A 54864-nucleotide genomic window follows, 5' to 3' on the forward strand; every position below is an offset into this window, starting at 1 on the left:
CAATGGATATGTACACAATCCAACTGTGTTGACTGCCAAGCCGCCTTCGCGAGCAAGCCCGCTCCCACAGTTGGATTGTGGGGTGTCAGGCAGATAGGCGTCGGCTGTAAGGCCGTCATCGCAGGCAAGCCAGCTCCCACATTTGGAACGTGAGGTGTCAGGCAGATAGGCGTCGGCTGTCAGGCCGCTATCGCAGGCAAGCCAGCTCCCACATTTGGAACGTGGGGTGTCAGGCAGATAGGCGTCGGCTGTCAGGCCGCTATCGCAGGCAAGCCAGCTCCCACATTTGGAACGTGGGGTGTCAGGCCGATAGGCGTCGGCTGTCAGGCCGTCATCGCAGGCAAGCCAGCCCCCACAGTTTGATCTCGCCGCCTCAGCGAGATAAGTGCTGCTGTTTGCAGCTTATGGCTTGAGCGCTTTCTTGGGATAAATGTCATAGCGGCTGGACTTGCCATCCAGCGCATGGCTCGGCTTCGGCCCCTCAATGCAGGGTGCCTTGCGCGGCCGCTTGACCACCACACGATGGCTGGCCAGCGCCAGAGCCGCCGCGAGCAGCGCCGGGGCATCCGGGTCGTCGCCCACTAACGGGCGGAACAGGCGCATTTCCTTCTTCACCAGGGCAGTTTTCTCACGGTGCGGAAACATCGGGTCCAGGTAGATCACCTGAGGCGGCTCACCCTGCCAATTGAGCATCACGTCGATGGAGTTGCCCTTGAGCAGCTTCATGCGCGCCACAATCGGCGCCACGTCAAAATCCTCGGCAGCGCGGGCCAGGCCATCTTCGAGCAAGGCGCCGATCAACGGCTGGCGCTCGATCAGGCTCATCTCACACCCGAGGCTGGCCAGCACGAACGCGTCCTTGCCCAAGCCCGCTGTGGCGTCCAGCACCCGCGGGCGCACGCCCTGGGCGATGCCTACCGCCTTGGCGATCATCTGCCCGCTGCCGCCGCCATACAACCGCCGATGCGCCGCGCCGCCTTCGACAAAGTCGACCCGCACCGGCCCTGGCGCATCAGGCCCAAGCTGTTGCAATTGCAAGCCGTGCTCCCCCACTTGCAGGGAAAAATCCGCATCGGCCACCTGCAGAGGCAACCCCAACAGCGAAGCCCATTGTTCAGCGCGGGCCTGGAAGCTGTCAGCCAAGGCTTGGACCTGGATGCGGCTGGCCGCTGGTTGTTCGTTCATCAATCGGCACGCTCAAAAATATTAAGGATCGGCAAACAACGGCCGATAAAAATCACAGTCAGGTATTTTGCCAGAGCTGAGCGTCGACCGAGAAAAATGTCAGACATTCTCCCCCTTTCCACCGGTGTACTGCCGACCCACAACCATTACGGCCTGCGCAATACCCAAGCGTTGGCCGGGGTGAGTCATGTGTGGCAGGACTTCTTCGCCCGTGCGTTGGCCGAGCAGCTCGGTGAAACGCCGGACGCGCTCGCCGCCAAGGCACCTGCCCCGGCAGATCCGGCGGTTGAACCCCGCGAAGGCGCCGACCTGCTGGCGCAGATCCTCACCCAGCGTGAGTGCGATGTGAAAGACACCGAGATCGTGCCACCTGCGCCGCTGTTCCTGCCAATTGCCGAGTTCGAAACCGAGCTGCTGCCACCGGCCGCGACGCCGTTCCCGGAAGAAGAAGTCATCGCCCAGCAACGCCAACAAGTATTTGAGAGCGAGTGGGTGCGCCCCATTGTGCTGAACGCCGGCCAACCGCTACCCGCGCCGGGCCCGGCGCCACAACCACGCCCGCTGTACCTGCCGATTGCCGAATTCGAGCTGGACCTGCTGCCACCGGCCGCCACGCCGTACCCCGAAGAAGAATTGCTGGCGCAACAAAAGGCCCTGGATTTCGATTACTACTGGGCGCGCCCGCTGGTGACCCACAACCTGCGCCTGGCCGCCTGAACCCTAGCGACACACCCACCAACGCCCCATGTCCAGATGGAAATGGTTGCGATGAGCAGCGTTGTAGTCCGGGCTCAACACCACGTTGAAATCATCACAGGCGCCATCGCGTACCAAGCGCAGGAAACGCGCACTGTCGCCCTGCCCCGGCCAATCCTTGAGCACGCTGATGCTGCGCCCATCCGCCAGGCGAAAACCGGCGATATCCAGGGCATTGGCCGAGGCGTGCTGGCTGAGTCGACCGTCGGCGCGATTGTAGATATTACGGCAGGCAAAACTGCCCAAATGCTCGACCCGACTCACCGCCTGGCCGAACACGGCCTGGGCCGCCGGCTGCAGGCTGTGGCGCTCGAACAACGCGAACGCCACCGCCAGCGGGCAACTGGCGAGAAAGCTGCTGCTCAAGGCCACGTCAGCGCCCTGCACACGCAGGACATTGCGCAAGGGGCACGCCGCATCAGCCGATGTATCGGCCTGGCGGCTCACGCGCAGACCGGAGGTGTTTAATACCTGGTCACACAGCGCTGGATCATCCTGCAAACGACTGAGCTTGTAGCGCGTCAACAGGTTGGGGCTCGCTCGCACATCCAAGGGCGCCCAGGGATTCCATTCAGGCGGCATCGGCACCCAACCCCGCCAGACAGCCAGCGCAAAGGCACCCACCAGCACAAGCAACACACTCAATGTCTTGACCACACCCACGGCTCAACCCTCAAAGTAGCCCGAGCTGCTCCGCCACGGGTTCTCGATGCAAGGCAGGCAGCGGCGGTAGCCCTGGCAGACGCACCATCAGCTTGGCGTGGAAACGTAGCGCCAGCTGTGCCGCGAGACGGTTGTCCGACGTGTGCAGGAACATATAGGGCGTGCGGCCTTCTTCGATCCAACTGGCGATCTTTTCCACCCAGGGAATCAGGAACGGGTCATTGGCCTCAAGGTCCGGATGCCCGATAAAGCGCACCTGGGGAAACTGCGTCAGTGCCGCTGGGCGCGGTGGCACCCGGGGCTTTTTGGACTGGGCATGCAGCACCGCTTCCGATGTGGAAGTACAACTGAACAGGGCACGTGGATCGAGGCAGATGCGCTCGACACCGCGATCGCGCAACAGGCGGTTGAGCCTGCGCTCAGCGTCACCCTTGGCGAAGAACTGTTCATGACGCACCTCCACAGCCAGCGGCCGATCAATGCCATCGAGAAATCCAGCCAGCTCCGCCAGGCGTGGCGGCGTAAAGCCCTTCGAGAGCTGCAGCCACAGCGGTGAAACGCGCTCACCCAAAGGGCTCATCAAGCCGACAAAACTTTCTGCCGCCGGCAACTGTTCACGCAAATCGCCAGCATGGCTGATATCGCCGGGGAATTTGGCGGTGAAGCGAAAATCATCAGGCATGATTTCGGCCCAGCGCTGCACAGTGGCGGCCGAGGGGCGAGCGTAAAAAGTGGTATTGCCCTCAACGGCGTTGAAGACCTGTGAATAGAGCCCGAGGTAGTCGCTGGAACGCGCCTCAACGGGATACAGATACTCGCGCCAGGCGTTTTCACTCCAGGACGGGCAGCCGATGTAATAAGGCAAACGCATCAGATATGGATATCGAGACCCAGCACTTCCATATCCCATTCGACAAAGCCGGCAGTGGTCAGGTAGCTGGCCAAGGCGGTGGCAACGCTTTTGCTCATGGAACGGGGAAAGACCATGTCTTGCTGACGGGCAGGAACGCCGCTGATGCGTGCGCTCGAGGCGCCTTGAGCTTTGGAAGGCGCATCCGTGTGTACTTCGATGAAGTCCGGTGAATCCTCGACGGACTCGTCTACCGTCACGCTCGCCTTGCGCGGCTTACGCTTGAGGGGGTAGGACTGTGAGGAAAAACCGTCTATACGCATACATGCAGACTCGGTATCAATGATGGCAATTTAGCGGCACTTTCCATGGCGCGCAAATGCTCTGGTGATAACTAGAACACATAATTTGTAAAAGGTTTAAAAACCCAGGCAAATTCTGACGATTGGCGAAGTTTGCCGCCGAACGCCCACATTTTTGGCGTCAAATAATCCCGCGTTCGGCCTTGGTCTGCGCGACTTTATCGCGCAGGTACACCGGTGCTGCCTGGTCCGCCGCAATCGCCTCGCCGCGCTCAAATGCGAAACGCGCCAACGCCAGCAGGTCTTCGGCGTGGGGCAACATCGCCGCGTCCTGCTCGGCACAGGTCACCTTGATACGTTCGCCATAACCCCAGCCCGTGCCGGCACCGAACCAATCGCCGTTGGCGTCACCGGGCAACTGCGCCGCTTCGGGGGCCAGCACCGCTTCCGCACCGACCAGGCGCATTTCGCCTGCGGTCTCACGGTAGCAACCCCAGTAAACCTCATCCATGCGCGCATCAATTGCCGCGGCCACTTGCGACGCCCCGTGCTCACGCAACGCGCGCTGGGCCAGTACCGCCAGGTTGGACACCGGCAACACCGGGCGCTCCAGGGCAAAGGCCAGGCCCTGCACTACGCCAATGGCAATGCGCACGCCAGTGAATGCACCGGGCCCACGGCCGAACGCGATGGCATCCACCGACGCCAGGGTGGTGCCGGCGTCCTCAAGCAATTGCTTGATCATCGGCAACAATTTCTGCGCGTGCAGGCGCGGGATCACCTCGTAGTGGCTCGTAACCTTGCCATCGTGCAGCAAGGCAACGGAGCAAGCTTCAGTCGCGGTGTCCAGGGCCAGCAGGGTGCTCATCGGTGTGGGTGTCCAAGTCGGAAAAAAGTGCGCCAGTATAAACAACAACGACCCGCAAGCGGGCCGTTGTCTGTGCCGCCGATCAAAGGATCAGCTCAGTGCTTGCAGCACCTTGGCGGTGATGGCCTCTACCGAGCCCACACCTGGGATGTGGCTGTATTTCGGCTTGCCCTGGGCTGCGGACAACTTCTGGTAGAAGTCCACCAGAGGCTTGGTCTGGGAATGGTAGACCGACAGGCGATGACGCACGGTTTCTTCGGTGTCGTCTTTACGCTGCACCAGGTCTTCGCCGGTGACATCGTCCTTGCCTTCCACTTTCGGCGGATTGTAGACGACGTGGTACACCCGGCCCGAGCCTTCGTGAACACGACGGCCAGCGATACGCTGGACGATCTCTTCGTCTTCAACCGCGATTTCGACCACGGCGTCCAACTCAACGCCCGCCTTCACCAAGGCTTCAGCCTGGGGAATGGTGCGTGGGAAGCCATCGAACAGGAAACCGTTCTTGCAGTCTTCCTGGCTGATGCGTTCCTTGACCAGGTTGATGATCAGGTCATCGGAGACCAGGCCGCCGCTGTCCATCACGCTCTTGGCGATCAGGCCCAGCTCGGTGCCAGCCTTGACGGCCGCACGCAGCATGTCGCCGGTGGAGATTTGTGGAATGCCGAATTTTTCAGTGATGAACTTTGCCTGAGTACCTTTACCGGCCCCGGGAGCTCCCAGCAGAATGACGCGCATCGATGTGCTCCTCAATTTTTTATAGAGATGACGCTCGGATTCGCCGCGTGGGGCCAATCTCGTAAAAATGTGGTTCTAGGCCGATCAAACGGCCAAAGGCTGATCAAGATACACAGCGGGCCCTCACCATACAAGCCGCCAAAAGTAGGAGAAACCCGCGCCGTACATGCGTCAGCGCCAGGGTGAGCCTGAGCGCAACCCGCCTCCTCAAACAACGACTGCCCTTTTCAGGGCGGTCGTCGTGGTTGTTCCGCAAGCCGTTGAGAACACGCAAGAAACCTCAACCGGTGTTGCGCAAACCGGCGGCAATACCGGCCACGGACACCAGCAGCGCCTGTTCCAGAGGGCTGTCTTGCGCCGCCTCTTGTCGACGAGACCGCGCCAGCAACTCGGCCTGCAACAGGTGCAACGGGTCGAGGTAGGTGTTGCGCAGGCGGATGAACTCCAGGGTGTCGGGGCTATGAGCCAGCAGCTGCGACTGGCCGGTCAGGCCAAGCACCACGTCACACGCCTGCGACAATAGGTCGCGTAAGTGCGCACCCAATGCCAGCAGGTCAGGCTGCACCAGGCGCTCATCATAAAGACGGGCGATATCGGCATCGGCCTTGGCCAGGACCATTTCCAGCATGTCGATGCGCGTGCGAAAGAACGGCCACTGCTCGCGCATCTGCCCCAGCAATTGACCTTCACCACGTTCCAGCGCCTTGCTCAGTGCAGCTTCCCAGCCCAGCCAGGCGGGCAGCATCAGGCGCGTCTGGGTCCAGCCAAAGATCCATGGGATGGCGCGCAAGCTCTCAATCCCGCCCGCACGACGCTTGGCCGGGCGACTGCCCAGGGGCAAACGGCCCAGCTCTTGCTCCGGCGTGGACTGGCGGAAGTACTCGACGAACTGCGGATTTTCCCGCACCACGGCACGGTAAGCGCTGACACCATCTGCCGCCAATTCGTCCATTAGATGACGCCAGGCAGGCTCGGGAGGCGGCGGCGGTAACAGGGTCGCTTCCAGTACAGCGGCCAGGTAGAGATTGAGGTTCTGCTCAGCGATATCCGGCAGACCGAACTTGAAGCGAATCATCTCGCCCTGCTCAGTGGTGCGGAAACGCCCCGCCACCGAGCCCGGCGGCTGCGACAGGATGGCCGCGTGTGCCGGACCACCGCCACGGCCAACGGTGCCGCCGCGACCGTGGAACAACAACAGCTCCACCTGTTGCTCGCGGCAGATATCCACCAGGCGTTCCTGGGCGCGGTACTGTGCCCAGGCGGCGGCCGTGGTGCCCGCGTCCTTGGCCGAGTCCGAGTAGCCAATCATCACTTCCTGCGGGCCCTGCAAGCGCGCGCGGTAACCCGGCAGTTGCAGCAGGCGCTCCATCACCGGCCCGGCGTTGTCCAGGTCGGCCAGGGTCTCGAACAACGGCACTACGCGCATCGGCCGTTGTACGCCCGACTCTTTGAGCAGCAGTTGCACCGCCAGCACATCCGACGCGGCGCCCGCCATGGAGATGACATACGACCCTAATGACGCCGCCGGTGCGGCGGCGATTTCCTTGCAGGTATTCAATACCTCGGCAGTGTCCGCCGAGGGTCTGAAGTAACCCGGCAGCAATGGCCGCCTATTGGTCAGTTCCTGGGTCAGGAAGCTGATACGCGCATCCTCATCCCAGTCCTCATAACGCCCCAGGCCCAGGTAATCGGTGATTTCGGTCATGGCCGCCGAGTGACGGCTGGAGTCCTGACGCACATCCAGGCGCACGAGGAACAGGCCGAACGTCACGGCACGGCGCAGGCAGTCGAGCAGCGGGCCATCAGCGATCACGCCCATGCCGCATTCATGCAGCGACTGGTAGCACAGCTGCAGCGGGTCGAGCAGGTCGCGGTTGTCCTGTAACACCTCGGCCGGCGCAGGGGTGGTGCTGGTCAACGAGGTGTGGGCCCACTGGCGCGTGGCGCGCAGGCGTTCACGCAGTTGCTTGAGCAAGGCACGATAAGGTTCGACGCTGTCGCCGACTTTGGCTTGCAACGCCGGGCTGGCCTGTTGCATCGACAGCTCGGAAGCCAGCTGATCAATGTCGCGCAGATACAAATCCGCCGCCATCCAACGCGCCAGCAACAGCACTTCGCGGGTGACCGGCGCGGTGACATTCGGGTTGCCATCACGGTCGCCGCCCATCCACGAAGCAAAGCGAATCGGCGCAGCCTCCAGGGGCAGGTGCAGGCCGGTGGCGGCGTGCAGGGCCTGGTCGGCCTTGCGCAGGTAATTGGGAATGGCGTGCCACAGCGAATGCTCGATCACCGCAAAGCCCCATTTGGCTTCATCCACCGGCGTGGGGCGCACGCGCCGGATTTCTTCGGTGTGCCAGGCTTCGGCGATCAAGCGTTGCAAGCGCTCGCGAATCTGCTCGCGCTCGGCGGTGGTGAGGTCACGGTGATCCTGCAAGGCCAGTTGCGCGGCAATGGCATCGTATTTCTGGATCAGCGTGCGGCGGGCCACTTCGGTGGGGTGGGCGGTGAGCACCAGCTCGATGTCCAGCCGCGCCAACTGCCGGGCCAGGGATTCATTGCTGTGCCCTTCGCTTTGCAGGCGGGCCAGCAATTGCGGCAAGACCCGGGATTCGAACGGCGCAGGTTGCGATTCATCGCGCCGATGAATCAACTGATATTGCTCGGCTATGTTGGCCAGGTTGAGGAACTGGTTGAAGGCCCGCGCCACGGGCAGCAACTCCTCCTCCTGCAACTGATTGAGGCTGGCGCTCAGTTCATCACCAGCGGCATTCTGCGAAATGGCTCCACGGCGGTCGGCCTTGGCGCCTTTGCGGATCTGCTCGATCTTATCGAGGAAAGCCTCGCCGTACTGCTCTCGAATGGTGTTGCCCAACAGCTCACCCAGCAGGTGAACATCCTCACGCAAGCGTGCATCGATATCACTCATCAGCCAATCTCCAGCCAGAAATCCGGGACGCGCAGGTGCTTCAGAGTGCCGTCGACGTCGGTTTCTGACAAGGCCGAACGCAAACGACTTTAAACCTTGGCGCTTACAGCTAGTCTCAACGGGGAGTCGCCGCGTTATTCACGCAGGCGGCTGGTCACTCATCACCGCCTGCCATCGCAGGTTTTATTGAGGTAGCCATGAAAATTCGAGAACTGGCCCAGCATTGGGAAGAAACCGCCAAGGGTCGTTTAACCAAGACTGAATACGCAATCCATCTGGATGTAGAAGCCGCCGCCCGGCTGGCGGCCATTGCCGAGATGTACCCCAAGCGCCATGTCGAAGAATTGCTTGGCGAACTGATCGGTGCCGCCCTGGAAGAGCTGGAAGCCAGCTTTCCCTACATCCAGGGCCAGCAGGTAATCGCCACCGACGAAGAGGGTGACCCGCTGTATGAAGACGTCGGCCCCACGCCACGTTTTCTCACGTTATCCCGTCGCCACTTGCACGATTTGTCGGCCGTCGCTGACGAACAAAAGCACTGACAAACATTTATTGACGTCAATTAAACCCCCGTATTCCGGGCCTTTTACAGGCCCGGAGGTACCGCCGCATGCCGCGAAAGTTCCATTTTTCAAACACTGACCAGTCAGTCAGATATTTTTTTAGGCAAATCGCCATATCCGCTGAACTTTTGAAAAAAGCCTCCGGTCACAGCCAGTAGCCATCACTTGTGGAACGGTCGTTTGAACGGACGCCATGTGCTTTACCGACGGGCCCGAAATCGATACGCCCCGATGGATTTTGATGTTTTTCAGGAGTTATCCAATGGAGTTGAAGACGATGAACACCAGCACTGCCAAATCCTCGTTTAACCACCTGCGCGGGCTCAAATTGGCCGCGCTGGCAATCGGCACCAGCTTCGTTCTGGCGGGCTGCGCCGGCAACCCTCCAACCGAGCAGTACGCCGTGACCCAATCGGCCGTCAACAGCGCAGTCAGCGCCGGCGGCACTGAGTACGCAGCGGTGGAAATGAAGTCGGCCCAGGACAAGCTCAAAGAAGCTGAGATTGCCATGCACGACAAGAACTACGACAAGGCTCGCCAATTGGCTGAACAAGCCGAGTGGGATGCCCGCGTCGCTGAGCGTAAAGCCCAGGCTGCCAAGGCTCAACAGGCTGTGAAGGATTCCCAGAAGGCTGTTGACGAACTGCGTAAAGAAGGCATGCGCCCAGCTGCAATCATGCAGAAGTAAGCCGCTGCCACTTGACTGCATCGCACCTGATATCGAATTGAAAGGACGACACGACTATGCGTAAACAATTGATGATCCCTGCCCTGCTGGCGATGAGCGTTGCCTTGGCGGCCTGCTCCACCCCGCCGAACGCGAACCTGGAAAATGCGCGGACCAATTTCTCGTCCCTGCAAACCAACCCGCAAGCCACCAAGCTGGCTGCGCTGGAAACCAAAGACGCCAGCGACTGGCTGGACAAGGCTGACAAGGCCTACCGCGACAAGGAAGACGAGAAGAAAGTCGACCAGTTGGCCTACCTGACCAACCAGCGCGTTGAAGTGGCCAAGGACACCATCGTCCTGCGCGAGTCCGAAGCCAAGCTGAAAAACGCCGGTGACGAACGCGCTCGCGCCCTGCTGGACGCGCGTGATGCGCAGATCAAGCAACTGCAAAACAGCTTGAACGCCAAGCAAACCGATCGTGGCACCCTGGTGACTTTCGGTGACGTGCTGTTCGCCACCAACAAGTCCGACCTGAAATCCAGCGGTCTGGTGAACATCACCAAGCTGGCTCAGTTCCTGCGCGATAACCCAGACCGTAAAGTGATCGTCGAAGGCTACACCGACAGCACCGGTTCTGACTCGTACAACCAGAGCCTGTCGGAGCGCCGTGCCGCTTCCGTTCAACGTGCACTGGCTCAACAAGGCGTGGATATCTCGCGCATCGTGACCCAGGGTTATGGCAAGGAATATCCGGTTGCCGATAACGGCAGCGTTTCCGGCCGCGCCATGAACCGCCGCGTTGAAGTGACAATCTCTAACGACAACCAGCCGGTCAAGCCACGGTCTTCCGTCGCTAACTGATCATTGGTCTGGTAAAAAGCCCCGCCTTCAGGCGGGGCTTTTTCGTTGCCGTTCATGAAAGCGTATTCAAGCTTTAGTCATTGAGGTATCCGAAGGTGCTGCGATTGCCACAAAAAAACCACCAGAAACGGTGGTTTTTTTGACTAGGGAAACTTGATCATGCGATCAGTATCTTCATCCGGCGGCGTTATCTTTTTGTTATGACGGGAGGTATCAGATGAGCAACCTGCCAACTGATTACGCGCCTGCTCTTGCGCATCCGCCCGCTCCAACGCCTGATGCGCCCTGGCCATGGCCAGCATATTGCGTATCGCATCAACTCTTATCACTGCCTTCCCGCCCCCACTTCGCGTAATTACATTGCCTTTTGTGGCACCTGACGCAATTGGGTTCCAAATAATTGGGTACAAGATCCCGCGATGATGGCTGTAAGGCCGCTGATATGAAAAACCCGCCGCAAAAAGGCGGGTTCTTCTAGGGTTGCCGATCAGTAGTTGATCGAGCCTTGACTCTCACCGCCGCCCATCTGGATTTGGCCTTGGCCCGATGCGCCACTTTCACCGCCTTGTGCCCCTTGGGCCGCATTTTTTTCTGCCATCAGTTTCTCCAGTTTTTTGAGCAACTCTTCAAGACTCTCATCCCCACCAGCGCCTTGGGAACCCTGAGCGCCTCCAGCCCCTTGAGAGCCACCGGAACCACCGGAACCGGAACCGGAACCGGAATCTTGGGAACCTTCGCCGCGTTTAGCTTGAATTTGCTCCTGGAGCTGCTGAATTTGCTGATCAAGACCTTGCGAAGGTCCCTGGGCGCCTCCCGAATTGCCCGCGCCAACTGAAGGTGCTGCGCCAATACCATCCATAAACTCGTACTCCAGAGTGATAAATAAAGTGGGCTGATCAGCCAAACCAATCAGTCCATCATCTGTGGCACGCGGTTGAAGATGGTTCCAGCCTATAGAGGTTCGGGGTGGCCCTGAGCGACTAACCGGTACACCCAACGGTTCTTTTCATACCACGCAAAGAGCCGGGCTCACTGTTGCAGCTGCGGGGTTTCCTGGCCCATGCAACGTACGGCCTGCTTCTTACTGTTCACCAGCACGCCGCTCAAGCCTTTCTGCTCGGTATCGAACATCACCAGTACGCCGTCGACGCACTGCGCCACTTGCGCAGCCGGGGTCAGGGAGATCTTGTAATCCTCGCCCGGCACTGTCTTGAGCATGGTGAAGTCGCTGAGTAGCAACGCATCTTCGGGCTTGGCGAAGTGCAGGTAGCCGTAGTACCACAGGCAGCCTACGGTGCCGATGATGGTGCCGATGCCGGTGAGGATCAGCGGGATCATGTTGCGTTCTTCGCTCATTGCGGGCTCTCTGATGAATCAACTTTAGGAACAGGGTAATTCGGGATTTCGCCCAGGCGGCGCAACCCGTTGAAGTGCTGCGGGTCGTCCAGGTAACGCAGCATGACGGTTTGCCAGGTTTTGTCGGCAAAGGTCTGCACATGGCCGCCACGGGTCAGTTGCAACACCCTGGGCGGGGGCGCGGCCTGATACAGGCGGATGCCACTGGCCACCGGCACGATAGGGTCATCCAGGCTGTGGAACAGCAGCTTGGGCACGCCGGTCAGCGAAGGCATGACATTGATCGCACTATCGCCGTCAGGCACCAGCCATGACAGCGGCACCTGCAACGGCCAGGTTAACCAGGAAGTGCTCAAGGCGAATTGTCCTACGTCACGATAACTGGCGGGTACGCCGTCCAATACCAGCGCCTTGAGTTGGGATTGACGCTCCGGGTGGGCTGCCAGGTAATGCACCGCCAGTGCACCACCCAGGCTTTGGCCGAGGATAATCAGCGGCTGACCCTGAGTTTCAGGCGCCTTGTCGATCCAGCTGAAAGCGGCGTCGATATCCTGGTAGATCGCCGGCAACGATGGCTTGCCTTCCGACAGGCCATAGCCACGATAGTCCAACAGCAGCACTTGATAGCCCTGTTCCGGCAACCACCAACTGCCCCCCAGGTGCCAGGCGAGGTTACCGCCATTACCGTGCAAATGCAGGACGGTGCCCTTGAGCGGTACACCGGGTTTGGCCGGCAGCCACCAGGCGTGCAGTTTCACACCATCTGCGGTGCTGAGCGTGACGTCGCGGTATTGCAGGTGGGCTTTTTCCGGAGTGAAGGGCAGGCCGGGCTCGGGGTAGAACAGTAAGGAGCTGCAGCCGTTCAATGTGAGTAGCAGGCATAAAATGCCGAGGATTCTCATCCGTTGAAGCCTCGCGAAAGTTCTGAAGACCCGTGCAGATCAAATGTGGGAGCTGGCTTGCCTGCTCCCACATTTTTTGATTCGGTTTCGTCGGTTACAGAATATTGGAATAATCCGCCTCGATCCGGTCCAGGCTTAAGTGGTTGAGGAAGTTGGAGAAGCACATCCAGGCCGCCAGCGCGTTCATGTCGCGAAACTGCTCCGGCAGGTACTTGGGCGGCACCACCAGGCCTTCGTCGACCAATTGGCGCAGGGTGCGCATGTCTTCAAGGGTGGTCTTGCCGCAAAACAGCAGCGGCACCTGTTCCAGCTTGCCTTTGCGTACGGCGAGCTGAATGTAGTTGTAGACCATGATAAAGCCCTTGAGATAGGACAAATCCTTGGTAAATGGCAGGCCGGTCGGTACCGAACCACGGAATACCCGACTGGCATTGCCATAGCTTTCGGCCATTTCAAAGCCTTGCTCGCGGAAGAATTCAAACACCTGCAGGAAGTCGGCGCCCTCTTCCACCATATGGATGGCGCGGGTCCGGTTGGTGAGTTTGCGCAGGCGGCTGGGGTAGGAGGCAAACGTGATGATCTCCATCAGGATCGCCAGGCCTTCCTGGGTAACGGTGGACGACGGCGGGCCCTTGGACAGGAACGTGCAGATCGGCTGGTTCTGGCCGTTGAGGGTGGTGCCCACATGCACCAGGCCCTCATGCACTTCCAAAGCGCGCACGTCGCGGTCGTTGAACATCGCGTCGGCGCGGATCTTGATGTAGTCAGCGCCCGCCGCTGCGTCGGCGACGATGCCATCGGACTCGAACACCCGGATGGTCTCCTCCGCTTCGCCAAACACTTTGTTCAGACGGGTTTGCAGCAGGCTGACCGCATCTTTGGCGGTGAGGGTCTTGGCTTCGTCCTTGAGGTCACCGCGGCCATCAATGTTGTTCAGGTAATCGGAGAGCATCAGACCAAGGTCGGCCAGGGTCGGGTCGCCAGCGTGGAACGCATCGGAGGCGGCGCCGTAAAGCTCTTGGGAAATCAGACCGAAGTCCTCGGTGCCGCGCGCTTCAAGCATGCGCACCACCATGCGGTATTCGCGGCACATACGCCGCATGATCTGCCCCACCGGGCTGAATTGCCCAAGGCGACGGGTGATGTCGCGCTCGATGTTCTGGAATTCCAGCTTCACCGCGCTGGAATCGAACGATAGCGGACGGTTCAGGTAGTAATCACGGTCTACGGCAGGCATCGCCTTGCCCTTGGCCTTGAGAAATCCCTGGCGAATGTTCTCGTCCCATTTCACCGCATCAAGGACGCGGATCGGTGTTTGCGCCAGCACAATGCGATCGGACAAGGTGCGTATCGTCTGCTGGTAATCGTCCACCCGGTGCTTCCTCTTTAAACGTTATTGGCCCACGCGCAGGTAGCGCACGGCTTCACATCTGAGCAGCAGGCCCATCAGTGGTCGGAGCTGGCTTTCCTGCTCCCACCCAAAGCAGATTGCGCACAGGGCTAGACCGAGGCCAATACCAGGTGCATGTAACGCTTGAGGATTTCAAGCATCTCGTCACCGGTCAGAGGCTCTGCACCGCCCAACAGGCCCTGATATTCCATCCGACTGATGATAGCCGTCAACACCTTGGCATCCTGCTGCGGCTCACGGGAGCCCAATACCTGGAAAAACTGCCCGGTGCCCTGTAACAGGATCTGTTGATGGGAGCGTACCAGTTCGGCCAGGCGCGGGTTGAGCAGGGCTTCCTGGCGAAAAGCCTGCTCAGCCATCAGGTATTCGCGGCGGTTGGTCAGTTGGCGCAGCACATAGTCAGCGGTCAGGCGCGCGATATCATCGGCCAGTTGCGAGCGCGACTCCGGGCTGCCATCGCCATAGGCGACCATCTCGCGCAACAGGCCTTCGTTGCGCACCCACAGCTTGCCCATGAAAGCAGCGCTGCGCTCCACGTATTGGGCGAAGGTGTCGGTGAGCAGGTCGTCGATGTCTTTGAAGTAATAGGTGGTGGCCGACAGCGGCACCCCCGCCTCCGCCGCCACTGCCCGGTGACGTACGGCCCGCACGCCATCGCGCACGACGATACGCATGGCCGCATCGAGAATGTCTTGCCGGCGTTGCTCGCTGCCCCGTCGGCTGGCCTTGCGGCCCTGGTACTGAACGCTTTCAGCCACGGCAGCAGCAATGCCGGCGGCACCTTCTTGAGCTATTACGCGGTTCACCACACTTCTTCCTTTAGAGGTGACGCGGAGCGTCACAGGGTGCATTCCCACGCGGAGCGTGGGAACGATCACTGACGAGCACCACTTGAACAGGCCACATAAAAAAGCCGCCTTATAAAAGGCGGCTTCGGATTTCGCTACGGTTACGCTTGCGGCCGCATGTGCGGGAACAGGATCACGTCGCGGATCGACGGCGAGTTGGTCAACAACATCACCAGACGGTCGATGCCGATGCCTTCACCGGCAGTCGGCGGCATGCCGTACTCCAGGGCCCGAACGAAGTCGGCATCGTAGTGCATGGCTTCGTCATCACCGGCGTCCTTGTCGGCCACCTGGGCCATGAAACGCTCGGCCTGGTCTTCCGCGTCGTTAAGCTCCGAATAGGCGTTGGCGATTTCGCGGCCACCGATGAACAGCTCGAAACGGTCGGTGACGTTCGGGTTGTCGTCGTTGCGACGGGCCAGCGGCGACACTTCGAACGGGTACTGAGTAATGAAGTGCGGCTGTTCCAGCTTGTGCTCCACCAGTTCTTCGAAAATCATCACCTGCAGCTTGCCCAGGCCTTCGAAGCCCAGCACCTTGGCGCCGGCTTTCTTGGCGATGGCGCGGGCCTTGTCGATGTCATTCAGGTCGTCAGCGGTCAGCTCGGGGTTGTACTTGAGGATCGAGTCGAACACCGACAGGCGCACGAATGGCTCGCCGAAGTGGAACACCTTGTCGCCGTACGGCACGTCAGTGCTGCCCAGCACCAGCTGTGCCAGCTCGCGGAACAGTTCTTCGGTCAGGTCCATGTTGTCTTCGTAGTCGGCGTAGGCCTGGTAGAACTCCAACATGGTGAATTCAGGGTTGTGACGGGTAGAGACGCCTTCGTTACGGAAGTTGCGGTTGATCTCGAACACCTTTTCAAAGCCGCCCACGACCAAGCGCTTGAGGTACAGCTCCGGCGCGATACGCAGGAACATTTCCATGTCCAGCGCGTTGTGGTGGGTTTCGAACGGTTTGGCTGCGGCACCACCCGGGATGGTCTGCAGCATCGGGGTTTCCACTTCCAGGAAGTCACGCTGCATCAGGAAGCTGCGGATGTGAGCAATGACTTGCGAGCGTACGCGGAAGGTCTGGCGCACGTCTTCGTTGACGATCAGGTCAACGTAGCGCTGGCGATAGCGCTGCTCGGTGTCGGTCAGGCCGTGGTGCTTGTCTGGCAGCGGGCGCAGGGACTTGGTCAGCAGGCGCACATTGGTCATCTCGACGTACAGGTCGCCCTTGCCGGAACGGGCCAGGGTGCCTTCAGCGGCGATGATGTCGCCCATGTCCCAGGTTTTCACCGAGGCCAGGGTTTCTTCGGATAGGGTCTTGCGGTTGACGTAGACCTGAATGCGACCGGTCATGTCCTGGATCACCATGAACGAGCCACGGTTGAGCATGATGCGACCTGCCACCTTGACCGGGATCGCAGCCTCTGCCAGTTCTTCCTTGGTCTTGTCCGCGTATTGCTTCTGCAAGGCATCGCAGTAGTTGTCGCGGCGGAAGTCGTTGGGGAAGGCGTTACCCTTGGCGCGCTCGGCAGCAAGCTTTTCCTTGCGCAGGGCGATCAGGGAGTTTTCTTCCTGTTGCAGGGCTTGCGGGTCGAGTTGTTGGTCGCTCATGTCTTTAAATATTCCATCAGGTTCGTTGCCCCCAGCCTTCGGCGGGGGATCGCGGGCAAGCCCGCTCCCACAGAGGGTGTTAGAGGCCGGATTTCAGGCTGGCTTCCAGGTATTCGTCGATATCGCCGTCGAGTACCTTGTCGCAGTCGCTGCGTTCGATGTTAGTGCGCAGATCCTTGATCCGCGAGGCATCGAGCACGTACGAACGGATCTGGTGGCCCCAGCCGATATCCGACTTGGTGTCTTCCAGCGCCTGGGAAGCGGCGTTGCGCTTCTGCATTTCCTGCTCGTACAACTTGGCCCGCAGCATTTTCATGGCGGTGTCCTTGTTGGCGTGCTGGGAACGTTCGTTCTGGCAGCTGACCACAGTGTTGGTCGGTACGTGGGTAATACGTACGGCCGAGTCGGTGGTGTTTACGTGCTGGCCACCGGCACCGGAGGAACGGTAGGTGTCGATCCGCAGGTCGGCCGGGTTGATCTCGATTTCCACCTTGTCATCAATCTCTGGCGAGACGAACACCGCAGAGAACGACGTGTGGCGACGGTTGCCGGAGTCGAACGGGCTCTTGCGCACCAGGCGGTGCACGCCGATCTCGGTGCGCAGCCAGCCAAAGGCATATTCGCCCTTGATGTGTACGGTCGCGCCCTTGATACCGGCCACTTCACCGGCGGACAGTTCCATGATGGTCGCGTCGAAACCGCGTTTGTCAGCCCAGCGCAGGTACATGCGCAGCAGGATGTTGGCCCAGTCCTGGGCCTCGGTGCCGCCGGAACCGGCCTGGATATCCAGGTAGGCGTTGTTCGGGTCCATTTCATGGCTGAACATGCGGCGGAATTCAAGCTTGGCGAGGTTTTCCTCGAGACGGGCCAGCTCGGCGACGACATCGCCCACTGCGCCTTCGTCGTTTTCTTCGACGGCCATGTCCAGCAGGTCGCGGCAATCACCCAGGCCGGTGTTCAGTTCGTCGAGGGTATCGACGATCTGTGCCAGCGCAGCGCGCTCGCGCCCCAGTTCCTGGGCGTATTCAGGTTTGTTCCAGACACTCGGATCTTCAAGCTCGCGATTGACCTCAGTCAGACGCTCATGCTTTTGATCGTAGTCAAAGATACCCCCGAATAGTTTCGGAGCGCTCGGACAGGTCCTTGATGGTGTTAAGGATCGGGTTGATTTCCATGGCGGGCAGCACTCGTTGGCGAACTTTTGAAAGCCGGCGAGTATAACGGCAAACGGCTGCGAACGGCAGTCCGCTTGGCCGAAAAGGCGGGGGTTTGTACAGGATCCATAGCCAGATAGCGATCAAATGTGGGAGCTGGCTTGCCTGCGATATCAGTGTATCAGTCGGTACTTCTGTGACAGATGCGCCGCTATCGCAGGCAAGCCAGTCCCACATGAGGTGCGCGACGCTTGGGATTACTCGATGCCCACCTGATTACGCCCATTATGCTTGGCCGTGTACAAGCCCTTGTCCGCCGCCATGATCAACTGTCGGCAATCGGTACCCTGGACCGGTGTCAACGTCGACAGCCCAATACTGATGGTCAGGCTGGCACCTTCAGCCGGGGCGATGTGCGGGATTTTCAACGCCGCCACCGCCATGCGCAGTTTTTCTGCCACCAGGCGTGCGCCGCCCGGCGAGGTGTTGGGCAGGACCAGTGCGAACTCTTCGCCACCGTAGCGCGCCGGCAAATCCGAAGGGCGGCTGCTGGCTTCACGGATGGTGTTGGCGACTTTGCGCAGGGCTTCGTCGCCCTCGACGTGGCCGAAGCTGTCGTTGAAGGTCTTGAAGAAGTCCACATCGATCATCAGCAACGACAGTTGGGTCTGGTCGCGCATGGCGCGGCGCCATTCCAACTCCAGGTATTCGTCGAAGTGGCGGCGGTTGGACAGCCCGGTCAGGCCATCGGAGTTCATCAGGCGTTGCAGCACCAGGTTGGTGTCCAGCAACTGTTGCTGGCTGACCCGCAACGCGCGGTAGGCCGCGTCGCGCTGCAACAGGGTCATGTAAGAGCGCGAGTGGTAGCGGATGCGCGCCACCAACTCGATGTTGTCCGGCAGCTTGACCAGGTAATCGTTGGCCCCGGCCGCAAAGGCCGCGCTCTTGATCAGCGGGTCTTCCTTGGTGGACAGCACGATGATCGGGATATTCGCGGTGGCCGGGTGATTGCGGTATTCGCGCACCAGGGTCAGGCCGTCCAGGCCCGGCATCACCAGGTCTTGCAGGATCACCGTGGGCTTGATGCGGATCGCCTGGGCAATTGCCTGGTGCGGGTCGGCGCAAAAGTGGAAGTCGATGTTTTCTTCATGGGCCAGGCCACGCCGCACGGCTTCACCGATCATGGCCTGGTCATCGACCAGCAACACCATGGCGGCGTTTTCGTCGGTCTTGAAGTCGTCGAGCTGTAAATCATTCATGTGCAGTCACCTGAATTACTACCTGCAAGCCAGCACGGCGGGAGATTTTTGTTCATTTTGCAAAGACCTCCAGCAATCGGGGCGCAATTCTATCCAGTGGGCGAATTTCAACAGCAGCATCAATCGCCGCCGCCGCTTTGGGCATGCCATACACCGCCGAACTCTGTTGGTCCTGGGCGATGGTCAAATATCCTTGTTCCCGCATCAGCTTGAGGCCCTGGGCGCCGTCGCGACCCATGCCGGTGAGCAAGACGCCGACGGCGTCACCGTTCCAGTGGCTGGCGACGCTTTCGAAAAACACGTCGATCGACGGCCGGTAAATCTCGTTCACCGGCTCTGCGGTATAGGCTAGCGTGCCATTTTTCAACAAGCGAATATGGTGGTTGGTGCCGGCCAGCAATACCACGCCGGGTTGAGGCGGCTCGCCTTCACAGGCCAGGCGCACCGGCAGGCCGGAAGCGCTGCTCAACCACTCGGCCATGCCGGCGGCAAACACCTGGTCCACATGCTGTACCAGCACGATGGCGGCCGGAAAATCCCGGGGCAAACCCTTGAGCAGAACTTCCAGGGCCGCCGGCCCACCGGCGGAAGAACCAATCGCCACCAGCCGTTGACGCTTGCCGGTGACCCGCTGCGGCGGGGTTTCGGCACGCACCCGCGTGCCGCGCTGGCCGATCAGCCAGCCAATATTGAGGATCTTGCGCAACAGGGGCGCCGCCGCATCCTTGGGGTTGCCCACGCCCAGTGCCGGGGTGTCCACCACATCCAGGGCGCCGTGGCCCATGGCTTCGAATACACGGCTGACGTTAGCCTGGCGGTCGACGGTGACGATCACGATCGGGCATGGCGTGTCGGCCATGATCTGCCGGGTAGCCTCCACACCGTCCATCACCGGCATGATCAAGTCCATCAGGATCAGGTCCGGGGTCAGCTCGGCGCAACGCTGCACCGCTTCCAGGCCATTGCTGGCCACCCACACCACCTCGTGGGCGGGCTCGTAACTCAAGGCTCGGCGCAAGGCTTCCACCGCCAGAGGCATGTCATTGACGATCGCAATCCTCATGCCCGGGCGCCTCCAATCAGTTCAACCACGGCGTCGAGCAAGGCGTCGTCATGGAAACTGGCTTTGGCTAGATAATAGTCGGCCCCGGCGTCGAGGCCACGGCGGCGGTCTTCTTCACGATCCTTGTAGGAAACCACCATCACCGGCAATGATTGCAGGCGACTGTCACGGCGCAAAAGTGTGACCAATTCAATACCGTCCATGCGAGGCATATCAATATCCGTGATAAGCAGGTCGAAGTCCTCGGAGCGCAATGCGTTCCAGCCATCCATGCCATCGACCGCCACGGCGACTTCATAACCACGGTTGAGTAACAATTTGCGTTGCAGCTCGCGCACCGTCAGTGAGTCGTCCACCACCAGCACGCGCTTGCGCGGCGCTTCGGTGGCCTGCTGGCTGCGCCGGGCGATGCGCTCCAGGCGGCCGGTGTTGAGCAATTTATCCACCGAACGCAGCATGTCTTCGACATCGACGATCAACACCACCGAACCGTCATCGAGCAAGGCCCCGGCAGAAATGTCCTGGACCTTGCCCAGGCGATCATCCAACGGCAACACCACCAGCGTGCGCTCGCCGATAAAGCGCTCCACGGCAATCCCGTACACCGCATCGCGCTCGCGGATCACCACCACTTTCAAGGTATCTGACGGGGTCTGCCCCGGCGGGCGCTGCAGCAACTGGCTGGCGGCAACCAGGCCGACATGTCGGCCCTCATGCCAGAAGTGCTGGCGACCTTCCAATTGCACGATGTCGTCGGGCGCCAGGTCGCACATGCGTTCGATATGCGCCAGGGGAAAGGCATAGGCTTCTTCGCCGACTTCCACCACCAGGCTGCGCACCACCGACAGGGTCAACGGCACCTCAAGATGGAAGCGACTGCCCTGCCCCGCCGTCTGTTCCAGCACCACCGCGCCGCGCAGCTGGCGAACCATATGCTGCACCGCGTCCAGGCCCACACCACGCCCGGACACTTCGGTGACTTTGTCACGCAGGCTGAACCCCGGCAGGAACAGGAAGGTCAGTAGCTCCTCTTCGCTCAGGCGCAGAGCCGTTTCCACGGGCGACAAATTCCGGTCGACAATAGTGCCACGCAGGCGCTCCAGGTCGACACCGTTGCCGTCATCGCTCAACTCCAGCACCAGCAACCCGGCTTGATGGGACGCACGCAGGCGAATCAAGCCCTCCGCCGGTTTGCCCGCCAGCACGCGTTGCTCAGGGGTTTCGATGCCGTGGTCGACGGCATTGCGCAATAAATGGGTGAGCGGCGCTTCGAGTTTTTCCAGCACGTCACGGTCGACCTGGGTCTTTTCGCCCTCAATCTCCAGGCGCACTTGCTTGCCCAGGCTGCGACCAAGGTCACGCACCATGCGCACCTGCCCGGCCAGTACATCGGCAAACGGCCGCATGCGGCAGGCCAATGCGGTGTCATAGAGCACCTGGGCGCGCTGGCCGGCCTGCCAGCCGAACTCATCCAACTCGGCGTTTTTTTCCGCCAGCAGGGCCTGCGCTTCACTCAGCAGGCGACGGGTATCGGCCAGGGCTTCCTGGGCTTCCAGGTTCAGATCCAGCGATTTGAGCTGGCCATCCAGGGCATCCAGCGCGCGCAAGCTGTTGCTCTGAATGCGCTTGAGGCGCTGCAGACTGGCCAGGTACGGCTTGAGCCGCTGGGTTTCCACCAGGGACTTGCTGGACAAGTCCAACAGGCTGTTCAAGCGCTCGGCCGTCACCCGCAGCACACGCTCGCCGCCTTCAGTCATGCGTTTGTTCTGGCGCGGCGCTTCACTGCTGAGCGGTGGCGCGGGCTCCAGCTCGGGCTCCAGCAGCAATGCGTCAACCCGCGGCGCGGGGATGGGCTTGGTTTTTGGCACGGGCGTGGCAATCGGCTGGGAGGGATCGAGCAAGCGCTCCATCAGCGCAACATAGGCCTCGATATCCGCCGGCCCCACATCATTGCCCGGGGTGGCGATACGCATCAGCAGGTCAGTACCTTGCAGCAACGCGTCGATATGTTCAGGTTGCAGGTACAGGCGGCCTTCCTGGGCGCTAACCAGGCAATCTTCCATGACATGGGCCACGCTGACCCCGGCATCCACGCCGACAATCCGCGCCGCCCCTTTAAGTGAATGCGCGGCGCGCATGCAGGCTTCGAGCTGATCGGCCTGGGTCGGGTTGCGCTCCAGCGCCAGCAGGCCCGCGCTCAACACCTGGGTCTGCGCATCGGCTTCCAGGCTGAACAGTTCCAACAGCGAGGCATCGCGCATCTGGTCGGGGGTCATGCGAGGCTCCGGGTCACGGCGGACAACAATTGCGCTTCGTCCAGCCAGCGCAGGCTGCGGCCTTTCCACTGCAACACGCCTTGGGTGTAGCGTGCGCTAGCCTGGGTGCCGGACACCGATGCGGCCTTCAAGGTGCGCTCATCGATGGCGTGGATGCCGTCTACTTCATCTACCGGTACGACGACCGGGCCGTCCTGGGCAGCGATGATCAGCATGCGCGGCATGATCCGCCCGCCGCTGGCGCCGGTACTGGTGCTGTCCAGGCCCAACAGTTCCACCAGTGACAGGCACGCCACCAGCGCCCCGCGTACGTTGGCCACGCCCAGCAGCGCCCGGGAGCGCTGGTGCGGCAGCGAGTGGATCGGCTGCAACGGCGCCACTTCCACCAGGCAGCGGGTGGCGATACCAAGCCATTCTTCGCCGAGGCGGAACATCAACAGCGAACGGGTAACCACCTCGTTATCCGCTTCGGCAGTTGCCTGCGCGTGATGGTCGTCCTGTTGCAGGGCGTAGCGGTCAAGCAGGCGCGTGGCGGCGGCGGAATACACCGAGCAATTGCGGCAGTGGATATGCTCGGCCAATAACGGGCAGGACTTGTCGCCATGAATACCGATGCGGTTCCAACAGTCGTCAATGGCTTGGGTATCGGTCAGCGTCAGGTCCAGGCCTGCGGTGTCGAGCGCGTCAGGGCTACTCATCGTTTGGACTCACTGTCAGCTCGCTCGCTACGGGCGGCGCGTGCCTGAAGACGACGCGCGCCGGCACTGTCACCCTGGGACTCGAGCAACGCGGCCAGGTGCATCAGGGCCTGGGGATGCTGCGGTTCCAAATACAGGGCTTTTCGGTAATACCCCTGGGCCTCCAGGGCACTGCCAGCCACATCGCTGAGCAGCCCCAACCAGTAAAACACCTGGGCGGCCGGCGGGTGACTGCTCAAATACCGCTCGCAGGCCGCTCGGGCCTCGGCACTTTTGCCCTCGTTGGCCAGGGTTGCGATCTGGCTAAGCAAATCCCCGGCATCGGTATGCGTAGCCTTGACCGGTGGTACGTGGGGGCTGACCGTGCTGAACGGTCGCGGCTTGAGCGGTATCGGCGCCGCCCTGCGCTGCAGTATGGGTGCGGGCGCCGGCGTGATAACCGGTGCTACTGGCGGGGTCGGCTCTACATGCCGACTGAAGGCGAAGGACTGCGGCACACCAATTGAGCGCATGCCGTGACGCCCCAGCAGGCTGCCCTCGGCCGGGCCGATAAACAGCACGCCGTCCACGTGAGTCAATGCCTTGAGCACATCAAAGACTTGTTTCTGGGTCGGCTGGTCGAAGTAGATCAGCAAGTTGCGGCAGAACACAAAATCGTAGGTTGGCTCGTTCGCCAACAGTGCCGGGTCCAGCAAGTTGCCGACTTGCAGGCGCACTTGTTCGCGCACCCGGTCGGCGATGCGGTAGCCGCCTGCGTCTTCAGTGAAGTGGCGGTCACGAAACTCAAGGTCGGCGCCGCGAAACGAGTTCTTGCCGTACACACCCCGCCGCGCGCGCTCCACCGACAGCGGGCTGACGTCCATGCCTTGCACTTTGAACTGGTGGGGCGCCAACCCCGCGTCGAGCAAGGCCATGGCAATCGAATAGGGCTCTTCACCGGTCGAACACGGCAGGCTGAGAATACGCAAGGCGCGCATCTGGTTGATCTCGGCCAAGCGTGCCTGGGCCAGGCGGGCCAGGGTTGCAAAGGATTCGGGATAGCGGAAAAACCAGGTCTCGGGGACGATCACCGCTTCGATCAGCGCCTGCTGCTCGTCATGGGAGGTTTGCAGGTGTTGCCAGTAAGCCTCCGCCGACGGCGACTGGGACGACTGGCAGCGCTGGCGCACCGCGCGTTCGATGATCGCCTCGCCCACCGAAGCGACGTCCAGGCCGATGCGTTCTTTCAAGAACGCGAAAAACCGGGGGTCATTGCTCATAGGCTCAACTCGGCGCAAAACAGCAAGGCGCGCACTGGCGCGGTCAACAGATCCGCAACGCCAATCCATTGCATCAAGCCCTGGGCATCCTCGCGCACCGGCCCCAGGTATGGCGCCTGTTGGTTGTCCAGGCCATAGGGCTGGAACTCGGCGGGGTCGCAACGCAGGGTGTCGGTGGCCTGCTCCAGGATCAGCCCCAGCCAACGCGCCTCACTCCAAGGCTGCGGCTGATAATTGACCAACACCAGGCGCGTACTGGTACGCGCCTGGGCCGAAGTGCCGAACGTCAGGGCGCTCAAGTCGATGACCGGCACCAGCACCCCACGATGGGAGAAGATACCCGCCACCCATAAGGGCGCTTGGGCGATAGGTTTAAGCGCCAGGCGCGGCAGCACCTCGGCCACTTCCGTGGCCTTGAGGGCAAAGCGTTCGTTGCCGATGCGAAACACCAGGAACAACGCCTTTTTCGCTGCCGGGACGGCACCGCGTTTAGCCGCAAGCTCGCTCATCAGACTTTGAAACGCGAGACGCCGCTGCGCAGACCGACCGCAACCTGGCTCAGTTCATCAATGGCAAAGCTGGCCTGGCGCAGGGATTCGACGGTCTGGCTGCTGGCATCGCCCAATTGCACCAGCGCATGGTTGATCTGCTCGGCGCCGGTGGCCTGGGCCTGCATGCCTTCGTTGACCATCAACACCCGCGGCGCCAGGGCCTGTACCTGATGGATGATCTGCGACAGTTGCTCGCCCACTTGCTGCACCTCCGACATGCCGCGGCGCACCTCCTCGGAGAACTTGTCCATGCCCATCACCCCCGCCGACACCGCCGACTGGATCTCACGCACCATCTGTTCAATGTCGTAGGTCGCCACGGCGGTCTGGTCGGCCAGGCGGCGCACTTCGGTGGCAACCACGGCAAAGCCGCGCCCGTATTCACCGGCTTTCTCAGCCTCGATGGCCGCATTGAGCGACAACAGGTTGGTCTGGTCGGCCACCTTGACGATGGTCACTACCACCTGGTTGATGTTGCCGGCCTTCTCATTAAGGATCGCCAGCTTGGCGTTGACCAGGTCGGCGGCGCCCATCACCGAGTGCATGGTTTCTTCCATGCGGGCCAGGCCCTGCTGGCCGGAACCTGCAGCCACCGAGGCTTGGTCGGCGGCGGTGGAGACTTCGGTCATGGTGCGGACCAAGTCCTTGGACGTGGCGGCAATTTCGCGGGAAGTGGCGCCGATTTCGGTGGTCGTGGCCGCGGTTTCTGTCGCGGTCGCCTGTTGCTGCTTGGAGGTCGCGGCAATCTCGGTGACCGAGGTAGTGACCTGCACCGATGAACGCTGCGCCTGGGACACCAGGGCAGTCAGCTCGGTCATCATGTCGTTGAAGCCGGTTTCAACCGCGTTGAATTCGTCCTTGCGCTCCAGATTCAGGCGCTTGCTCAGGTCGCCGGTGCGCATGACTTCGAGGATTTGAACGATACGCTGCATCGGCGCCATGATCGCGCGCATCAGCAACAGGCCACACAGCGCGGCGGCCAGAATTGCCAGCAACAGCGAAACGCCCATGCTGATCTTCGCGGCCGCTACCGCATCATCAATGGCGGCGGTGGCGTTGTCGGCGACCTGCTTGTTCTCATTGATAATGTCATTGAGCTTCATGCGGCCTGCTGTCCAGGCGGGAGTCAGTTGCTCGTTGAACAACCTCAACGCTTCGGCGGCGTTATTGCTCTGATGGGCCGCCAAGACCTGGGCGAGAATCTGGTTGTAGTTCTGGTGCAGTTTTTCGAAGGCATCGAATTCGGTGCGATCCTGGGTGATATTGATCGTCCCGGCGTAGCTGGCCATATGTTGCTCAAGCCGAGCCTCAAAAGACTTGTAGTCCTGTTTGTCGGCTTCGGAAATGCCCTGGTTCTCGTGGATCCCAACCAACTCCTGGGTTTGCAGGTAGCTGTCGACCCAGGCGCTGCGAATCATCGAGCTGAAAAACACCCCGGGCACTGCATCGTCTCGGACCGAGTTTTCGCTGATTTCGATTTTCAACAGGCGCGAATACGAGACCACGACCATCAGCAGCATGATCGCGATAATTACCGCAAAGCTCGCCAAAATCCTTTGGCGCAGGGTCCAGTTCTTCACAGTAATTCCTCGTAGGGCCATTCAAATGGAGGGGAGTATAGCTGAGCGGCTGCGCGCTTTTATCAAGGCTTTTGATGTGCAGTGCACAGAATGCGGATGTGCTCGCGTTGGCCATAGCTATCTACACAATTTTGGTACGGCGCTGGACCTGTGGCGAGGGAGCTTGCTCCCGTGGCGGCCTGACAGCCGACACCTACCCACCTGCCCCCCACGATCTATTGTGGGAGCTGGCTTGCCTGCGAAGGCGGCAACGCTTATCTACCAGACACCCCGCGATCCAACTGTGGGAGCGGGCTTGCTCGCGAAGGCGGCCTGGCAGTCAACACCGTTGGATTGTGTGTATATCCATTCCTGCGGTAACGGCCGCTTAGGGTTCCGCCCTGACGGCGGGTCACTTTGGAAAAGCCCCAAAGTAACCAAAGGGCTCTTGCCCCACCACTCGGCACCTCGCTTTGGCTCGGTGTGCCCGTAATCCGCCAGTGATTTGGGGGGCCGCCGCCACGCGCCATCCATGGCGCGGGGCGGCTAAACCGGCATCCCTGCCGGTTTACCCCCCAAATCCCTGTCGAATTCCGGCCAGCGTGGTTTGACGGGGCGCCTAAGATCAAGAGCAGATCAAGAGCCAGATCAAGAGCGGCTCGCTTCGCATCGTGGTTACGGTGTTGATACCTATGCCGCGATGGCGTGAGTCAGTCAGTCAGTCAGTCAGAAATAGAGTGACTGGTCTACCGCATTCGCGAGCAAGCCCGCTCCCACATTTTTGATTGGCGTGTGGCCTTGTTTATGCGTTAAGCCGTACTTGTTTTTCCAACTCAAGCTTCAAGCCGGGCTCAAGTTTCAGTTGGCGGGCCAGTTCGTCCAGGTAGGCTTTTTCCATGAAGTTTTCCTCATCCACCAGCATCACGCTGGCGATGTACATTTCGGCGGCCATTTCCGGGGTGCTGGCGGCGCGGGCGACGTCGGTGGGGTCCAGGGGCTTGTTGAGTTCGGCGTGCAGCCAGTGTTGCAGCTCCTGGTCGTTGTCCAGCTTGGTAAATTCCCCTTCGATCAAGGCGCGCTCGCGCTCATCCACATGCCCATCAGCCTTGGCCGCGGCCACCAGCGCCTTGAGAATGCCCTGGCTGTGTTGCTCCACCTGGGCAGCCGGCAGGCGGTCGATGGTTTGCGGCTCGCCTTGGGGCGCGCTGGCCTGCTGGGCCTGCCAGTTGCCGTAAGCCTTGTAGGCAATCACACCGAGTGCGGCCAGGCCGCCGTAGGTGAGCGCCTTGCCGCCGAATTTGCGGGCTTTCTTGTTGCCCAGCAGCAAGCCCATGGCCCCCGCCGCCAGGGCGCCGCCGCCTGCACCGCCGAGCATGCTGCCGAGCCCGCCACCGCTGAGCAAGCCGCCGAGGGCGCCCTTGTCATTGGACTTGCGTTGGCCGCCGGCCTTGTTTTGCAACATGTCCTGGCCAGACTTAAGCAGTTGATCGAGCAATCCACGGGTATTCATTCGTAGCCTCCAGACACTTGGGTTCGTAGGACCAATAGGCCTCCAGCGTAAAACTAAGTGCCAAAAAGCCGCGATCTAGAGTGCTTCCAGATGTAACGTTCTACTGCGATGCTGGAAATGTCTTGTTGCACATGCAACGCCATCATCCCGCCATCAATCAATTTGCCTTGTTCATCGAACCGCTTAAGCTATCCGGCGTCTGTTTATTGTCCGTTGCGTTTGGCCGAAGGCATGTCCGAACCGTTATTTCTGATCCGCTACGTGCCAGGAACGGCGCGGGATTTGCTCACGACAGGTTGTCTCTATGCACCGCAGGAATTTGCTCAAAGCATCCATGGCCATTGCGGCTTACACCGGTTTGTCGGCCAGTGGCCTGCTGGCCGCGCAGGCCTGGGCCGGGAATCGGGCTGCCGATGGCAAGGCCGTGGCGTTCGATTTCGAATCGCTCAAGGCCCAGGCCAAGCAATTGGCCACCCGTGACTACCAGGACACTAAGCAGGTGCTGCCGCCGACCCTGGCCACCATGACCCCGCAGAATTTCAACGCCATCGGCTATGACCGTAACCATTCGCTGTGGAAGGAGTTGAACGGCCAACTGGACGTGCAGTTCTTCCACGTCGGCATGGGCTTCAAGACGCCGGTGCGCATGCACAGCGTCGACCCCAAGACCCGTGAAGCCCGCGAAGTGCATTTTCGCCCGTCACTGTTCAACTATGAAAAAACCACGGTGGACACCCAGCAACTGACCGGCGACCTGGGTTTCTCCGGCTTCAAGCTGTTCAAGGCGCCAGAGCTGGACCGCCATGACGTGCTGTCGTTTCTCGGCGCCAGCTACTTTCGCGCGGTGGATTCCACCGGCCAGTACGGCCTCTCGGCGCGTGGCCTGGCGATTGATACCTACGCGAAAAAACGCGAGGAATTCCCCGATTTCACGCAGTTCTGGTTCGAAACCCCGGACAAGAACGCCACACGTTTTGTGGTCTACGCCCTGCTCGACTCGCCAAGCGCCACTGGCGCCTACCGCTTCGATATCGACTGCCAGGCCAACCAAGTGGTGATGGCGATCGACGCGCACATCAATGCGCGCACGGCCATCGAACAACTGGGCATCGCGCCCATGACCAGTATGTTCAGTTGCGGCACCCATGAACGCCGCATGTGCGACACCATCCACCCGCAAATCCACGACTCAGACCGCCTGGCCATGTGGCGCGGCAACGGCGAATGGGTCTGCCGGCCCCTGAACAACCCAGCCAAGCTGCAATTCAACGCGTTCGCCGACATCGACCCCAAAGGCTTCGGCCTGGTGCAGACCGACCATGAGTTCGCCAGCTATCAGGACACCGTCGACTGGTACAGCAAACGCCCAAGCCTGTGGGTTGAACCGACCACGGCCTGGGGCGAAGGCTCCATCGACTTGCTGGAAATCCCCACCACTGGCGAAACCCTGGACAATATCGTGGCCTTCTGGACCCCGAAAAAGCCCGTGGCTGCCGGTGATTCGCTCAACTACGGCTACAAGCTGTACTGGAGCGCACTGCCGCCAGTGAGCACGCCGCTGGCACAGGTCGATGCGACCCGCTCGGGCATGGGCGGCTTTACCGAAGGCTGGGCACCCGGCGAGCATTATCCGAAGGTATGGGCGCGGCGTTTCGCCGTGGACTTCAAGGGCGGCGGCCTGGATCGCTTGCCAGCGGGCACCGGCATCGAACCCGTGGTGACCTGTTCCCATGGTGAGGTGAAGGACTTCAGCGTGCTGGTGCTGGACAATATCAAGGGCTACCGCATCCTGTTCGACTGGTACCCCACCAGCGACAGCGTGGAACCTGTCGAATTGCGCCTGTTTATACGAACCCAGGACCGCACCCTGAGTGAAACCTGGCTGTATCAGTACTTCCCGCCTGCGCCAGAGCAACGCAAGTACACCTGATGCCACACTGCACGATCATTCCCACGCAATAACGTGGGAATGATCGGATTTGGCTCAAAATCGCGACACGCTTTTCATCGCGCCAATCAGATAGCGCATCGCCACCTGATCGCTCTCGGTCAGCGCCCGGTATTGCACCAGCAACTCCATCTCATCTGAACTCAACCTTCGACCCCGCAAGGACATCCGACGGCTCAGAAAAGACGCCACCGCACCCGCTACGCCATAGGACTTGGCCATGGACCGCTACTCCCGATATCAGTCAAACACTCCTGGTGCCCATTTCCCAACTCCCGGAAAGCGCAACGGCTTCGCGGACCAACCGCCTGTCTCCCTGGGCCAGGAGTCGGGCTTACCCTTAGCGTAGAAACTATCTCATCATTCGTGGGATTTTTTTAGAGTATTAACTTAAAAAATAACGTCGGTAATAAAAACCTACAGCGATTACTCACGCGAGGGGTCGATACAGGTGAATGTCTAGCGGTTCTTGCGCATAAAGCTCAGCGTGGGGTTGCTGCAACAGACGGCAACCATGGCGCAGGTAAAAGTCCACGGTGTTACGCGACTCCGTCGCCGAGATATAGAGCGCTTGGGCCCCCACTTGCCGGCCGTGCTCGCAAGCCAGCGCCAACAACCGACCGCCCAGGCCATAACCGCGGGCATTGTGGCTGACATGCAAGAATTTCAACTGCCGCATTAGCAGGCCTTGGTGATGGAAGGATCGATTGTCCACCACCACTGCGGCGACCAGCACCTGGTCGTCGAATACGCCCCACAACCACCCGCCGCGCTGGACGCAGGCACGCAGCGCCACGGCATCCTGTTCGGCCTCGCCTTCGGGCCAGCCGCGCATGTCATGGTGTGTGGCATACAACACCAGTTCACCGCAGTCCATGCGATAGCACGCCGGGATCAGCTCCGTACGATCGATGGTTGCCAGCAAAGGGATATCGTCTTCGGTTAACGCGCGTTCCACCAGCATAAGCTTCTCCTGCTTAACAACCGCCAAGGATCAGCCTTCCCATAAACGCGAGCAAGAAAAAACCCACCGTGTCAGGGTGGGTCCGGTAGGGCCGTGTGCAGGATCAATCGCGCAGATCCGACTCATGAATCGGCTGGTCGCGGTGGGTTGCCCGCTGGTATTGCGCGGGCCAGATGGCCTTGCGCCCGCCCAGATCATCGTCGGCATGCAAAGGCCAGTACGGGTCGCGGAGCAGTTCCCGGGCCAGGAAGATGATGTCGGCCTGGCAAGTGCGCAGGATATGCTCGGCCTGGGCCGGTTCGGTAATCATGCCAACTGTGCCGGTGGCGATGCCCGACTCCTTGCGCACTCGCTCGGCGAAGCGCGTCTGATAGCCGGGGCCGGTGGGAATCTCGGCATTGGCAGCGGTGCCGCCAGAGGACACGTCGATCAAGTCAACGCCCAAGTCTTTCAGGCGGCGCGCCAACTCCACGGTTTCATCCGGGTTCCAGCCATCTTCGACCCAGTCGGTAGCCGATACCCGCACAAACAGTGGCAACTCCTGAGGCCAGGCCGCACGTACGGCCGTGGTTACCTCCAGTACCAGGCGAATGCGGTTTTCGAACGAGCCACCGTAGTGGTCCTGACGCTGGTTGCTGATCGGCGAGAGAAACTGGTGCAGCAGATACCCATGGGCGGCGTGGATTTCCACCACTTCAAAGCCTGCGGTCAAGGCGCGCTTGGCGGCGGCGACAAAGTCGGCGATCACTTGCTGGATCTGTGCTTCGTCCAGTGGCTTGGGCTGGGTGTGATTGGGGTCGAAGGCAATCGGCGAGGGGCCCACCGGCACCCAGCCGCCCTCCTCCGGCTTGACGCTGCCGTGTTTGCCGATCCATGGCCGATGGGTGCTGGCCTTGCGCCCGGCATGGGCCAGCTGAATCCCAGCCACCGCGCCCTGTGCCGCGATAAAACGGGTAATGCGCCGCAGCGGTTCGATCTGGGCGTCGTTCCACAGGCCCAGGTCCTGGGCGGTGATGCGGCCATCAGCAGTCACAGCCGTGGCCTCGGTGAAAATCAATCCGGCGCCCCCCACGGCCCGGCTGCCGAGATGCACCAGGTGCCAGTCATTGGCCAGGCCATCGTCGCTGGAGTACTGGCACATGGGTGAAACCGCGATGCGGTTGAGCAGGGTCAATTGGCGCAGGGTGTAAGGTTCGAGCAGCTGACTCATGGCGCACCTCTTCTGGGCTTCATAGGCATTTTTGTAGGAGCGAGCTCGCTCGCGAAGGCCTCACAGGGGTCGCGTTTATCCAGGATTAACGCGTGATCGTTGACGTTTTTTCGCGAGCAAGCTCGCTCCTACCAGCCTAGTCGACAACCATCGTTTGCACAGGGTTCAGAAAGGAAAGCGGGAGCCGATTGCCGGCTCCCGGTAGGCAGCGCCTTACATCTCGACCTGGGTGCCCAGTTCGATCACACGGTTGACCGGCAGTTTGAAGAACCGCAGGTTGCCGTTGGCGTTTTTCAACATGAAGGCAAACAACACTTCGCGCCAACGGGCCATGCCTTTGATGCGCGAGGCAATTACCGTTTCACGGCTGAGGAAGTAGGTGGTGCGCATCGGGCTGAAGTCCAGATCATCCAGATGGCACAGTTTCAGCGCTTCGGGCACGTCCGGTTCATCGGTAAACCCGAAGTGCAGGATCACCCGGAAGAAGCCTTCGCCGTAGGCATCCACCTCGAAGCGCCGCGCCGCCGGCACCCGAGGAATGTCTTCGTAAACCACGGTCAACAGCACCACCTGCTCATGCAGCACCTGGTTATGCAGCAGGTTGTGCAACAGCGCATGGGGCACGGCGTCGGGCCGCGCGGTGAGGAACACTGCCGTGCCCTGAACGCGATGGGGCGGCTGTACGCGGATACTGCTGATGAAGATCGGCAATGGCAAGCCACCCTCGTCGAGACGGCCGACCAGCAATTGCTTGCCGCGCTTCCAGGTGGTCATCAGCACAAACAGCACGATCCCCGCCAATACCGGGAAGGCGCCGCCCTGGAGGATCTTCGGCGCGTTGGCGGCGAAGAACAGGCCGTCCACCAACAGGCAGCAGAGCAACAGCGGCACGGCCAGCACCGGTGGCCATTTCCACAGCAGCAGCATGACCGCCGACACCAGGATGGTGGTCATCAGCATGGTGCCCGTCACAGCTACGCCGTAGGCCGAGGCCAGGGCACCGGAGGACTCGAAGCCCAACACCAGCAGGATCACGCCGACCATCAACGACCAGTTCACTGCACCGATGTAGATCTGGCCCTGTTCGGCACTGGAGGTATGCTGGATATGCATGCGCGGGATGTAACCCAGCTGGATCGCCTGGCGGGTCAACGAGAACGCGCCGGAAATCACCGCCTGGGAAGCAATCACCGTGGCCATGGTGGACAAGCCCACCAACGGGACCAGCGCCCAGCTCGGCGCCAGCAGGTAGAACGGGTTGCGCGCCGCCTCCGGATCGCCCAGCAGCATCGCGCCCTGGCCGAAATAGTTGAGCACCAGCGCCGGCAGCACCAGCAGGAACCACGCACGGGCAATGGGTTTGCGGCCGAAGTGGCCCATGTCGGCGTACAACGCTTCGGCGCCGGTCAATGCCAGCACCACCGCGCCGAGGATCGCCACGCCAATACCGGGGTGAACCATGAAGAAGCGCACCCCCCATGCCGGGTTCAGTGCATTGAGCACTTCGGGTTGCTGCAGAATGCCGTACACCCCCAGGCCGCCCAATACCAGGAACCAGGTAACCATCACCGGGCCAAACAGCTTGCCGATGCGGTCGGTGCCGTGTTTCTGGATCAGGAACAGCGCCACCAGCACCACCAGGGCAATGGGCACTACCCATTTTTCCAGGCCGTCGAACGCCAGTTCCAAGCCTTCGATGGCCGACAACACCGAAATTGCCGGGGTGATCATACTGTCGCCGTAGAACAACGCCGCGCCACACAGGCCACACACCACCAGGAAACTGCGCAATTTCGTGTGCTTCCCGGCAGCTCGCCGGGCCAACGCGGTGAGGGCCATGATGCCGCCCTCGCCCTGGTTGTCGGCACGCAGCACGAACAGCACATACTTGATCGACACCACCCAGATCAGCGACCAGAAGATCAGCGCCAGGATCCCCAAGACACCGTCATGGTTGACCTGCACCCCATAACCGCCGTTGAACACCTCTTTAAGGGTGTAGAGCGGGCTGGTCCCGATATCGCCATAAACCACCCCGACCGCCGCCACCAGCATGCCAATCGGCTTGGCTTTTGAATGTTCGGCACCTGCTGCCTGACTACTTGCCTGACCCATCAACCACTCCTGCCCTTTGACCTGAGGTCTTTATAAACAGCGCTTCTAAGCTGACCCTAGCATGCGCTGTTTTACTTCTCGTAACAGACGTTTTATTGACCCAAGGGCATTACCCGTGCGCAACGGCGCGAAGCATAGCGCAGCACTCGTCGCATTTCCCTGCTCAAGTGATTTGGGTGTCGTTTTAGGCAGTCAGTAATAGATGACAAGGCGTTTTGGAGCCTTTTTGCCTGCATTGATCACATTTACCGTCAGCCGTATATTTTTGGCCCGACTCGGTAGAGCTGCCTTAGCGGCGCAAGCCGGGACTCCAGCTTGCTGATCAATAAAAAGCGTGCCGACTGTCTGGCGCTCGCGGTCGATATAAAAACTCAATCATCGATCTGTCTCTTTTAAGGTACATTCCACATGTACGAAGTGAAACATGTACTGTCAGCCAATGGCGTGGATATCTATCAAGCTTGGCTAGATACCGTGCAAGACACGCGTTCAAAGGCACGAATCACCACCAGAGTGGACCGAGCATCCCTTGGTCACTTTGGAATTACCGAGCCGGTGGGTGATGGGGTCTTTGAGATGAAGCTCGACTTCGGACCTGGCTTTCGCGTGTATTACGCAATCCAAGATCGAAAAATTGTTTTCCTGTTGGGTGGTGGTTCAAAGGCCAGACAGCAAAACGACATCGATCAGGCCAAGGCTCTCTGGAAATCTTACAAGGTGCAGCAAAAATGACCATTCATACTCGCTCTCATGAAGATAGCGTTCTTGAAATGCTCCGAGACGACGAAGCGTTTGCTCTCGAATATCTTTCTGTCGCACTTGAGGAAATTGATGAAGCGGGTGGTGAGGACGCCTTCCTTGTCGCTGTCCGCCGAGTCGCGGAAGCCCGTGGCGGAATGCTCAGCTTGTCGCAGAATACGGGCCTCAATAGAGCAAATCTCTACAGATCCATCGCCGTCGGCGGCGACCCGAAGCTCTCCACTCTCCTGAAAGTGCTTCAGGCGTTAGGTGTGGGCATGTCTAAAGTTGTATCGCACCGCGCAGAGCAAGACGTCCGGGCTTAAGAGAGTGGTAACGGCTGTAAGAATGCCCCGATACAGCACTCGTCGCATTTCCCTGCATAAAGCTGGTCAAGTGCGCTGCCCGCCGATAGAATTGCGCACTTTTTGATCAGAGGCGCACCAAGCGCCCATCCGTTGCCTTGTCGTGCACGACCGGCAGCGTCATTCAATACCGAGGTTAGACATGTCCACCACCATCGCAAAAGCCAACCCCAAGGTTGGCTTTGTTTCCCTGGGTTGCCCGAAGGCGCTTGTCGACTCCGAGCGCATCCTCACGCAATTGCGTATGGAAGGCTACGACGTCGTGTCCACTTACCAGGACGCCGACGTGGTGGTGGTCAACACCTGCGGCTTCATCGACTCGGCAAAAGCCGAATCCCTGGAAGTGATCGGCGAAGCCATCAAGGAAAACGGCAAGGTCATCGTGACCGGCTGCATGGGGGTGGAAGAAGGCAATATCCGCAACGTGCACCCGAGTGTGCTGGCGGTGACCGGCCCGCAGCAGTACGAGCAGGTGGTCAATGCCGTGCACGAGGTGGTGCCGCCACGCCAGGATCACAACCCGCTGATCGACCTGGTGCCGCCTCAAGGCATCAAGCTGACCCCACGCCACTACGCGTACCTGAAGATTTCCGAAGGCTGCAACCACAGCTGCAGCTTCTGCATCATCCCGTCGATGCGCGGCAAACTGGTGAGCCGCCCGGTGGGTGACGTGCTCGACGAGGCCCAGCGCCTGGTGAAGTCTGGCGTCAAGGAGTTGCTGGTGATCTCCCAGGACACCAGCGCCTATGGCGTCGATGTGAAATACCGCACCGGCTTCTGGAACGGCGCGCCGGTGAAAACCCGCATGACCGAGCTGTGCGAAGCCCTCAGCAGCCTGGGCGTGTGGGTGCGCCTGCACTACGTTTACCCGTACCCGCACGTGGACGAGTTGATCCCGTTGATGGCCGCCGGCAAGATCCTGCCGTACCTGGACATCCCGTTCCAGCACGCCAGCCCGAAAGTGCTCAAGGCGATGAAACGCCCGGCGTTCGAAGACAAGACCCTGGCACGCATCAAGAACTGGCGCGAGATCTGCCCGGAGCTGATCATCCGCTCCACCTTCATCGTCGGTTTCCCCGGCGAGACCGAGGAAGACTTCCAGTACCTGTTGGACTGGCTGACCGAAGCGCAGCTGGACCGCGTCGGTTGCTTCCAGTACTCGCCAGTGGAAGGTGCTCCGGCCAACCTGCTGGACCTGGCCGTGGTGCCGGACGACGTCAAGCAAGACCGTTGGGAGCGCTTCATGGCGCACCAGCAGGCCATCAGCTCAGCACGCCTGCAACTGCGCATCGGCAAGGAAATCGAAGTGCTGATCGATGAAGTCGACGAGCAAGGCGCGGTGGGTCGTTGCTTCTTCGACGCCCCTGAAATCGACGGTAACGTGTTTATCGACGATGCCAGCGGCCTGAAGCCGGGTGACAAAGTGTGGTGCACTGTGACCGACGCCGACGAGTACGACTTGTGGGCTGAAAAGCGCGACTGATCGCACGATGATAAAAAAGCCTCGCCTCTGAGAAGATGCGGGGCTTTTTTAGGTCTATCGTATTGCCCATCAACCCCGAATACAGCAAGGGACAGCGGGTATGCGTCAGCATTCGGTGATTCACACACCTAAAACCAGCGACTACGCGCGCCTGGTGCAGATCTGGGAGGACTCGGTACGCGCCACCCACGACTTCCTCCCGGACAGCTATATCGACATGTTGAAAAACCTGGTGCTGACCCGCTACCTCGATGCGGTCATGCTGATCTGCACCAAGGACTCATGCCAGCGCATTACCGGCTTCGCCGGAGTGTCGGCGGGCAAGGTGGAGATGCTGTTTATCGACCCGCACTACCGTGGCCAGGGGCTGGGCCGGCAATTGCTGGGCTACGCGATCGAACACATGAATGCCGATGAACTGGACGTCAACGAACAGAACCCGCAAGCCCTGGGTTTTTACCTCAAGCAAGGCTTCGAGGTGATCGGGCGAACGGAACATGATGGGCTTGGGCAGCCTTATCCGTTGTTGCACCTGCGCCTACACCAGCAGCAACGGGCCCGTAATGCCTGAACTGTGGGAGCTGGCTTGTCTGCGAAGGCGTCGGGTCAGTCTACCCATCCGGTGCTGGTATACCGCCATCGCAGGCAAGCCAGCTCCCACATTTGGCCCGTGGTGTGTCAGTTAAATAATTGTTATGGCACATGTGCTGAAATGGGGCCGGGATTAACCGGCGCCAGGCAGGTACAATAGTGGCCCCCTTTTGTTACGGCCCTTGTCATGACTGACCCCATACGCCTCTCCAAACGCCTTATCGAACTGGTCGGTTGCTCCCGTCGGGAGGCTGAGCTGTTTATCGAAGGCGGCTGGGTCTCGGTGGACGGCGAAGTAATCGACGAGCCGCAGTTCAAGGTCACTGACGAGAAGGTCGAGCTGGACCCGGAAGCTAAAGCCACCGCGCCAGAGCCGGTGACCATCCTGTTGCACGCCCCCGCAGGCGTGAATGCTGAAACCGCCATGGCTTCGATCAGCGCTGAAACCCTTTCTGAAGAACACCGCTTCGGCAAGCGTCCGCTCAAGGGGCACTTCCTGCGCCTGAGCGCCAGCGCCGACCTGCAAGCCAAGGCCAGTGGCTTGTTGGTGTTCACCCAGGACTGGAAGATTCTGCGCAAATTGACCGCCGATGCCGCCAAGATCGAGCAGGAATACGTGGTGGAAGTCGAAGGCGACATGGTTGCCCACGGCCTTAACCGCCTGAACCACGGTCTGACCTACAAAGGCAAAGAGCTGCCTGCCGTCAAAGCCAGCTGGCAGAACGAGAACCGCCTGCGCTTTGCGATGAAAAACCCGCAACCCGGCGTGATCGCGCTGTTCTGCGAAGCCGTTGGCCTGAAAGTCATCGCCATCCGCCGCATCCGCATCGGCGGCGTGTCCATCGGCAAGGTGCCAGTGGGCCAATGGCGTTACCTGTCCGGCAAAGAAAAGTTTTAAGCCGTTCCCTTTTCCCGACACCGCCTGATTCCGGCGGTGTCATCAGTTGAATACCAGGATTGCCCACCATGATTCACAACGACGTACTGCGCAGCGTGCGCTACATGCTCGACATCAGCGACAACAAGATGGTCGAGATCATCAAGCTCGGCGGCATGGACGTGACCAAGGAAGACCTGCTGACCTACCTCAAAAAAGATGAGGAAGAAGGCTTCGTGTTCTGCCCGGATGAAGTCATGGCCCACTTCCTCGATGGCCTGGTGATTTTCAAGCGCGGCAAGGACGAAAGCCGCCCGCCGCAGCCGATCGAAACCCCGGTGACCAACAACATCATCCTGAAAAAGCTGCGTGTGGCCTTCGAACTGAAGGAAGACGACATGCATGCAATCCTTAAGGCGGCGGAGTTCCCGGTGTCCAAGCCAGAGCTGAGTGCGCTGTTCCGCAAGTTCGGCCATACCAACTACCGCACCTGTGGCGATCAGTTGCTGCGTAACTTCCTCAAGGGCTTGACCTTGCGGGTCCGTGCCTAAGCCATGAGCTACCAGGTCTCGCCCGTCGGCTTCGTGCGCTCCTGCTTCAAGGAGAAGTTCGCCATCCCGCGCCAACCGCAACTGGCACCGGCTGCCCGTGGCGTGCTGGAGCTGGTAGCGCCGTTCGACCTGGGTGAGGCGGTGCAGGGGCTGGAGCAGGTCAGCCATGTGTGGCTGCTGTTTCTGTTTCATCAGGCCCTGGAAGACAAACCACGCCTGAAAGTGCGCCCGCCACGCCTGGGAGGCAATAGCTCCATGGGCGTGTTCGCGACCCGTGCGACCCATCGTCCCAATGGCATCGGCCAGTCGGTGGTGAAGCTGGACAAGGTGGAGCCGGGGCGGTTGTGGATATCCGGCATAGATTTGCTCGATGGCACGCCGGTGCTGGATATCAAGCCGTATGTGCCGTATGCCGATATCGTTGATGCGGCCACCAACGACATCGCCAGTGATGCGCCCCCGCTGATCGGCGTGCAATGGCTCAAGGCTGCACTGCAACAGGCGCAAGGCCACGCCCAGCGCCTTGGTGAGCCGTTGGTGGCGCTGATTGAACAGTGTCTGGCACAGGATCCGCGGCCGGCGTATCAGGTTCCTACCTCAGAACGGGAATACGGGGTGCGGTTCTGGGATGTGGATGTGCGCTGGCACTACCCGGAGCCGGGGATGATTTGTGTGCTGGAAGTGGTTCCGGCGCAGTAAATTGCAGAAACGCAAAAGCCCGCGTTGCCTTCACAGGCAACGCGGGCTTTTCTTTGCAAACGCATTCAACTGTAGGAGCGAGCTTGCTCGCGAAAAACGAACAAGCACCGCGTTCATTCAAGGTGCCAGCGTTATCGTTGGCGCCCTTCGCGAGCAAGCTCGCTCCTACAAGTGACCCGAAGTCACTTTTCGACGAACGCGCGCTCGATCAGGTAGTCACCCGGCTCACGCATCCGTGGCGAAACCTTGAGGCCGAAGCTGTTCAACACTTCGCTGGTTTCGTCCAACATGCTTGGGCTGCCGCACAGCATAGCGCGGTCGTCCTCAGGATTGATCGGCGGCAGGCCGATGTCGCTGAACAGCTTGCCACTGCGCATCAGGTCGGTCAGGCGGCCTTCGTTTTCGAACGGCTCGCGGGTCACGGTCGGGTAGTAGATCAACTTGTCACGCAAGGCCTCGCCGAAGAACTCGTTCTGCGGCAGATGCTCGGTGATGAATTCGCGGTAGGCGACTTCGTTGACGTAGCGCACGCCGTGGCACAGGATGACTTTTTCGAAACGCTCGTAGGTCTCCGGGTCCTGGATCACGCTCATGAATGGGGCGAGGCCAGTACCGGTGCTGAGCAGATACAGATGCTTGCCCGGCTTCAAATCGTCAAGCACCAGGGTGCCTGTCGGTTTTTTGCTGATGATGATCTCGTCGCCTTCCTTCAAATGCTGCAACTGGGAAGTCAGCGGGCCATCGGGCACCTTGATGCTGAAGAACTCCAGGTGCTCTTCCCAGTTCGGGCTGGCAATGGAGTAAGCGCGCATGAGCGGGCGGCCGTTGGGCTGTTGCAGGCCGATCATCACGAACTGACCGTTCTCGAAGCGCAGGCCCGGATCGCGGGTGCACTTGAAGCTGAACAGAGTGTCGTTCCAGTGATGAACACTGAGGACACGCTCGTGGTTCATGTTGCTCATGTACGGGGGACTCCTGGAAATGGGTCTGCGCCAAAGGTAAGGATGCGCAATTGCACAGCATTCTAATGGCGGCGACAATATCTGTTAACTGGATTATTAAGATAAGGGTTATCGGTTATATCGATATGCGATTTACTCTCCGTCAACTGCAAGTTTTCGTCGCCGTCGCCCAGCAGGAAAGCGTCTCGCGCGCTGCTGGCCTTCTGGCCTTATCTCAATCCGCCGCCAGCACGTCGATTACCGAGCTGGAGCGTCAATCCAGCTGCCAATTATTCGACCGCGCCGGTAAGCGCCTGAGCCTCAATGCCCTCGGTCATCAGCTGCTGCCCCAGGCCGTGGCACTGCTGGACCAGGCCAAGGAGATCGAAGACCTGCTCAACGGCAAGTCCGGCTTCGGTTCCCTGGCGGTCGGCGCCACCTTGACCATCGGCAATTACCTGGCGACGCTGCTGATTGGCAGCTTTATGCAGCAACACCCCGAGAGCCAGGTAAAGCTGCACGTGCAGAACACTGCCCATATCGTGCATCAGGTTGCCCACTACGAAATTGACCTGGGTCTAATTGAAGGCGACTGCAGCCACCCGGATATCGAGGTGCAGACGTGGGTAGAAGATGAGCTGGTGGTGTTCTGTGCGCCCCAGCATCATTTGGCCAAGCGTGGCGTGGCCACCATGGACGAATTGACCCACGAAGCGTGGATCCTGCGGGAACAAGGCTCGGGCACGCGCCTGACCTTCGACCAGGCTATGCGTCATCACCGTAGCGCACTCAATATTCGCCTGGAGCTGGAACACACGGAGGCAATCAAGCGGGCCGTGGAGTCAGGCTTGGGGATTGGCTGCATTTCGCGGCTGGCGCTGCGCGATGCCTTCCGCCGTGGCAGCCTGGTGCCGGTAGAAACCCCGGACCTGGATCTGGCCCGGCAGTTCTACTTCATCTGGCACAAGCAGAAGTACCAGACCTCGGCGATGCGCGAGTTTCTCGAATTGTGCCGCGCCTTCACCGCTGGGGTGCAGCGCAGCGACGAGATCGTGCTGCCGAGTATCGCGTGATCCTCAGATCAGGATCACGGCCCATACCAGAGTGATCATGGTCAGTGCCACGAACTGCGCGGCGCTGCCCATGTCCTTGGCGTTTTTCGACAGCGGGTGGCGGTCCAGGGAAATACGGTCAATGGCCGCTTCCACCGCTGAGTTGAGCAATTCAACGATCAGCGCCAACAAACACACTGCAATCAGCAGCGCCCGTTCAACCCGGCTGACCTGCAGGAAAAAGCTCAGGGGGATCAGGATGACGTTCAGCAAGACCAGCTGGCGGAATGCCGCCTCGCCAGTGAATGCCGCGCGCAGGCCATCCAGGGAATAGCCCCCTGCATTGAAGATACGTTTGATACCGGTTTGACCCTTGAAAGGCGACATAGATGTAGGCAACTGAACCAAAGAAGTGGGGAAGCTAGATCACGCAAAGTCAAAAAAGCGTGAAGCGGCTGTAACTTAATGTTGCGAGATAGACTCGAGTTGCTGCAACAGCAACGCCGCCTGGGTGCGCGTACGCACGCCCAACTTACGGAAAATCGCCGTAACGTGGGCCTTGATGGTCGCTTCCGACACACTCAATTCGTAGGCAATCTGCTTGTTCAACAACCCTTCGCAGACCATGGTCAATACCCGGAACTGCTGGGGCGTCAAGCTGGCCAGGCCATCGCGGGCGGCCTTGGCTTCATCGGACACATTGATTTCTTCAAACGCCTGGGGTGGCCAGGACACATCGCCGTCCAATACCGTGCGCACGGCTTTCTGGATATCTTCCATCGCGCTGGACTTGGGAATGAAACCGCTGGCGCCAAACTCCTTGGAGCGTACCACCACGTCGGCTTCTTCCTGGGCTGACACCATCACCACGGGGATCTGTGGGTATTGACCACGCAGCAGCACCAGCCCGGAGAAACCGTAGGCGCCCGGCATGTTCAGGTCGAGCAACACCAGGTCCCAGTCGGACTTTTCGGTAAGGCGGGCTTCCAGTTCGGCAATGCTGGCCACTTCGACCAGACGTACATCGGGGCCAAGGCCCAGGGTTACGGCCTGATGCAGTGCGCTGCGAAACAGCGGGTGGTCATCGGCAATCAGGATTTCGTATGTGGCCATTGGTTAAATGATCCTGTTTTTTATGGGAGCCCTGATGAGTTCAGGGTTCACCAATACACGAGGCGACGGCCAGGCAGCGATCGCCACAGGGCCCGCTCAACGTCAAAAACACATGAAACGACGTCGATAATTCACGGTTGCGCCCAATCGGCGCACAGCATGCCCAGCGTAGCCTGGAGGGTCAAGCACTACGCCCGTGGGGATTTTAGCGGGTTGCGGGCTTACAGTGCCATCATGCAAACGTCGTCTGGTTATACCGCCGGGATGTAGGGTGCAAGGCGGGTATGCACGGTGTCTGCCGCATCCAGTGGCAGTTGGAACTTGGCAGCCAGGTAATGGGTGCTGAACACATCAAGGTAAGCATCCAGCACTTCGCTGGCGGCCAGGTCATTGGCCAGCTCCAGGCACAGCGCGGCCACCTCGGCGGTGCAGAAATGGTCATCGCGCTTGGAGCGCCGTAGTTTGTAGCGCGACAACTGCTCGGGCGCCAGGCTCAGCACTGGTAGATGCTCCAGATAGGGGCTTTTGCGAAACATCTTGCGCGCTTCGCTCCAGGTACCGTCCAGCAGAATGAACAGCGGGCGCTTGCCCTCCTCCACGCGCACTTCACTGACTACCCGTTGCGGCGCCACGAATTCACCGGGAAATACGATGTACGGTTGCCACTGCGGGTCGGCCAACACCCTGAGCAACTCGGGGTCGACTTCGGTGCGCGACCAGGCGAACGCGGTGGTGTCGTGTATGACATCGGCGATCAGCCAACCCGTGTTGCTGGGTTTCATCGGCTCTACGTCATGCATCAACAGGCACATGGCGGACCTGGCTTCTACCTGCGGCCGCCAGGCACACAGGCAGTACTCAGGAATGACCCGACAGCCGGGACAACGCTCAGCACGCGAACCCCGATTGAGAAACGGCCGGACGGCACGCGCCAGACGCTGAGCACGCAAACGGGAAACGGCGTGGCTCATTGGGCACGCGGCAAAGAAAAGGAAATCGACACGGAACAAACTCGTGAAAAACAGAAGTCCCGCAGTTTACCAGCGATACGCCTGGCTGTAGTGGCAAGGGCTCACCTATAATTGCGCGCCACTGAACGCACAGCGCAGTGGCTGGTCTATGCACCAGTAACCGAATCAGGAGAGTTTCATGCTGCGTTCCATGCTGCGCCTTGTTGCCCCATCCGTCGCCCTTGCGCTGGTCTTGCCTATGGGCGCCCACGCGGCCTCGCTGCTGGAGGCTCAAATGAACAAGAAGCTGCAAAGCGTCGCGGCCGAAAGCAACAAGGACCTGCCCCGGGAAATCGATGAAAAAACCCTGGAAGTCGCCTACACCGTTGAAGGCATGCAGTTGATCGATCACCTCAGCGTGCTGCCTGATCGTGCCGAACAGATGCGCGCCAACCCAAAGGCTGTGTATTTCCAGCTAGGCCGCAGTGTGTGCACCAACCCAGGCTACCGCGAGCTGATGGCCAAGGGCGCGGTGATGCGCTACGAAATCACCGAGAACAAGACCAATCGCCCAGTGGCCTCGGTCAAGTTCGCAGAGGCCGATTGCCCGGCTCCGACGAAGAAGAAAAAGTAACCTTTGCTTGCCCCTCCCGCGCCGCTGCCCAGCGGCGCCCACGCCCCGCTGCGTTTGCTACCAACGACTAAACTGCGTAATGAACCGCCAATAAGCGGTTGCCAGCCAAGGGATTTTCAGCCCATGATCAGTTCATCCCAAATGCCCGCCCACACGCGTTTTTGACGCTGTTCTGTCATATTTTCAGAACAAAAAAGGCCTGCCTCCTGCGGCATGCCGCGACACAAGCAGTGTCGTGGCCCAGGCGACGTTCTCGTCGACTACCCAGGCCCTGTAGAGAAGGAGAAATTGAATGCCTTATGAATCGAATGATTTGTTGCTTCGTCATTTTGAAGAAAACGGGACCGACCTCACCCAGCAGGTCGACGCACAAATTCAGTTGATCGCCCCCAACAGCCCGAATACCCCCCTTTATCGAGACATGATCCTCACTGTCCTGCGCATGGCCCAGGACGACCGTGATCGCTGGAACGCCAAGATCACCCTGCGTGCCATCCGCGAATTGGACCATGCCTTTCGGGTGCTCGAACAGTTCAGGGGCCGGCGCAAAGTCACGGTATTTGGCTCGGCGCGCACGCCAGTGGAAAGCCCCCTGTATGCGCTGGCCCGAGAGGTGGGTGCGGCATTGGCGCGTTCCGACCTGATGGTCATCACCGGTGGCGGTGGCGGCATCATGGCCGCAGCCCATGAAGGCGCCGGCCTGGAGCACAGCCTGGGGTTCAACATCACCCTGCCTTTTGAACAGCACGCCAACCCAACCATTGATGGCACCGAAAACCTGCTGTCATTCCACTTCTTCTTTACCCGCAAGCTGTTCTTCGTCAAGGAAGCCGACGCGCTGGTGTTGTGCCCTGGCGGTTTCGGCACCCTCGACGAGGCATTGGAAGTGCTGACCCTGATCCAGACCGGCAAGAGCCCGCTGGTGCCGGTAGTGCTACTGGATGCGCCGGGCGGTGGGTTCTGGCAAGGCGCCCTGGATTTCATCCGCAGCCAGTTGGAAGCCAATCGCTATATCCTGCCCACCGACCTCAAACTGGTCCGCCTGGTCTACAGCGCCGAAGAGGCGGTGGACGAAATCAACCAGTTCTACGCCAACTTCCACTCCACCCGCTGGCTTAAGCGTGAGTTTGTGGTGCGCATGAATCACCCCCTGAGTGAGCGCGCCCTGGCCCATATGCAGCAAGCGTTTGCCAGCCTGCGGCTCAGTGGCGAATTCCAGCAACTCGCCTATACGGGCGAAGAACATGACGAACCGAGGTTCAGCCATTTAACGCGTTTGGTGTTCAATTTCAACGGCCGCGATCAGGGGCGATTGCGGGAGTTGGTGGATTACATCAACCTGCCGGAGAACTGGGCGCAGGCTCAGGGCAAGGCGCAGCAACGGATGACGCCAGAGACAGCGTGATTCTTGCAGACGAAAAAAAGGCCCACTATTTTCATAGTGGGCCTTTTCGTTTTGGGGCGTTCAGTCGTCCATATCCCGACCGCTCAACAAGCGACTGATCATTTCCATCGAAAACCCGCGATAGCTCAGAAAGCGCCCTTGCTTCGCACGCTCCCTGGCATCAATCGGAAGATGCCCCGCAAACTTGCGGCGCCAAGTTTCTTCCAACTGAGACTGCCAGCTGATACCGCACTCACGCAGTGCAAGGTCGATATCGGCACGTTGCAGACCACGCTGGCTCAGCTCTTCACGAATCCGCGCAGGGCCGTAACCGGAGCGCGCTCGATAGGACACAAAACTTTCAAGGTAACGGGCTTCCGACAACAGCCCCTCTTCCGTCAAACGGTCGAGGGCTGTTTCGATCATCTCAGGCTCTGCGCCGCGCTGACGCAATTTACGCGTCAGCTCGACTCGGCCATGCTCGCGGCGAGCGAGCAGGTCCATTGCAGTGCGCCGAACGGCGACGAGTGTATCCAGTACAACAGTCATCGTTTGCTTCAGATGTCAGTGTCGGCTTCTTCCATCTCGTCAACCGGCTCGCGGTTAGCGGCAGCTTTCACGTCCGGCGCCGGGGTCAGCAGCTTGTCGCGAATCTGCTTCTCAAGCGTGGCAGCAATATCCGGGTTATCCGCCAGGAACTTGGCCGAGTTGGCCTTGCCCTGACCGATCTTGCTGCCGTTGTAGGCATACCAGGCACCGGACTTCTCGACGAAACCGTGCAGTACGCCCAGGTCGATCATCTCACCGTTCAGGTAGATACCCTTGCCGTAGAGAATCTGGAACTCGGCCTGACGGAATGGCGGGGCCACTTTGTTCTTCACGACCTTGACGCGGGTTTCGCTACCGACAACCTCGTCACCTTCCTTCACCGCGCCAGTACGGCGGATATCCAGACGGACCGAAGCGTAGAACTTCAGCGCGTTACCACCGGTGGTGGTTTCCGGGCTGCCGAACATCACGCCGATCTTCATGCGGATCTGGTTGATGAAGATCACCAGGCAGTTGGCGTTCTTGATGTTACCGGTGATTTTACGCAGCGCCTGGGACATCAGGCGGGCTTGCAGGCCCACGTGCATGTCGCCCATTTCGCCTTCGATTTCAGCCTTGGGTACCAGGGCAGCCACGGAGTCGACCACGATCACGTCAATGGCGTTGGAGCGCACCAGCATGTCGGTGATTTCCAGGGCTTGCTCGCCGGTGTCCGGCTGGGAAACCAGCAGGTCATCGACGTTGACGCCCAGCTTGCCGGCGTATTCAGGATCCAGGGCGTGCTCGGCGTCGACGAACGCACAGGTGGCGCCCATTTTCTGCGCCTGGGCAATCACCGACAGGGTCAGGGTGGTTTTACCGGAAGATTCAGGGCCGTAGATTTCAACGATACGGCCTTTTGGCAGGCCGCCAATGCCGAGCGCGATGTCCAGACCCAGAGAGCCAGTGGAAATAGCCGGGATCGCCTGACGGTCGTGATCGCCCATACGCATTACGGCACCCTTGCCGAATTGACGTTCGATCTGACCCAGGGCCGCAGCCAAGGCTTTCTTCTTGTTGTCGTCCATTAAAGTCCTCACGTAATCAATAAGGCCTGACGGCCAACACCTGTATAAGTAGACAGTATTGTTCCACAAAGATCGGTGATCGCCTACCCCTGATTCTCGATTTCTGCTGCAGCTCGTCGCAACAAGCCCTCCAGTGCGGCTTTTACCGTTTGTCGGCGGACTTCGTCGCGGTTGCCGGGGAAGTGCGCAAGCTCGGCTGTCACCTCGTCGCCCACGGCAAAAGCCAGCCAAACAGTGCCCACCGGTTTGTCCGGCGAACCGCCATCGGGGCCGGCCACACCGCTGACCGCCACGGCAAACCGCGCCAGGCTTTTTTCCTGCGCACCGCGGGCCATCGCTTCCACCACTTCCTGGCTGACGGCGCCGACTTTGGCGAACAGCTTTTCTGGCACATTCAACTGCCGGGTCTTCTGTCGGTTGGAATAGGTGACATAGCCCGCCTCGAACCAGGCCGAACTGCCCGGGATCCGCGTGATGGCTTCGGCAATGCCGCCGCCGGTACAGGACTCGGCAGTGGTGACGTGGGCACTGAGCACCTGCAAACGGCGACCCAGTTCAGCGGCCAGTTGAGTGATTTCCTTCACGGTCGTCTCCAGGAATGGGCGGGGGTTTGCCTACCCTACAGGAGCCCATCGACCATGCAAGACACAGAGTGCATCAAGAGACGAATGCGCGACGGCCTGTACCTGCCACACCGATCAAGCGAAACGCACCTAGGACACGCACAGCACCGCCTTCGCCCGCGCCCACAACTGCAAACGGTCATCCAGACCATTGAGGCCGCCGTTGATGCGGCGGGTGATGGTGGTGAACTGGTCTTTGTCGGCAAGTTCGTTGAGACCGTTGCTTTGCCAGAACCAGGCGGCGGATTCGCAGGCCCATTGCGGTTGTTCCAGCAGTTGCGGCTGAAGCAGCAGGCGATCATCGCCGAACAGTGCTTGGCTGCACGCAAGGTAATTACGACGGCCGGTTATCTGGATCAGCCCTCTGCCGCGATACTTTTGTCCATCTCCGTCCGCTTCCGGGGTGTTGCCCAGGCGCGCCCCCAAGACACCGGTGTCATATTTGCTCAAGTATTGATCACTGCCCAATTCGCGCACGTACTGTAACTGGGCAGACTCGTGACCGATTTGGGCGAGGAAGGCGGCGACGCGACGGGCCGTATTGATCTGGTGTCCCGCAAAGGCCGCATTTAGAAAGGTTAAAAAAATGCCCGCGCGAAGGCGGGCTCCAGGCATTACACCCAGAAGCTGAGCATGTGTGATTACCATGGGGTTTACTCTAAGGAAGGATCTACACCGACAAGCCGCTGGCCTGGACCGTACTCCGATAGCCACCCTTTCGCTCGCCCCTGGATTTCACCGTTTTAATCGACCAGCGCCCTTGCATGAACCCCGGCCACGACTCATCCAGCAGCAACAGGCCTTCAGCAGCCAACGAAGGATTACCAGGGCAGACCACATCAATCTGCAACCCTTCGCGCCCCACCCGCCGCATCTCTCCCTGCGCCGCCGAGCGTGCTTCGTCCTCGCTCTGATATCGCTGTGTCACCACTTTGAAGGGGGCGATGCCCACCTTGACGACACGCTGTTTTCCGGCTGCCGCATCCCACCATGACGTTTGCGCGCCGTTATATTTGGCACGGCTGGTTTCGGTGAAACTGGCGCTGATGAACGCGCGGTCACCTGGACGATTGTCATGGGTGATCGACAACCGCACATCCGGCAATGCCTTACCCGACAGCGTCTTGATCTGGCCTTTGCGCCCCAGTACATACAGCTCATCGACAGGCTTGGCCACCGCATCGAAACGCTTGGCCAAGCGCGTGAGAAAAGCCATGTCGCTTTCATTGGTCTGATCGATGTGCGCGATCGGCTCACCGTCGAGTTCAGGCGCCACACGCGGTGAAAAACCGTATCGGGTGGTCAGTTGGCGAAACAGCGCCCCCAGGGTTATCGGCCCATGGCTGGCAGTGCGGCGCTGCTTGAATTCGTGCTCGTCGAAGGGCGCCGCAGTGGCCACCAGTACCAGCCGCAATGGGAACATTGAGGGCGTACGCTGGGTAATCTTGAACACACCCTTATCCACCAGGCCCGATTCCAGGTAGCCGATACGCAGGCCGATTTTGCCGCCCAGATCGGGCAGCCCTTCAAGCCCCTCGATATCGAGGGTCAGCTTCAGTTGATCAGATACAAACCCCGCTGCGTCGGTATGCTCCCACTCCAATAGCCGCTCGTTGAATAACGCGGCATTGGCTCCGTATAGCTCCACTACAGGTGTAAATCCGAGTGCCATGATGGCTCCTTAATCCCAGGCGGAAACCGGCCGACTCGCAACCGGTTGCGCGTCCAATTCGGGCACCAGCACGCTGACGCCCGCCGGCAGTACCGCACCCTGTTCGGCCAACTCCGGGTTCAAGCGCCACAATGCCTCTTCTGCGGCATCATCACTGCGCCCCAGTTGGCGGTAGAGCAACAGGTTCACCGAGTCGCCGGCAATACTTCGAACCCTACGCATTGACGAACTCCTCCAGTAACAACGTCCAATTGATCACCATGGCCGTCCCGTCGTCGATCACGCTGGCTTGTTTTTCACTGATCGACTGGATGGTCCATAGTCCCCAGTTACGCCCTAACCCGTCCACCAAAGGCAACGGCGCCCGCAGGGCCTGCAGGGTACGCAACTCATCCAGGCGCGCCATGCCATTGGCACGCGCAGCCTTGCCGCCCAATGCCAGCGTTTCGAGCCCCTGGCCGACCTGGCTGGATTTAGGTTTGCCGGCAATGATGTCGAGGCTGACCCAGCCCCCGCTACTACCACGATCAAGCGTGTCGTAGGCGAACCCACGGGACAGCCCGAAAATAAAAGTACCCAAGACCATCTGTTGTCGCATCACACAGCTCCATCGGTGAGTGCTGCGCCGCGTCGGGTCGCCAGCAGGTTGTCCATCGACAGCGGGGTAAATTGCGCTTCGATCTGTTGCACCACGAGCGCCGCCAGTTGTTGATGGCTGGCTTGTTCAGGCGCGGTGATGGTGATTTGCGGGGCGAAGTTGATTTGGCGGTTGTCGGCTTGAGGGGTGTTGATGTTTTTGCTGACCTCTGTGGGGGATGGCAGGCGATCGCCCGTCCCCATCACTTTTTCAGCCAGCCACGCACCGACGTCGCTGCCCACGAAAGTGCCCACGGCCCCACCGACTACCTTGCCGATTGCGCCCCCGGCGACGCCGCCCATCACACCGCCCAACACTGTGCCGGCACCCGGAACGACCGAACCGATAACAGCTCCCGCCAGCGTGCCGACCGCTCGGCCAATCGCCATCCCTGCCACATCACCAACGACACCGCCGGCAACACCGCCGCCGATCGAACCCACGCTGGTGCCAACCGCTTTACCCAGGTTCCCGGTCATCGCGCCTTGCGTCATCTCGACACCGGCCTGGGCCACCACCAGACCGAGGGAGGCCCCCTTGGCCAGCGTGCTCACCTTCGCAGCTTTGCCAGAGATGCCAGGGCCGGAGGCCGACGGACGATTAGCGTTGTGCCCGTCATTACTCGGGGCTTTGCGCTGGCTGTCCGGCGGTGTGGTTTTATTCCCTGCTGCCGGCCCTTCCCCGAGCACTTTCCCTGCGACTTTTTCGAAAATCTTGTCTTTCACGGCACCGAAAACACCGGAAACCACCGGGATCAGCACTGCCCCCGCCAGGGTGACAGCAGCGGTAGCCTTGGGCAGGCCTTCCGCCAACCAAGCCACGCCACTGACCAGGCCGTTCATTGCGGTCAGCGAGGTATCCACAACGGGGGCCAACGCTGTATCAGAGGCGGTGCTCAAGCGTGTGGTACTGGCCTCGTAGGCTTGCCGACGCGCGTAAGTGGAGTCTGCGCGAACCGCGGCCGAACGCATGACCGAACCCTGGTCGCCCAACGTGGAAGTGGCGTAGGTGGATTTTTCGGAGACCTGCGAAAAGGCCTGTTTCACGCTGTCGATCACCGGTACCAGGCTCAGAATCGTCTGGTTGCCGTCGAACAACTGCGTCGCCAGCACCGCCTGTCTTTCAGCGGGTTGCGACTTGAGCGCCTCCAGCACCGTAAGCACGGCCTGTGGGGCGTCCTGTTTCATGCCCGCCGCGAGTACTTTTGGATCAAGCTTGAGCTCTGCCCAAGCACTGCGTTGCCCTGCAGAGGCGTTGTCGCCTTTAGCCAGGACGGCGCTGATTTTTTCCAGCCCAAGACCTGCAACAGCCTTGCTGTTACCTGCGCTCAACAACGCCGCCGAAAGCGCTGCAGCCTGTTCGGGACTCATGCCCGCAGCCTTCGCGGCAGCGCCCTGAAGTTGCACAATAGCGCCGATATCCGCCGATTCAGCCTTGAGCGATACCTGGGCGCCCAGTACGTTTGTTGCGTCGGCAAGGTCCAAGGCTTGTGCGCGATCAAGGTGCATTGACTCGCGCCAGCCGCCCATGATTTCGCCGGCATTTTTGACGTCGATCTTGAACGCCGTCGCCATGATCGCAGCGTCGCGAGCGAACTGCTGCAGGTCTGCCTGGCGCCCAATGGTGTCGATATTGCCCGAAGCGTCCTTACGATCACTGCCGATACCGGAACGGGCGGCGGCATACTCGACCTTCGCGAGGTCGACGGCACTGGCACCACTGGCGGCCACCACCGGCTCGGACGCCATGGCAAGGTTGGCTTCACGCAATCCCTTGCGCTCATGCCGGGCAAATATCAACAGTTGATCAAGGTCGGTCATCGCGGCGTCCAGCGCCTGCGAGGGTGTGCGCTTGTCGCTAGCCGCGGCGGTCTTCGTACCCTCTGCGTTCCCGGCAGCTTCGGTTTGCCGGGCGTCCATCACCTTGAGCAACGAGGCGTTGAACAGCTCCAGCGTATCGACCAGCCGTACCTGCCCGTCGGCCAGATGCTTGATCTGCAAGCTGGCATCGGCCAATGCCAGTGCCAAACTCGCCGCACTCCCCGGTGCCACCTCAAGCGGGCTCGGCAGCGCTTGGGTGATAGGCTTGAGACTGGCCTGCACTCCTGTCATTTGAAGTGAGCCCTGAGTCATCACGCCTTCCTTGGCAATGGCTGACCCCGCTCCGTGATTACTGCCTGCCATTGCGCTCTACTCCTGTTTAACGCCAAGACGACTGATTGCGATGTCGTAGCGGCGCATTGCTTTGCCGGCTTCCCAGTCGAGGATTTCCGCTTCGCTTACCGAGTAAACCAGCGGCACTACATCGAGGATCACTTCGATGTCGCGTTCCGAAAGAAGTCCGCCGGTTTGTTTAAAAAATCGTCGATGCGCTCCTGCAGCTCGGTCCAGTCGGGCACGGTCAGGCCGGCAAGATCGGGAATCATCAGGCCGCTGCAGTGAGCGGTGATGAACTCGGCCCGGTCTTTGTTGGTGGCCAGTTTTTTCATCACTTTGGTAGCGCGCAGGGCGGGCATTTCCAAGGTAACGCTGGTGAGGGTGCGACCGCTCGCATCCAGCGGCAGCAGCAGGGCAACCTGTTCGCACGTCAACGACTCGCGCGGGCTGTCGGTTTGATCGAGAAAAAACGATGCTGGCCGGGTCGACATTTCATGTACGTATTGAGCAATGCTCACGTAGTCCGGGCGCTTGAGTTGGTCGAGCTCTTTTTCCGACAGGCCGGTGGCGAGTTTCGCCAGTTCGAAAAACTGGTCGTCCTCGTCGTCACCGGCCCGGGACAGCGCGTCTTTTTGCGCGGCGTAGAACAACGGTTTGAGCTGAATCTGCTGGATCGTCGCACCGGTATCGGCGGTGATCGGGGACAGCAGGATGTGCAACGGTGGCATCCAGGCCATGGGGAATTCCTTGTTGAGCGGTGTTGAAAAGTGCGAAAAATCTAAACCTGAGCACGGCCCCTGTGGGAGCTGGCTTGCCTGCGATGGCATCCACCCGATACACCAGGGATACCGAGTCGCCTGCATCGCAGGCAAGCCAGCTCCCACCTTGACCGTGCTCGCTTCAGATTGCGCCGGCCCTTAAGGCATCAGTACGGCGCGGCGGGCATCGCCAAGAATGTCGACACCGTTGAGCACGAACTTCTGGGTGCGCACGTCGATGTCGATCACTGGAATGCCATTTTCCAGACGGTTGTAGGTACGGCAGGACAATTCCAGAGTGGTGACCGGCTTGGCGTTCATGGTCAGCGCCGTCTCAGCCAGGGACTTCAGCTTGCCGCCCACGGTGTGGTAGGTGAAGTAGGTCTTGCCGTCCTGATCCTGACCGGCTTCACGCACGTTCAACAGGATGTCATCACCCTGGGTGACGCCAAGCGCCAGCAGGACTTGGGCGCCAACACCTTGCAGTACCAGGGTTGCATTCAGCACCTTGGCGCTTTTGGCGACCTCCTCGGCGATAAAGCGCCCGCCGGTCATCGGGTCCATTTCGAACTCGATCTTCGGCGGAGTAAAGGAATCGACGGTTGCCGACAACGGCAGGCCTTGAAGGGTGGCCGCAATGGCCTGTCTGACTCGGTTGGTAAACATTAGAGAACGTCCTCCAGGAACTGCTCGATGATTTCATCGCGGGCGTTGAGTTGATAAACCATGTGTTCGTTCGGCGCGTAGCGGCCGTAGTCGATGACGATGAACCAGGTGCCGTTCTTGTACTTCTCGACGCTGTTGAGTTCCGGGTGCAGGTACACGCTGCCGCCGGGGATGGTTTCGTCGGCCACCAGGGTTTGCAGCCAGTCATTGATGCGCTTGACCTCCTGGTCCATGAAGGACTTGGTGAGGTTCTTGGCCATGGCTTTCTGGCCGGCCTTGACCAGCTTGCGGCTGATGGCATCTTCCAGGCCGACGTAGCTGATGAACTTGCCGGTGATGGAGCGGTTACCCAGCAGCGAGAAACCGCCGAGGATGGTGCGAGCGTAGTAGCTCACGCCATAGCGGTTGAGCAGGTCGCCTTCGGTGGAGGTGTCGAGGATGTTGTACTCGACCACGCGGGAAACGTCTTCGGCAAAAGTCACCTGGTTGCCCGGGCTTTCCCATTGCTTGACCTTGGCCAGGGCGGCGATAGCCAGCGAGGATGGCGACAGGAACACATTCTTCTTCGCAGCCTTGGAGTACACCGACGGCATGTTGTGCACCAGCAGGCAACGGTCGAAGCCCAGGTCGGCCCCGCCCAGTTCGCCGCTGTAGGTCACTTGGTCGGCCACCGAAGCGTCCTTGCCATCCAATACCACACGGGCCTTGATGCGCTTGCCAAAGGAGGCGAACTCACCGGCCACGGCCTTGGTGCCAGTGAAGCCTGGAGCGCCGATGATGGTCAGGTCTTCAGGGACGCTGCTCAGGGCAGCCAGGCCCAGTTTGCGACCGGTGACCGGGTCGTTGCCGCCGATCACATTATTGATCGTATCGGCCGGGGTGGCGCCTTCTTCGACGATGACCACATAGACCGGCACCTTCACCACCTTGAGGATCTGGTACACCGCCTGGAACAAGGTGCCCGACTCAGTGCCGGTTGGGTCCAGCAGCGCCTGGGTGGTGAAGCTGTTGATGCGAAACGGGGCGTTTTTGGGGATCGACGCATGGGCATTCGGCGCAGTGCCGACCAGGCCAATGACGTTATCGCCAAGGCCACCCATGGCCTCGGGGGATTCAGTGGCATTCACAGTGATGCCGTTGTGCTCGAAGTTCAGGACTTCTGCCATGGTTATTCAGCCTTCTTGGGGGTGGAGTTGAGGACGCTGGTCAGTTCCAGGCGGCCAGCGGTGCGCAGGGCGGATGCTTCGACGTCGAGCAGTTCCAGCTCCTCGCCGGCGGTGGACCAATGGC

Annotated in this window: 58 protein-coding genes (1 of these 58 only partly in view); 15 read left to right on the plus strand and 43 right to left on the minus strand. The window is 60.3% G+C overall.

Features of this window, described 5'->3' with window-relative positions; translation table 11 throughout:
* Positions 1 to 402: 402 nt before the first annotated feature.
* Positions 403 to 1185 (minus strand): class I SAM-dependent methyltransferase, encoded by a 783-nt coding sequence (locus ODQ19_RS00005; RefSeq protein WP_014717213.1) that lies wholly within the window; start codon positions 1183 to 1185, stop codon positions 403 to 405.
* 96 nt (positions 1186 to 1281) lie between these two features.
* Between ODQ19_RS00005 and ODQ19_RS00010 the strand changes: the two genes are divergently transcribed.
* Entirely contained in the window at positions 1282 to 1902 is a 621-nt protein-coding gene (locus ODQ19_RS00010; RefSeq protein ID WP_330209022.1) for an energy transducer TonB, read from the plus strand.
* A 3-nt stretch (positions 1903 to 1905) separates the two neighbouring features.
* On the opposite strand, the gene ODQ19_RS00015 is transcribed toward ODQ19_RS00010, so the two are convergent.
* The 6 genes from ODQ19_RS00015 to ppc all read right to left on the minus strand — a co-directional run bounded on the left by ODQ19_RS00015 (position 1906) and on the right by ppc (position 8288).
* Entirely contained in the window at positions 1906 to 2604 is a 699-nt protein-coding gene (locus tag ODQ19_RS00015) for an extensin-like domain-containing protein (protein WP_116666775.1), read from the minus strand.
* Between the two features lie 10 nt (positions 2605 to 2614).
* Positions 2615 to 3475: a DUF72 domain-containing protein gene (locus ODQ19_RS00020; protein WP_330209023.1), complete on the minus strand. Its 861-nt coding sequence runs from the start codon at positions 3473 to 3475 to the stop codon at positions 2615 to 2617.
* Positions 3475 to 3777 (minus strand): hypothetical protein, encoded by a 303-nt coding sequence (locus ODQ19_RS00025; RefSeq protein WP_116666777.1) that lies wholly within the window; start codon positions 3775 to 3777, stop codon positions 3475 to 3477. Before ODQ19_RS00025 ends, ODQ19_RS00020 begins: the two co-directional genes overlap by 1 nt.
* Positions 3778 to 3937: 160 nt before the next feature.
* A complete protein-coding gene (gene tsaB / locus ODQ19_RS00030; RefSeq protein WP_330209024.1) occupies positions 3938 to 4624 on the minus strand; it encodes a tRNA (adenosine(37)-N6)-threonylcarbamoyltransferase complex dimerization subunit type 1 TsaB in 687 nt (228 codons plus the stop codon).
* 90 nt (positions 4625 to 4714) lie between these two features.
* Positions 4715 to 5362 (minus strand): adenylate kinase, encoded by a 648-nt coding sequence (gene adk / locus ODQ19_RS00035; RefSeq protein ID WP_003172225.1) that lies wholly within the window; start codon positions 5360 to 5362, stop codon positions 4715 to 4717.
* A gap of 280 nt (positions 5363 to 5642) precedes the next feature.
* Complete coding sequence (gene ppc / locus ODQ19_RS00040; protein ID WP_330209025.1) at positions 5643 to 8288, minus strand: phosphoenolpyruvate carboxylase; 2646 nt, start codon at positions 8286 to 8288, stop codon at positions 5643 to 5645.
* Positions 8289 to 8485: 197 nt separating this feature from the next.
* On the opposite strand from ppc, the gene ODQ19_RS00045 reads away from it, so the two are divergent.
* The 3 genes from ODQ19_RS00045 (at position 8486) to ODQ19_RS00055 (ending at position 10381) form a co-directional block, all read left to right on the plus strand.
* Entirely contained in the window at positions 8486 to 8830 is a 345-nt protein-coding gene (locus tag ODQ19_RS00045) for a hypothetical protein (protein ID WP_014717206.1), read from the plus strand.
* 283 nt (positions 8831 to 9113) lie between these two features.
* Positions 9114 to 9539 (plus strand): DUF4398 domain-containing protein, encoded by a 426-nt coding sequence (locus ODQ19_RS00050; protein WP_003189094.1) that lies wholly within the window; start codon positions 9114 to 9116, stop codon positions 9537 to 9539.
* A gap of 56 nt (positions 9540 to 9595) precedes the next feature.
* The gene (locus ODQ19_RS00055; RefSeq protein ID WP_003189093.1) at positions 9596 to 10381 is read left to right on the plus strand and encodes an OmpA family protein; all 786 of its coding nucleotides are present in this window, start codon (positions 9596 to 9598) and stop codon (positions 10379 to 10381) included.
* 487 nt (positions 10382 to 10868) lie between these two features.
* Here ODQ19_RS00055 and ODQ19_RS00060 read toward each other — a convergent pair whose 3' ends face one another.
* The 15 genes from ODQ19_RS00060 to ODQ19_RS00130 form a co-directional block, all read right to left on the minus strand.
* Positions 10869 to 11285: a hypothetical protein gene (locus tag ODQ19_RS00060; protein WP_330209026.1), complete on the minus strand. Its 417-nt coding sequence runs from the start codon at positions 11283 to 11285 to the stop codon at positions 10869 to 10871.
* A gap of 125 nt (positions 11286 to 11410) precedes the next feature.
* Positions 11411 to 11737 carry a hypothetical protein gene (locus ODQ19_RS00065; RefSeq protein ID WP_330209027.1) on the minus strand — a complete coding sequence of 109 codons (327 nt, stop codon included), beginning with the start codon at positions 11735 to 11737 and terminating at the stop codon, positions 11411 to 11413.
* On the minus strand, positions 11734 to 12639 hold the full coding sequence (locus ODQ19_RS00070) for an alpha/beta hydrolase (protein WP_330209028.1): 906 nt from the start codon (positions 12637 to 12639) through the stop codon (positions 11734 to 11736). Before ODQ19_RS00070 ends, ODQ19_RS00065 begins: the two co-directional genes overlap by 4 nt.
* 94 nt (positions 12640 to 12733) lie before the next feature.
* The gene (locus ODQ19_RS00075) at positions 12734 to 14011 is read right to left on the minus strand and encodes a flavohemoglobin expression-modulating QEGLA motif protein (RefSeq protein WP_014717201.1); all 1278 of its coding nucleotides are present in this window, start codon (positions 14009 to 14011) and stop codon (positions 12734 to 12736) included.
* Positions 14012 to 14139: 128 nt separating this feature from the next.
* Complete coding sequence (locus tag ODQ19_RS00080; RefSeq protein ID WP_014717200.1) at positions 14140 to 14856, minus strand: TetR/AcrR family transcriptional regulator; 717 nt, start codon at positions 14854 to 14856, stop codon at positions 14140 to 14142.
* Between the two features lie 143 nt (positions 14857 to 14999).
* A complete protein-coding gene (lysS, locus tag ODQ19_RS00085; protein ID WP_003189082.1) occupies positions 15000 to 16502 on the minus strand; it encodes a lysine--tRNA ligase in 1503 nt (500 codons plus the stop codon).
* A gap of 79 nt (positions 16503 to 16581) precedes the next feature.
* A protein-coding gene (gene prfB / locus ODQ19_RS00090) for a peptide chain release factor 2 (RefSeq protein ID WP_096001736.1) occupies positions 16582 to 17677 on the minus strand; the annotation gives its coding sequence in 2 pieces (ribosomal slippage) (positions 16582 to 17604 and positions 17606 to 17677; 1095 coding nt in all).
* Positions 17678 to 17913: 236 nt separating this feature from the next.
* Complete coding sequence (locus ODQ19_RS00095; RefSeq protein ID WP_116666784.1) at positions 17914 to 18915, minus strand: response regulator; 1002 nt, start codon at positions 18913 to 18915, stop codon at positions 17914 to 17916.
* Between the two features lie 52 nt (positions 18916 to 18967).
* Positions 18968 to 19978 (minus strand): chemotaxis response regulator protein-glutamate methylesterase, encoded by a 1011-nt coding sequence (locus ODQ19_RS00100; protein ID WP_003189079.1) that lies wholly within the window; start codon positions 19976 to 19978, stop codon positions 18968 to 18970.
* Positions 19975 to 22254 carry a hybrid sensor histidine kinase/response regulator gene (locus ODQ19_RS00105; RefSeq protein WP_330209029.1) on the minus strand — a complete coding sequence of 760 codons (2280 nt, stop codon included), beginning with the start codon at positions 22252 to 22254 and terminating at the stop codon, positions 19975 to 19977. The genes ODQ19_RS00100 and ODQ19_RS00105 overlap by 4 nt, the downstream gene beginning before the upstream one ends.
* Positions 22251 to 22952 (minus strand): chemotaxis protein CheW, encoded by a 702-nt coding sequence (locus ODQ19_RS00110; RefSeq protein ID WP_003189074.1) that lies wholly within the window; start codon positions 22950 to 22952, stop codon positions 22251 to 22253. The genes ODQ19_RS00105 and ODQ19_RS00110 overlap by 4 nt, the downstream gene beginning before the upstream one ends.
* On the minus strand, positions 22949 to 24211 hold the full coding sequence (locus ODQ19_RS00115) for a CheR family methyltransferase (protein ID WP_330209030.1): 1263 nt from the start codon (positions 24209 to 24211) through the stop codon (positions 22949 to 22951). Before ODQ19_RS00115 ends, ODQ19_RS00110 begins: the two co-directional genes overlap by 4 nt.
* Complete coding sequence (locus ODQ19_RS00120) at positions 24208 to 24720, minus strand: chemotaxis protein CheW (protein ID WP_330209031.1); 513 nt, start codon at positions 24718 to 24720, stop codon at positions 24208 to 24210. The genes ODQ19_RS00115 and ODQ19_RS00120 overlap by 4 nt, the downstream gene beginning before the upstream one ends.
* Positions 24720 to 26342 (minus strand): methyl-accepting chemotaxis protein, encoded by a 1623-nt coding sequence (locus ODQ19_RS00125; protein WP_116666789.1) that lies wholly within the window; start codon positions 26340 to 26342, stop codon positions 24720 to 24722. The genes ODQ19_RS00120 and ODQ19_RS00125 overlap by 1 nt, the downstream gene beginning before the upstream one ends.
* A gap of 781 nt (positions 26343 to 27123) precedes the next feature.
* On the minus strand, positions 27124 to 27831 hold the full coding sequence (locus tag ODQ19_RS00130; protein ID WP_330209032.1) for a tellurite resistance TerB family protein: 708 nt from the start codon (positions 27829 to 27831) through the stop codon (positions 27124 to 27126).
* 304 nt (positions 27832 to 28135) lie between these two features.
* Here ODQ19_RS00130 and ODQ19_RS00135 point away from each other — a divergent pair, with 304 nt between their 5' ends.
* Positions 28136 to 29761, plus strand: coding sequence for a glucan biosynthesis protein D (locus tag ODQ19_RS00135; RefSeq protein ID WP_330209033.1), 1626 nt, complete (start codon positions 28136 to 28138; stop codon positions 29759 to 29761).
* 54 nt (positions 29762 to 29815) lie between these two features.
* Here ODQ19_RS00135 and ODQ19_RS00140 read toward each other — a convergent pair whose 3' ends face one another.
* The 4 genes from ODQ19_RS00140 to ODQ19_RS00155 form a co-directional block, all read right to left on the minus strand.
* The gene (locus tag ODQ19_RS00140) at positions 29816 to 30001 is read right to left on the minus strand and encodes a hypothetical protein (RefSeq protein WP_014717190.1); all 186 of its coding nucleotides are present in this window, start codon (positions 29999 to 30001) and stop codon (positions 29816 to 29818) included.
* A gap of 208 nt (positions 30002 to 30209) precedes the next feature.
* Positions 30210 to 30743, minus strand: a complete 534-nt coding sequence (locus ODQ19_RS00145) for a GNAT family N-acetyltransferase (RefSeq protein ID WP_330209034.1) — start codon at positions 30741 to 30743, stop codon at positions 30210 to 30212.
* Between the two features lie 103 nt (positions 30744 to 30846).
* On the minus strand, positions 30847 to 31953 hold the full coding sequence (locus tag ODQ19_RS00150; RefSeq protein WP_330209035.1) for an NADH:flavin oxidoreductase/NADH oxidase: 1107 nt from the start codon (positions 31951 to 31953) through the stop codon (positions 30847 to 30849).
* 213 nt (positions 31954 to 32166) lie between these two features.
* Positions 32167 to 34068 carry a potassium transporter Kup gene (locus tag ODQ19_RS00155; protein ID WP_014717187.1) on the minus strand — a complete coding sequence of 634 codons (1902 nt, stop codon included), beginning with the start codon at positions 34066 to 34068 and terminating at the stop codon, positions 32167 to 32169.
* A 408-nt stretch (positions 34069 to 34476) separates the two neighbouring features.
* On the opposite strand from ODQ19_RS00155, the gene ODQ19_RS00160 reads away from it, so the two are divergent.
* The 7 genes from ODQ19_RS00160 (at position 34477) to tsaA (ending at position 39372) form a co-directional block, all read left to right on the plus strand.
* Complete coding sequence (locus ODQ19_RS00160; RefSeq protein ID WP_116667851.1) at positions 34477 to 34800, plus strand: type II toxin-antitoxin system RelE/ParE family toxin; 324 nt, start codon at positions 34477 to 34479, stop codon at positions 34798 to 34800.
* Positions 34797 to 35132 carry an addiction module antidote protein gene (locus tag ODQ19_RS00165; protein WP_116667850.1) on the plus strand — a complete coding sequence of 112 codons (336 nt, stop codon included), beginning with the start codon at positions 34797 to 34799 and terminating at the stop codon, positions 35130 to 35132. The genes ODQ19_RS00160 and ODQ19_RS00165 overlap by 4 nt, the downstream gene beginning before the upstream one ends.
* A 181-nt stretch (positions 35133 to 35313) precedes the next feature.
* Positions 35314 to 36654 (plus strand): 30S ribosomal protein S12 methylthiotransferase RimO, encoded by a 1341-nt coding sequence (gene rimO, locus ODQ19_RS00170; RefSeq protein WP_003231334.1) that lies wholly within the window; start codon positions 35314 to 35316, stop codon positions 36652 to 36654.
* Positions 36655 to 36754: 100 nt separating this feature from the next.
* On the plus strand, positions 36755 to 37225 hold the full coding sequence (locus ODQ19_RS00175; RefSeq protein WP_330209036.1) for a GNAT family N-acetyltransferase: 471 nt from the start codon (positions 36755 to 36757) through the stop codon (positions 37223 to 37225).
* 207 nt (positions 37226 to 37432) lie between these two features.
* Positions 37433 to 38143: an rRNA pseudouridine synthase gene (locus ODQ19_RS00180; protein WP_116667848.1), complete on the plus strand. Its 711-nt coding sequence runs from the start codon at positions 37433 to 37435 to the stop codon at positions 38141 to 38143.
* Positions 38144 to 38211: 68 nt separating this feature from the next.
* Positions 38212 to 38673, plus strand: a complete 462-nt coding sequence (locus ODQ19_RS00185) for a DUF1456 family protein (protein ID WP_005785469.1) — start codon at positions 38212 to 38214, stop codon at positions 38671 to 38673.
* 3 nt (positions 38674 to 38676) lie between these two features.
* Positions 38677 to 39372 carry a tRNA (N6-threonylcarbamoyladenosine(37)-N6)-methyltransferase TrmO gene (tsaA, locus tag ODQ19_RS00190; protein WP_330209037.1) on the plus strand — a complete coding sequence of 232 codons (696 nt, stop codon included), beginning with the start codon at positions 38677 to 38679 and terminating at the stop codon, positions 39370 to 39372.
* Positions 39373 to 39554: 182 nt separating this feature from the next.
* Here tsaA and fpr read toward each other — a convergent pair whose 3' ends face one another.
* On the minus strand, positions 39555 to 40334 hold the full coding sequence (gene fpr, locus ODQ19_RS00200; RefSeq protein ID WP_003189055.1) for a ferredoxin-NADP reductase: 780 nt from the start codon (positions 40332 to 40334) through the stop codon (positions 39555 to 39557).
* A gap of 125 nt (positions 40335 to 40459) precedes the next feature.
* Between fpr and ODQ19_RS00205 the strand changes: the two genes are divergently transcribed.
* Entirely contained in the window at positions 40460 to 41386 is a 927-nt protein-coding gene (locus tag ODQ19_RS00205; protein WP_003189054.1) for a LysR family transcriptional regulator, read from the plus strand.
* 3 nt (positions 41387 to 41389) lie between these two features.
* Here the strand turns inward: ODQ19_RS00205 and ODQ19_RS00210 are convergent, their stop codons facing one another.
* The 3 genes from ODQ19_RS00210 to ODQ19_RS00220 all read right to left on the minus strand — a co-directional run bounded on the left by ODQ19_RS00210 (position 41390) and on the right by ODQ19_RS00220 (position 43449).
* A complete protein-coding gene (locus ODQ19_RS00210; RefSeq protein WP_003189051.1) occupies positions 41390 to 41752 on the minus strand; it encodes a diacylglycerol kinase in 363 nt (120 codons plus the stop codon).
* A 75-nt stretch (positions 41753 to 41827) separates the two neighbouring features.
* Complete coding sequence (gene erdR, locus ODQ19_RS00215) at positions 41828 to 42478, minus strand: response regulator transcription factor ErdR (protein WP_003189050.1); 651 nt, start codon at positions 42476 to 42478, stop codon at positions 41828 to 41830.
* Positions 42479 to 42729: 251 nt separating this feature from the next.
* Entirely contained in the window at positions 42730 to 43449 is a 720-nt protein-coding gene (locus ODQ19_RS00220; protein WP_228309414.1) for a tRNA-uridine aminocarboxypropyltransferase, read from the minus strand.
* 178 nt (positions 43450 to 43627) lie between these two features.
* On the opposite strand from ODQ19_RS00220, the gene ODQ19_RS00225 reads away from it, so the two are divergent.
* Positions 43628 to 44062: a PA3611 family quorum-sensing-regulated virulence factor gene (locus ODQ19_RS00225; protein ID WP_014717179.1), complete on the plus strand. Its 435-nt coding sequence runs from the start codon at positions 43628 to 43630 to the stop codon at positions 44060 to 44062.
* Between the two features lie 292 nt (positions 44063 to 44354).
* Positions 44355 to 45467 (plus strand): TIGR00730 family Rossman fold protein, encoded by a 1113-nt coding sequence (locus tag ODQ19_RS00230; RefSeq protein WP_330209038.1) that lies wholly within the window; start codon positions 44355 to 44357, stop codon positions 45465 to 45467.
* Positions 45468 to 45527: 60 nt separating this feature from the next.
* On the opposite strand, the gene recX is transcribed toward ODQ19_RS00230, so the two are convergent.
* The 13 genes from recX to ODQ19_RS00295 form a co-directional block, all read right to left on the minus strand.
* A complete protein-coding gene (recX, locus tag ODQ19_RS00235) occupies positions 45528 to 45995 on the minus strand; it encodes a recombination regulator RecX (RefSeq protein WP_169855386.1) in 468 nt (155 codons plus the stop codon).
* Positions 45996 to 46003: 8 nt separating this feature from the next.
* Positions 46004 to 47062 (minus strand): recombinase RecA, encoded by a 1059-nt coding sequence (gene recA, locus ODQ19_RS00240; protein WP_005785454.1) that lies wholly within the window; start codon positions 47060 to 47062, stop codon positions 46004 to 46006.
* An 83-nt stretch (positions 47063 to 47145) separates the two neighbouring features.
* Positions 47146 to 47646 carry a CinA family protein gene (locus ODQ19_RS00245; protein ID WP_034118388.1) on the minus strand — a complete coding sequence of 167 codons (501 nt, stop codon included), beginning with the start codon at positions 47644 to 47646 and terminating at the stop codon, positions 47146 to 47148.
* 129 nt (positions 47647 to 47775) lie between these two features.
* Positions 47776 to 48333: a glycoside hydrolase family 19 protein gene (locus ODQ19_RS00250; RefSeq protein ID WP_116667841.1), complete on the minus strand. Its 558-nt coding sequence runs from the start codon at positions 48331 to 48333 to the stop codon at positions 47776 to 47778.
* Between the two features lie 22 nt (positions 48334 to 48355).
* Positions 48356 to 49357 (minus strand): contractile injection system protein, VgrG/Pvc8 family, encoded by a 1002-nt coding sequence (locus ODQ19_RS00255; protein ID WP_103451334.1) that lies wholly within the window; start codon positions 49355 to 49357, stop codon positions 48356 to 48358.
* Positions 49358 to 49366: 9 nt separating this feature from the next.
* The gene (locus tag ODQ19_RS00260; RefSeq protein ID WP_044272200.1) at positions 49367 to 49579 is read right to left on the minus strand and encodes a tail protein X; all 213 of its coding nucleotides are present in this window, start codon (positions 49577 to 49579) and stop codon (positions 49367 to 49369) included.
* On the minus strand, positions 49572 to 49955 hold the full coding sequence (locus ODQ19_RS00265; RefSeq protein ID WP_014717171.1) for a phage tail protein: 384 nt from the start codon (positions 49953 to 49955) through the stop codon (positions 49572 to 49574). The genes ODQ19_RS00260 and ODQ19_RS00265 overlap by 8 nt, the downstream gene beginning before the upstream one ends.
* Positions 49955 to 52177 carry a phage tail tape measure protein gene (locus tag ODQ19_RS00270; protein WP_330209039.1) on the minus strand — a complete coding sequence of 741 codons (2223 nt, stop codon included), beginning with the start codon at positions 52175 to 52177 and terminating at the stop codon, positions 49955 to 49957. Before ODQ19_RS00270 ends, ODQ19_RS00265 begins: the two co-directional genes overlap by 1 nt.
* A gap of 6 nt (positions 52178 to 52183) precedes the next feature.
* Complete coding sequence (locus tag ODQ19_RS00275; RefSeq protein WP_020301160.1) at positions 52184 to 52309, minus strand: hypothetical protein; 126 nt, start codon at positions 52307 to 52309, stop codon at positions 52184 to 52186.
* The gene (locus ODQ19_RS00280; RefSeq protein ID WP_330209040.1) at positions 52306 to 52887 is read right to left on the minus strand and encodes a phage tail assembly protein; all 582 of its coding nucleotides are present in this window, start codon (positions 52885 to 52887) and stop codon (positions 52306 to 52308) included. Before ODQ19_RS00280 ends, ODQ19_RS00275 begins: the two co-directional genes overlap by 4 nt.
* 180 nt (positions 52888 to 53067) lie before the next feature.
* Positions 53068 to 53574, minus strand: a complete 507-nt coding sequence (locus tag ODQ19_RS00285; RefSeq protein ID WP_044272192.1) for a phage major tail tube protein — start codon at positions 53572 to 53574, stop codon at positions 53068 to 53070.
* The gene (locus ODQ19_RS00290) at positions 53574 to 54740 is read right to left on the minus strand and encodes a tail protein (protein WP_032877508.1); all 1167 of its coding nucleotides are present in this window, start codon (positions 54738 to 54740) and stop codon (positions 53574 to 53576) included. Before ODQ19_RS00290 ends, ODQ19_RS00285 begins: the two co-directional genes overlap by 1 nt.
* Positions 54741 to 54742: 2 nt before the next feature.
* Positions 54743 to 54864 carry the 3' portion of a hypothetical protein gene (locus ODQ19_RS00295; RefSeq protein WP_003189022.1) on the minus strand. The gene runs 52 nt beyond the window's last position, so only the last 122 of its 174 coding nucleotides appear in the window; its start codon lies off the right edge, out of view; the stop codon is at positions 54743 to 54745.

The organism is Pseudomonas sp. AM4(2022) (assembly GCF_036346515.1).
Taxonomy (GTDB): Bacteria; Pseudomonadota; Gammaproteobacteria; order Pseudomonadales; family Pseudomonadaceae; genus Aquipseudomonas; species Aquipseudomonas paracarnis.

What these genes read in the sequence shown, in the direction of transcription:
- ODQ19_RS00005 (WP_014717213.1), bottom strand. Translation starts at nt 1,185, where the DNA reads ATGAACGAACAACCAGCGGCCAGCCGCATCCAGGTCCAAGCCTTGGCT.
- ODQ19_RS00010 (WP_330209022.1), top strand. Translation starts at nt 1,282, where the DNA reads ATGTCAGACATTCTCCCCCTTTCCACCGGTGTACTGCCGACCCACAAC.
- ODQ19_RS00020 (WP_330209023.1), bottom strand. Translation starts at nt 3,475, where the DNA reads ATGCGTTTGCCTTATTACATCGGCTGCCCGTCCTGGAGTGAAAACGCC.
- ODQ19_RS00025 (WP_116666777.1), bottom strand. Translation starts at nt 3,777, where the DNA reads ATGCGTATAGACGGTTTTTCCTCACAGTCCTACCCCCTCAAGCGTAAG.
- tsaB (WP_330209024.1), bottom strand. Translation starts at nt 4,624, where the DNA reads ATGAGCACCCTGCTGGCCCTGGACACCGCGACTGAAGCTTGCTCCGTT.
- adk (WP_003172225.1), bottom strand. Translation starts at nt 5,362, where the DNA reads ATGCGCGTCATTCTGCTGGGAGCTCCCGGGGCCGGTAAAGGTACTCAG.
- ppc (WP_330209025.1), bottom strand. Translation starts at nt 8,288, where the DNA reads ATGAGTGATATCGATGCACGCTTGCGTGAGGATGTTCACCTGCTGGGT.
- ODQ19_RS00045 (WP_014717206.1), top strand. Translation starts at nt 8,486, where the DNA reads ATGAAAATTCGAGAACTGGCCCAGCATTGGGAAGAAACCGCCAAGGGT.
- ODQ19_RS00050 (WP_003189094.1), top strand. Translation starts at nt 9,114, where the DNA reads ATGGAGTTGAAGACGATGAACACCAGCACTGCCAAATCCTCGTTTAAC.
- ODQ19_RS00055 (WP_003189093.1), top strand. Translation starts at nt 9,596, where the DNA reads ATGCGTAAACAATTGATGATCCCTGCCCTGCTGGCGATGAGCGTTGCC.
- ODQ19_RS00065 (WP_330209027.1), bottom strand. Translation starts at nt 11,737, where the DNA reads ATGAGCGAAGAACGCAACATGATCCCGCTGATCCTCACCGGCATCGGC.
- ODQ19_RS00070 (WP_330209028.1), bottom strand. Translation starts at nt 12,639, where the DNA reads ATGAGAATCCTCGGCATTTTATGCCTGCTACTCACATTGAACGGCTGC.
- lysS (WP_003189082.1), bottom strand. Translation starts at nt 16,502, where the DNA reads ATGAGCGACCAACAACTCGACCCGCAAGCCCTGCAACAGGAAGAAAAC.
- ODQ19_RS00095 (WP_116666784.1), bottom strand. Translation starts at nt 18,915, where the DNA reads ATGAATGATTTACAGCTCGACGACTTCAAGACCGACGAAAACGCCGCC.
- ODQ19_RS00100 (WP_003189079.1), bottom strand. Translation starts at nt 19,978, where the DNA reads ATGAGGATTGCGATCGTCAATGACATGCCTCTGGCGGTGGAAGCCTTG.
- ODQ19_RS00105 (WP_330209029.1), bottom strand. Translation starts at nt 22,254, where the DNA reads ATGACCCCCGACCAGATGCGCGATGCCTCGCTGTTGGAACTGTTCAGC.
- ODQ19_RS00110 (WP_003189074.1), bottom strand. Translation starts at nt 22,952, where the DNA reads ATGAGTAGCCCTGACGCGCTCGACACCGCAGGCCTGGACCTGACGCTG.
- ODQ19_RS00115 (WP_330209030.1), bottom strand. Translation starts at nt 24,211, where the DNA reads ATGAGCAATGACCCCCGGTTTTTCGCGTTCTTGAAAGAACGCATCGGC.
- ODQ19_RS00120 (WP_330209031.1), bottom strand. Translation starts at nt 24,720, where the DNA reads ATGAGCGAGCTTGCGGCTAAACGCGGTGCCGTCCCGGCAGCGAAAAAG.
- ODQ19_RS00130 (WP_330209032.1), bottom strand. Translation starts at nt 27,831, where the DNA reads ATGAATACCCGTGGATTGCTCGATCAACTGCTTAAGTCTGGCCAGGAC.
- ODQ19_RS00135 (WP_330209033.1), top strand. Translation starts at nt 28,136, where the DNA reads ATGCACCGCAGGAATTTGCTCAAAGCATCCATGGCCATTGCGGCTTAC.
- ODQ19_RS00140 (WP_014717190.1), bottom strand. Translation starts at nt 30,001, where the DNA reads ATGGCCAAGTCCTATGGCGTAGCGGGTGCGGTGGCGTCTTTTCTGAGC.
- ODQ19_RS00145 (WP_330209034.1), bottom strand. Translation starts at nt 30,743, where the DNA reads ATGCTGGTGGAACGCGCGTTAACCGAAGACGATATCCCTTTGCTGGCA.
- ODQ19_RS00150 (WP_330209035.1), bottom strand. Translation starts at nt 31,953, where the DNA reads ATGAGTCAGCTGCTCGAACCTTACACCCTGCGCCAATTGACCCTGCTC.
- ODQ19_RS00155 (WP_014717187.1), bottom strand. Translation starts at nt 34,068, where the DNA reads ATGGGTCAGGCAAGTAGTCAGGCAGCAGGTGCCGAACATTCAAAAGCC.
- ODQ19_RS00160 (WP_116667851.1), top strand. Translation starts at nt 34,477, where the DNA reads ATGTACGAAGTGAAACATGTACTGTCAGCCAATGGCGTGGATATCTAT.
- ODQ19_RS00165 (WP_116667850.1), top strand. Translation starts at nt 34,797, where the DNA reads ATGACCATTCATACTCGCTCTCATGAAGATAGCGTTCTTGAAATGCTC.
- rimO (WP_003231334.1), top strand. Translation starts at nt 35,314, where the DNA reads ATGTCCACCACCATCGCAAAAGCCAACCCCAAGGTTGGCTTTGTTTCC.
- ODQ19_RS00175 (WP_330209036.1), top strand. Translation starts at nt 36,755, where the DNA reads ATGCGTCAGCATTCGGTGATTCACACACCTAAAACCAGCGACTACGCG.
- ODQ19_RS00180 (WP_116667848.1), top strand. Translation starts at nt 37,433, where the DNA reads ATGACTGACCCCATACGCCTCTCCAAACGCCTTATCGAACTGGTCGGT.
- ODQ19_RS00185 (WP_005785469.1), top strand. Translation starts at nt 38,212, where the DNA reads ATGATTCACAACGACGTACTGCGCAGCGTGCGCTACATGCTCGACATC.
- tsaA (WP_330209037.1), top strand. Translation starts at nt 38,677, where the DNA reads ATGAGCTACCAGGTCTCGCCCGTCGGCTTCGTGCGCTCCTGCTTCAAG.
- fpr (WP_003189055.1), bottom strand. Translation starts at nt 40,334, where the DNA reads ATGAGCAACATGAACCACGAGCGTGTCCTCAGTGTTCATCACTGGAAC.
- ODQ19_RS00205 (WP_003189054.1), top strand. Translation starts at nt 40,460, where the DNA reads ATGCGATTTACTCTCCGTCAACTGCAAGTTTTCGTCGCCGTCGCCCAG.
- ODQ19_RS00210 (WP_003189051.1), bottom strand. Translation starts at nt 41,752, where the DNA reads ATGTCGCCTTTCAAGGGTCAAACCGGTATCAAACGTATCTTCAATGCA.
- erdR (WP_003189050.1), bottom strand. Translation starts at nt 42,478, where the DNA reads ATGGCCACATACGAAATCCTGATTGCCGATGACCACCCGCTGTTTCGC.
- ODQ19_RS00220 (WP_228309414.1), bottom strand. Translation starts at nt 43,449, where the DNA reads ATGAGCCACGCCGTTTCCCGTTTGCGTGCTCAGCGTCTGGCGCGTGCC.
- ODQ19_RS00225 (WP_014717179.1), top strand. Translation starts at nt 43,628, where the DNA reads ATGCTGCGTTCCATGCTGCGCCTTGTTGCCCCATCCGTCGCCCTTGCG.
- ODQ19_RS00230 (WP_330209038.1), top strand. Translation starts at nt 44,355, where the DNA reads ATGCCTTATGAATCGAATGATTTGTTGCTTCGTCATTTTGAAGAAAAC.
- recX (WP_169855386.1), bottom strand. Translation starts at nt 45,995, where the DNA reads ATGACTGTTGTACTGGATACACTCGTCGCCGTTCGGCGCACTGCAATG.
- recA (WP_005785454.1), bottom strand. Translation starts at nt 47,062, where the DNA reads ATGGACGACAACAAGAAGAAAGCCTTGGCTGCGGCCCTGGGTCAGATC.
- ODQ19_RS00250 (WP_116667841.1), bottom strand. Translation starts at nt 48,333, where the DNA reads ATGGTAATCACACATGCTCAGCTTCTGGGTGTAATGCCTGGAGCCCGC.
- ODQ19_RS00255 (WP_103451334.1), bottom strand. Translation starts at nt 49,357, where the DNA reads ATGGCACTCGGATTTACACCTGTAGTGGAGCTATACGGAGCCAATGCC.
- ODQ19_RS00260 (WP_044272200.1), bottom strand. Translation starts at nt 49,579, where the DNA reads ATGCGTAGGGTTCGAAGTATTGCCGGCGACTCGGTGAACCTGTTGCTC.
- ODQ19_RS00265 (WP_014717171.1), bottom strand. Translation starts at nt 49,955, where the DNA reads ATGCGACAACAGATGGTCTTGGGTACTTTTATTTTCGGGCTGTCCCGT.
- ODQ19_RS00270 (WP_330209039.1), bottom strand. Translation starts at nt 52,177, where the DNA reads ATGGCAGGCAGTAATCACGGAGCGGGGTCAGCCATTGCCAAGGAAGGC.
- ODQ19_RS00280 (WP_330209040.1), bottom strand. Translation starts at nt 52,887, where the DNA reads ATGGCCTGGATGCCACCGTTGCACATCCTGCTGTCCCCGATCACCGCC.
- ODQ19_RS00285 (WP_044272192.1), bottom strand. Translation starts at nt 53,574, where the DNA reads ATGTTTACCAACCGAGTCAGACAGGCCATTGCGGCCACCCTTCAAGGC.
- ODQ19_RS00290 (WP_032877508.1), bottom strand. Translation starts at nt 54,740, where the DNA reads ATGGCAGAAGTCCTGAACTTCGAGCACAACGGCATCACTGTGAATGCC.